The 57,671-nt window shown below is 54.2% G+C and carries 44 protein-coding genes and 1 tRNA gene (1 of these 45 only partly in view); 17 read left to right on the top strand and 28 right to left on the bottom strand.

Annotation, left to right across the window (positions count from 1 at the left end):
- The 12 genes in view from D3A97_RS18395 to D3A97_RS18340 are tightly spaced (at most 33 nt apart) and all read right to left on the bottom strand, a layout consistent with a single transcriptional unit that may run on beyond the window.
- On the bottom strand, positions 1–31 hold the start of the coding sequence (locus D3A97_RS18395; RefSeq protein ID WP_157986620.1) for a baseplate wedge protein. The gene continues 3,233 nt to the left of window position 1, outside the view; 31 of the gene's 3,264 nt are visible here — the first part of the coding sequence; its start codon is at positions 29–31; the stop codon falls past the left edge of the window.
- A 17-nt stretch (positions 32–48) separates the two neighbouring features.
- The gene (locus tag D3A97_RS18390; protein ID WP_119079980.1) at positions 49–3,579 is read right to left on the bottom strand and encodes a baseplate J/gp47 family protein; all 3,531 of its coding nucleotides are present in this window, start codon (positions 3,577–3,579) and stop codon (positions 49–51) included.
- Positions 3,580–3,588: 9 nt separating this feature from the next.
- Complete coding sequence (locus D3A97_RS18385; protein ID WP_119079979.1) at positions 3,589–4,035, bottom strand: GPW/gp25 family protein; 447 nt, start codon at positions 4,033–4,035, stop codon at positions 3,589–3,591.
- A 5-nt stretch (positions 4,036–4,040) separates the two neighbouring features.
- The gene (gene vgrG, locus D3A97_RS18380; RefSeq protein ID WP_119079978.1) at positions 4,041–5,780 is read right to left on the bottom strand and encodes a type VI secretion system tip protein VgrG; all 1,740 of its coding nucleotides are present in this window, start codon (positions 5,778–5,780) and stop codon (positions 4,041–4,043) included.
- A complete protein-coding gene (locus D3A97_RS18375; protein ID WP_119079977.1) occupies positions 5,773–6,456 on the bottom strand; it encodes a CIS tube protein in 684 nt (227 codons plus the stop codon). Before D3A97_RS18375 ends, vgrG begins: the two co-directional genes overlap by 8 nt.
- Positions 6,457–6,482: 26 nt before the next feature.
- Positions 6,483–6,671 carry a DUF5908 family protein gene (locus tag D3A97_RS18370; protein WP_119079976.1) on the bottom strand — a complete coding sequence of 63 codons (189 nt, stop codon included), beginning with the start codon at positions 6,669–6,671 and terminating at the stop codon, positions 6,483–6,485.
- A 12-nt stretch (positions 6,672–6,683) separates the two neighbouring features.
- Entirely contained in the window at positions 6,684–7,127 is a 444-nt protein-coding gene (locus D3A97_RS18365) for a phage tail protein (protein WP_119079975.1), read from the bottom strand.
- 10 nt (positions 7,128–7,137) lie between these two features.
- On the bottom strand, positions 7,138–7,569 hold the full coding sequence (locus D3A97_RS18360; RefSeq protein ID WP_119079974.1) for a phage tail protein: 432 nt from the start codon (positions 7,567–7,569) through the stop codon (positions 7,138–7,140).
- Positions 7,570–7,598: 29 nt separating this feature from the next.
- Positions 7,599–9,521 (bottom strand): phage tail sheath C-terminal domain-containing protein, encoded by a 1,923-nt coding sequence (locus tag D3A97_RS18355; protein ID WP_119079973.1) that lies wholly within the window; start codon positions 9,519–9,521, stop codon positions 7,599–7,601.
- Positions 9,522–9,554: 33 nt separating this feature from the next.
- On the bottom strand, positions 9,555–10,109 hold the full coding sequence (locus tag D3A97_RS18350) for a hypothetical protein (protein WP_119079972.1): 555 nt from the start codon (positions 10,107–10,109) through the stop codon (positions 9,555–9,557).
- A 3-nt stretch (positions 10,110–10,112) separates the two neighbouring features.
- On the bottom strand, positions 10,113–10,655 hold the full coding sequence (locus D3A97_RS18345; RefSeq protein WP_119079971.1) for a Pvc16 family protein: 543 nt from the start codon (positions 10,653–10,655) through the stop codon (positions 10,113–10,115).
- 7 nt (positions 10,656–10,662) lie between these two features.
- Positions 10,663–10,902 carry a PAAR domain-containing protein gene (locus D3A97_RS18340; RefSeq protein ID WP_232826010.1) on the bottom strand — a complete coding sequence of 80 codons (240 nt, stop codon included), beginning with the start codon at positions 10,900–10,902 and terminating at the stop codon, positions 10,663–10,665.
- Positions 10,903–11,337: 435 nt separating this feature from the next.
- Between D3A97_RS18340 and D3A97_RS18335 the strand changes: the two genes are divergently transcribed.
- The 7 genes from D3A97_RS18335 (at position 11,338) to D3A97_RS18305 (ending at position 19,882) form a co-directional block, all read left to right on the top strand.
- Positions 11,338–12,276: an amidohydrolase family protein gene (locus D3A97_RS18335; protein ID WP_119079969.1), complete on the top strand. Its 939-nt coding sequence runs from the start codon at positions 11,338–11,340 to the stop codon at positions 12,274–12,276.
- A complete protein-coding gene (locus D3A97_RS18330; RefSeq protein ID WP_119079968.1) occupies positions 12,266–13,042 on the top strand; it encodes an amidohydrolase family protein in 777 nt (258 codons plus the stop codon). The genes D3A97_RS18335 and D3A97_RS18330 overlap by 11 nt, the downstream gene beginning before the upstream one ends.
- A gap of 251 nt (positions 13,043–13,293) precedes the next feature.
- Positions 13,294–14,673: a DegT/DnrJ/EryC1/StrS family aminotransferase gene (locus tag D3A97_RS18325; RefSeq protein WP_119079967.1), complete on the top strand. Its 1,380-nt coding sequence runs from the start codon at positions 13,294–13,296 to the stop codon at positions 14,671–14,673.
- Positions 14,674–14,847: 174 nt separating this feature from the next.
- Complete coding sequence (locus D3A97_RS18320; RefSeq protein ID WP_119080175.1) at positions 14,848–15,606, top strand: SDR family NAD(P)-dependent oxidoreductase; 759 nt, start codon at positions 14,848–14,850, stop codon at positions 15,604–15,606.
- Between the two features lie 108 nt (positions 15,607–15,714).
- Entirely contained in the window at positions 15,715–17,361 is a 1,647-nt protein-coding gene (locus D3A97_RS18315; RefSeq protein ID WP_119079966.1) for an acyl-CoA dehydrogenase family protein, read from the top strand.
- A gap of 173 nt (positions 17,362–17,534) precedes the next feature.
- On the top strand, positions 17,535–19,124 hold the full coding sequence (locus D3A97_RS18310; RefSeq protein ID WP_119079965.1) for a M60 family metallopeptidase: 1,590 nt from the start codon (positions 17,535–17,537) through the stop codon (positions 19,122–19,124).
- A gap of 101 nt (positions 19,125–19,225) precedes the next feature.
- Entirely contained in the window at positions 19,226–19,882 is a 657-nt protein-coding gene (locus D3A97_RS18305) for a GIY-YIG nuclease family protein (RefSeq protein WP_119079964.1), read from the top strand.
- Positions 19,883–19,895: 13 nt separating this feature from the next.
- Here D3A97_RS18305 and D3A97_RS18300 read toward each other — a convergent pair whose 3' ends face one another.
- A complete protein-coding gene (locus D3A97_RS18300) occupies positions 19,896–21,116 on the bottom strand; it encodes an alpha/beta hydrolase (protein WP_198674059.1) in 1,221 nt (406 codons plus the stop codon).
- A gap of 184 nt (positions 21,117–21,300) precedes the next feature.
- Here D3A97_RS18300 and D3A97_RS18295 point away from each other — a divergent pair, with 184 nt between their 5' ends.
- From D3A97_RS18295 to D3A97_RS18275, 5 genes are all read left to right on the top strand, one after another.
- Positions 21,301–24,588 carry a SusC/RagA family TonB-linked outer membrane protein gene (locus tag D3A97_RS18295; protein WP_157986619.1) on the top strand — a complete coding sequence of 1,096 codons (3,288 nt, stop codon included), beginning with the start codon at positions 21,301–21,303 and terminating at the stop codon, positions 24,586–24,588.
- A gap of 28 nt (positions 24,589–24,616) precedes the next feature.
- Positions 24,617–26,206, top strand: a complete 1,590-nt coding sequence (locus D3A97_RS18290) for a RagB/SusD family nutrient uptake outer membrane protein (protein WP_198674058.1) — start codon at positions 24,617–24,619, stop codon at positions 26,204–26,206.
- A gap of 18 nt (positions 26,207–26,224) precedes the next feature.
- The gene (locus D3A97_RS18285) at positions 26,225–27,877 is read left to right on the top strand and encodes a glycoside hydrolase (protein WP_119079961.1); all 1,653 of its coding nucleotides are present in this window, start codon (positions 26,225–26,227) and stop codon (positions 27,875–27,877) included.
- 139 nt (positions 27,878–28,016) lie between these two features.
- Positions 28,017–28,988, top strand: coding sequence for a methylenetetrahydrofolate reductase (locus D3A97_RS18280; protein WP_119079960.1), 972 nt, complete (start codon positions 28,017–28,019; stop codon positions 28,986–28,988).
- Positions 28,989–29,208: 220 nt separating this feature from the next.
- On the top strand, positions 29,209–31,812 hold the full coding sequence (locus D3A97_RS18275) for a DUF7133 domain-containing protein (RefSeq protein WP_119079959.1): 2,604 nt from the start codon (positions 29,209–29,211) through the stop codon (positions 31,810–31,812).
- Between the two features lie 64 nt (positions 31,813–31,876).
- Here the strand turns inward: D3A97_RS18275 and D3A97_RS18270 are convergent, their stop codons facing one another.
- From D3A97_RS18270 to D3A97_RS18210, 13 genes are all read right to left on the bottom strand, one after another.
- Complete coding sequence (locus tag D3A97_RS18270) at positions 31,877–33,487, bottom strand: sulfatase family protein (RefSeq protein WP_119079958.1); 1,611 nt, start codon at positions 33,485–33,487, stop codon at positions 31,877–31,879.
- Positions 33,488–33,512: 25 nt separating this feature from the next.
- Positions 33,513–33,866 (bottom strand): DUF2200 domain-containing protein, encoded by a 354-nt coding sequence (locus D3A97_RS18265; protein ID WP_119079957.1) that lies wholly within the window; start codon positions 33,864–33,866, stop codon positions 33,513–33,515.
- 82 nt (positions 33,867–33,948) lie between these two features.
- The gene (locus tag D3A97_RS18260; RefSeq protein ID WP_157986618.1) at positions 33,949–38,826 is read right to left on the bottom strand and encodes a PKD domain-containing protein; all 4,878 of its coding nucleotides are present in this window, start codon (positions 38,824–38,826) and stop codon (positions 33,949–33,951) included.
- Positions 38,827–38,901: 75 nt separating this feature from the next.
- Entirely contained in the window at positions 38,902–39,837 is a 936-nt protein-coding gene (locus D3A97_RS18255) for an outer membrane beta-barrel protein (protein ID WP_119079956.1), read from the bottom strand.
- Positions 39,838–39,974: 137 nt separating this feature from the next.
- Positions 39,975–43,196: a type I restriction endonuclease subunit R gene (locus D3A97_RS18250; protein WP_119079955.1), complete on the bottom strand. Its 3,222-nt coding sequence runs from the start codon at positions 43,194–43,196 to the stop codon at positions 39,975–39,977.
- 1 nt (position 43,197) lies between these two features.
- Positions 43,198–44,388, bottom strand: coding sequence for a restriction endonuclease subunit S (locus D3A97_RS18245; protein ID WP_119079954.1), 1,191 nt, complete (start codon positions 44,386–44,388; stop codon positions 43,198–43,200).
- Positions 44,372–45,979 carry a type I restriction-modification system subunit M gene (locus D3A97_RS18240; RefSeq protein WP_198674057.1) on the bottom strand — a complete coding sequence of 536 codons (1,608 nt, stop codon included), beginning with the start codon at positions 45,977–45,979 and terminating at the stop codon, positions 44,372–44,374. The genes D3A97_RS18245 and D3A97_RS18240 overlap by 17 nt, the downstream gene beginning before the upstream one ends.
- A gap of 171 nt (positions 45,980–46,150) precedes the next feature.
- Positions 46,151–46,234, bottom strand: a tRNA-Leu gene (locus tag D3A97_RS18235).
- A 72-nt stretch (positions 46,235–46,306) separates the two neighbouring features.
- On the bottom strand, positions 46,307–47,119 hold the full coding sequence (locus D3A97_RS18230) for a 2,3,4,5-tetrahydropyridine-2,6-dicarboxylate N-succinyltransferase (protein ID WP_119079952.1): 813 nt from the start codon (positions 47,117–47,119) through the stop codon (positions 46,307–46,309).
- Positions 47,120–47,173: 54 nt separating this feature from the next.
- On the bottom strand, positions 47,174–48,175 hold the full coding sequence (locus D3A97_RS18225; RefSeq protein WP_198674056.1) for an MvdC/MvdD family ATP grasp protein: 1,002 nt from the start codon (positions 48,173–48,175) through the stop codon (positions 47,174–47,176).
- Positions 48,150–49,112, bottom strand: coding sequence for an MvdC/MvdD family ATP grasp protein (locus tag D3A97_RS18220; RefSeq protein WP_119079950.1), 963 nt, complete (start codon positions 49,110–49,112; stop codon positions 48,150–48,152). The genes D3A97_RS18225 and D3A97_RS18220 overlap by 26 nt, the downstream gene beginning before the upstream one ends.
- Before the next feature lie 73 nt (positions 49,113–49,185).
- Entirely contained in the window at positions 49,186–49,365 is a 180-nt protein-coding gene (locus D3A97_RS18215; protein WP_119079949.1) for a microviridin/marinostatin family tricyclic proteinase inhibitor, read from the bottom strand.
- A 53-nt stretch (positions 49,366–49,418) separates the two neighbouring features.
- Positions 49,419–49,571, bottom strand: coding sequence for a microviridin/marinostatin family tricyclic proteinase inhibitor (locus D3A97_RS18210; protein WP_157986617.1), 153 nt, complete (start codon positions 49,569–49,571; stop codon positions 49,419–49,421).
- Positions 49,572–49,724: 153 nt separating this feature from the next.
- Here D3A97_RS18210 and D3A97_RS18205 point away from each other — a divergent pair, with 153 nt between their 5' ends.
- From D3A97_RS18205 to miaA, 5 genes are all read left to right on the top strand, one after another.
- Complete coding sequence (locus tag D3A97_RS18205) at positions 49,725–50,849, top strand: glycosyltransferase family 4 protein (RefSeq protein WP_119079947.1); 1,125 nt, start codon at positions 49,725–49,727, stop codon at positions 50,847–50,849.
- A gap of 3 nt (positions 50,850–50,852) precedes the next feature.
- Positions 50,853–51,425, top strand: a complete 573-nt coding sequence (locus tag D3A97_RS18200; RefSeq protein WP_119079946.1) for an L-threonylcarbamoyladenylate synthase — start codon at positions 50,853–50,855, stop codon at positions 51,423–51,425.
- Positions 51,426–51,554: 129 nt separating this feature from the next.
- Complete coding sequence (locus tag D3A97_RS18195) at positions 51,555–52,973, top strand: CCA tRNA nucleotidyltransferase (RefSeq protein WP_119079945.1); 1,419 nt, start codon at positions 51,555–51,557, stop codon at positions 52,971–52,973.
- Positions 52,974–53,008: 35 nt separating this feature from the next.
- The gene (locus D3A97_RS18190) at positions 53,009–53,590 is read left to right on the top strand and encodes an IS1096 element passenger TnpR family protein (RefSeq protein ID WP_119079944.1); all 582 of its coding nucleotides are present in this window, start codon (positions 53,009–53,011) and stop codon (positions 53,588–53,590) included.
- Positions 53,591–53,629: 39 nt separating this feature from the next.
- The gene (miaA, locus tag D3A97_RS18185; protein ID WP_119079943.1) at positions 53,630–54,541 is read left to right on the top strand and encodes a tRNA (adenosine(37)-N6)-dimethylallyltransferase MiaA; all 912 of its coding nucleotides are present in this window, start codon (positions 53,630–53,632) and stop codon (positions 54,539–54,541) included.
- 104 nt (positions 54,542–54,645) lie between these two features.
- On the opposite strand, the gene D3A97_RS18180 is transcribed toward miaA, so the two are convergent.
- Positions 54,646–56,202, bottom strand: coding sequence for an OmpP1/FadL family transporter (locus D3A97_RS18180; protein WP_119079942.1), 1,557 nt, complete (start codon positions 56,200–56,202; stop codon positions 54,646–54,648).
- 183 nt (positions 56,203–56,385) lie between these two features.
- Positions 56,386–57,258 carry a hypothetical protein gene (locus D3A97_RS18175; RefSeq protein ID WP_119079941.1) on the bottom strand — a complete coding sequence of 291 codons (873 nt, stop codon included), beginning with the start codon at positions 57,256–57,258 and terminating at the stop codon, positions 56,386–56,388.
- Between the last annotated feature and the right edge of the window lie 413 nt (positions 57,259–57,671).

Raw genomic sequence — 57,671 nt, 5'->3', positions numbered from 1 at the left:
GGGTTTTGGGTATGGATGCTGTTTGTTCCATTATGCTGATACGGTCTTTTATGAGCAACCGCAGCCGCTGTCCGTTTCCGGTACGGCCAAGGCGCCGGTTTGATCTATGACGGTGATGGCGTGCAGCGCCGCTTTCACGGGCACAATAATGGCACATTGCCGGTCAGGTGACACGCTGTCTTTTGCCGCGCCTTTGTGGTAAAGCGTTACATCGGTCACATAGTCTACATAATATTGCTCTTCTATAAAGTTTACGATCATGGATTTGGTGATGCGGCTTTCGAAGCGCAGCTCCGCACCCTGTGTGTACGCCCATGGCGCCATATAGCGGGTGATCTCTTCCTGCAGGCGGGTACGGAACAATGTTTTGTCGTATTCCGGGTAGAAGCGCACGCTGGCGGACACCTGTACCTGCTCGTATTCGGGGTTGCACACGTGGAGCTGTACAAACGGGGATATCAGGGTACGCAGGTAGTCTTTCACTTTTTCCAGTTCGCTCACGTACGTAAAAGGCCGGAGCGGGTCAATGCCGTTGCGGCGCTGCAGGTCGGGGATGGTGATCACCGTTACATGGCCCGGCGCCATTTCGTTGTACTTCCCCGGTTCCAGCCGGGTATGGGGAATGCATTTGGCGCGGTAGAGGCCGGGGAACTGCTGCAGCACCAGGTGCTCATAGTCCCATATGTTCACGCCCCTGTCTTTATGGCGCAGCAGTTCGCTGGCGCGGGTGCGGAACTGTTCGTCCGTTTCCCCGGTGAAACCGCCGAAGGAAGAAAAGGGTTGCTGCACGCGCTTGATGGCCGGTACTGGTTCCACCAGTTTGGCAATGGTGGCGGCGGCCAGGGGCGAAGGCAGGGAAAGCGCCGGGTCTTCAGGCATATTGAACGTTGCGCTGACGGCTTGCGGCAGTATGGCAATGATCTTGCACGTTGCTTCATCCTGCTGCGCAACGGTAGCCTTCAGCCAGCAGGCGCCGGCCGGCAGCAGGTGGTGGCCTGTATCTGCCGCCGCAGGCATGCTGAAGGCCATGATGCCGCTTTGTATCAGCTGGTTGGTACCGTCTGCCACCTCCCCGGTGGCAAAGGGTACCCAGTTGTCTCCGGAGAGGTAGTGCCAGCGCACATGGTCTTCCGGTTTGGCCACCAGCGGGTTGGCAGTGCTTTCATCTATCTGGAAAAGCAGGTTCAGTTTGCGCGGCGGTACAAGCTGCTGTATGCCGATGTAAAACTCCGCGAGGCTGTTTACGGCATTGGCCGCATCGTGGAGGAACCGGGGCATCAGCGGGCTGCCGGCGGCGGTCTCTTCTTTTTCCCCGAAGGGATAGAGGTGGAAGAACTCCGCATCCGCAGTGGTGGCGGCTTCATATTGCAGGTACAGCTCCTGCAGGGTGGGCGGGATAAATACGCCCTGGTCTTTGCTGCTGGAACCTTTCTCCGCTACTTCCGCCAGATAAGCTACCCGCTTGGTGAGCGCGTCCTGGTACCCCAGGTCGTTGTCAAGGTTGTAGCGTACAAAGCCGCTGACGGTGGCGGGAGAAAACGGGGTGTTCACTTCGCTGAACACCGGCGGAATGTCGGTGAGGGTATCTATGTAAAAATGTTCTTTCGGTTTGCCGTTCTCCACGGTGTCTACTTCATCAAAAATGTTGAGGGGGTGGCGTATCACCTTCCAGCCTTCGGTGTGGCGGAGTATGAACAGTTCCGGCACTTCGCCCAGCCCGCTGACCGTACCGGCGCGCCAGCGGAAAACGGGTTTGATGGTGGCCCCGGGTTTTTGGAATATCTCATCGCAGCCGATCATGAGCATAGCGCCTTTGTGGGGAATGGCGCCAAAGGCCAGGAAGGGCTTTGACGGGTCCATCACGCCGGCGTCCGTCTGCACATAAATGTTTTTAACACGATCTGCCGCCACGTATATTTCATAACCGGTGATGATGCTGTTCTTCAGCAATTGCCAGGCAAAGGGCCGCTGTGTGTTCTGGTGCAGGGTGATGCGCAGCACGGGCATGGCGGTGGTGAAAGCGGCCTGGTGCAGAGCGGCGTTGTAGGGCGCGGTGCCCGGTTGGGTGGCCGCCATGGTGGCAGTAATGTCAAAGCCGGTAGCCCCGGCCGCCAGAGAGGTGATGGTAACCGGTTCCCAGCCTTTGGCGGTGGTAACGTCCAGCCGGAAATCATCTTTCACCAGCCCGGTTACGTTGTTGCTGGTGCGCACGGAAATGCGGATGGTGCGGCTGCCTTCCCGCAGGTAGAGGAAGCGGGAGGCAAAGGCAAAGCCCACCCTGGCTAGCGGCATGTTTATTTGCTGGATGCTTTCATAGTCTGTTCTTGTTTTGGCGGCAAAGGGATGCCACGGTGTGAGCGGCGCTTCAAAAGGCGCGCCTGCGCCGTCTGCGGAATTGGCCTGCGGCGCGGCGTATACGCGGTTGGCCGAAATAACGGCGTCCGTATCCTCGTTGTTGGAAATGAAGACGGACTGCAGGTGGCTGACCACGGCGGTGTTCACCGCAATGTCTTCATCTGTGGTATACCAGGCTTCCGCGCCGTTGGCAAATTTCCCGGCCTTGAGCTGCGTGCCTTTTTGCACCAGGTGGTCGTTGACGAATTTGGCCAGTTCAAAGGTGACATATACCTGGTTGGGTTGCGGCCCTTTTTTCTCCAGGCGCAGAATGTCTGTGTAATATAGTTCCAGGTGCTCGCGGGTGAGCGTGTTCAGGTGCTCGCGGGAGTAATGGAGCAGCTTGAGGAAGGAGAGGAAGAGCGTGGTATGCGGCTCATGTTCGCCCCAGTTGCCCAGGGTGCGCTCCAGCTCTTTTTTGGCTTCTTCCGTGATCCTGGCCAGCGCCTTGATGAATATGTCTACGGCGTCTTTGAAGAAGTTGTGGTTGGTAGCAAAAAAGAGCCGGCGCACAATGGGCAGCGGCCCGCTGCCGTAAATGTTGGGGTCTACGGTAATGGTGCTGTTCCATGCGCTGCTGAACGTGTGGGCGGCCACCTGGTTGAAACTTTCGGAGGCTTCGCCAAATATGGTGATGTCTGCATTGGCATCATTGTCTACCGCTGCATTGGGCGCTGCGTTGTACTCTCGCAATTTCTTCAGCTGGTCCTTGAGGCGGGTGGTGATCAGCGTTTGTATAACAGACTTCAGCAGCAATGTATCAGGCAATTTCAGCGCCAGCTGCTCTATTTGCCAGGCCAGGGAGAACAGTGCGCTGTATATTTTGCCGTAGTAGGCTTTTGCTTTGGCTGTTTGCGCATTGGGCAGCGAGCCTTCCTGTAGCGGCACCAGGTTTTTTTTCAGCTCTTCAGCAAAGCCGGTAGTGCTTTGGGAGGCTACGAGCGCTAGCTGCACCGCTACATCGTTGCCAAAGAAGGTCTGCCAGTGGCCGTCCGCCTGGTTCAGCGTGTTGAAATATTTGATGAGCGCGGCAAGGCGGTGGGTAAATACAAGATCGTCCGCGGTCTGGTGCTGGTCTACCGGCGCAAAAGACGGCGCCAGGGCAGGGCGGAGCCGGGCCTTCTGCGATGTTCCGCTGCGCTGCAGGAACAGGGGGTTCAGTACTAGTGGACAATCGTTAGACATATCATCGGTTTACAAGGTGTCTGTAACGTTAGACAGGGCATACAGGAAATTGTTGATCTCGGTGCCTTCATTGATATAGAACGGGTACACGAAATTGAAGCGGGAGTTGGAGGTTTTTACCATAAAGTCCAGCTTGATGAACAGTACGCCTTCCCACTCGCGGGAGCCGTCTATTTCCAGCGTTTCCACCTTGATGCGCGGCTCGTAGAAGAGGATGGCCGTTTCCACCTTTTCCAGCATCAGCGTTTTCAGCCCGGTGTCCATAGGCTCAAACACAAAATCCTGCATGTTGCAGCCGTACCGGGGCTGCATGATGCGTTCTCCGGGCGCGGTGGTGAGCAGGATGTGGAGGCTGCTGTAGATGTCATCTACGCCTTCCAGCATCTCTACAGTGCCGGTTTTGTTAAAGGTGGGCGGGAAGCTCCAGCCCCTGCCCAGGAAATTACTGTCTGTCATACCTGTCAGTTTATTTGTACCAGTCCGCCTTTTACAGCGGTAATGCCGTTGCCGGCAGATAGTTCGCAACCGCCGCCGCCGTCTGCTTTAAAGCCCAGTGTGGCTTTGACGGCGGCCGTTTTGCCTTCGGCCTTCAGGTCGGCGGTTGCTTTCAGTTGAATATTTTTCGGGCTTTCTATGCTGATGCCGTCACTGTTCATCACGATCTTGTTGCCGTGCTGGTCTTCTATCTTGATAGACTCGTCATCGTCAGAAATGGTCAGCTTGTTGGCGCCGGGTGTTTCTATCCGGAAGCTCTTTTTAGCATCGTCAAACAGCATCTTCATTTCGCTGCGCGTTACGAAACCTTTTTCATCGTTGCTGTCCTGGGCGGAGAGCGGCGCGGGCAGCGCGCTGCTGTTGAGGCCGCCCAGTACTACGGGGGCGTTGGGGTTGCCGTCAATGAAGCCCACCAGCACTTCGTCTTTTATTTCCGGCCTGAAAAAGGAGCCTCTTTTGTTGCCTGCGTCCAGGGTGCTTACCCGCGCCCACATGCCTTCTTCCCGTCCGTCTATGAACGGCAGCACCACCAGTATGCGGTCTTCCCCGTCTGGGTCATTCTCCAGCTGGGTCACAATGCCTACCTGCAGGGAGGTGATCTGCTGCGCGGGCCTGAACAGGGGAAGTGGCGGCTGCAGCAATGGCTGGTTGGGTTGCAGCCCTATCTGCGCATCGGTGGTCCAGTTGCCGTTCACCACCTGGTGGCGCACGCCCTGTATAAAAACATTGCCTTCAAACCGTTTGCCCGTGCCTTTGAGGGCAACAATGGTACCCGGCTTGATGCGGGCGGTGCCCTGGAAGTTGGCACGGCCGGTGATTTTGGCCAGGCGGGCTTGTTGCAGCATGGCATCCGCCATGGCCTGCAGCTCCGGTACCGGTATTCTGCTGTTGAGGCGTAGCAGTGGAGCGGGCTGTGATGCGCTTTGCGCAAGGTCTTTGGCGGAAATGTTGCCGTTCAGCGTGCCGGAAGGCTCCGCGGCTTCCACTTCGGTCAGCTCTTGCGCGGAATGGTCCCACGTGTAGGCCTTGAAAGTATCCGGCTGTGTACGCGCGTCCATTTCCAGGTCTAGCTCCAGCAGTGAGGAGCCGTATTGTACGGTTTCTACGGGTTGCTGGGAAAGGTCGGGTTTTTTGATGATGCCCTTGCCGTTTTCCATGATGCAGCAGAGGCCGGCGGCCTCTGCCCGTTGCAGCATAAAATCCCAGTCGCTCAGGTTGTACTGTGCAATTACCGGGTGTTTTACACTGGTGGCCCCTACCTCTTTCTGCACCTGGTATTTGGAGAGAATGTCTTCAATGATCTCGCTGTCTTTCTGCTCTTTGTAATACTTGCTGGCGGGCGTCAGGGAGGCGGGAAATATTTTGTCCCGGCACTCTACGGTGAACAGCGATACGTTCTTGCGCACCTTCAGCGTATTCCTGACCACCACGCCTTTGAAGATGGTCTCATCCTGCCCGCGGTAACCGGCCTTGATCTCTATTTCCTTGCCGGGGATGAAGTCTTCCCCGTCTGATGCGGGAAAGGTCTGCCGGGCCGCGTCTCCGTCCTGTATTACAATGGTGGCGGCGGGAATGCGGTTGATCTCCCGCGTAACGGTAACGGCCGCCACCTGGTAGGTGCGCGCTACCTGCTGCCCGCCGGAGAGGATGGTGAGCGTGGCCACGGAAGGGGTGGCGGAGGTCTGTATGTCCCGGTTCTCAGGCATCTTTCAGGGGTAGGAATTTAAGTACTGTGCCGGGCGCCAGTTTCCTGAAATTGGTCAGGTTGTTGGCGCGGGCCACGTCAAAATAATAGCGGGGGTCTTCGTACTGTTCAAAACATTTCAGGGAAATATGATCGCCGGGCCGTACCGTACGCTCATGCGTGAGATCTGGCGAGAGGGGATCTTCCTTGGCCACCCTTTTTTTATCGTCTATGCTGCTTTTGAAAGCTACTTTGGCCAGCGCGCGGGTAGGGTGGCCGTCTGGTTTGAACAGTTTGAAGGTGATGTTCAGGGAGGTCATACGCCCGGCAAAGTGCATGGGGCCCCAGATCACCCTGAAGTGGCGCGGCTCGTGGGCTTCGCCTTCATAATCCGTGAGCAACTTCTTGAATTTTTTGATGTCTTCCCATATGTCGTCGCGGGCCTGCCCGTCCGCAATGCCGGTGGCGTCAAACAGCAGGTCCAGCACCAGCTCGTCAGGCGCAATGGCCTTGAACTTCTGCTGCTTGCCGCTGGTGCCCTGGCCCTGGCCTTCGTCATACTCTATCTTGTAATTCAGCTGGTAGCTTTCGGGGTTGATGTAGGCGTCAAACTCGCCCGCCTTGGACGCATCGTCCATTTCGGGCTTTTTGTACGCAATGATCTTCACTTTCTCCAGCTTGCCTTTGTCCAGTGCCATGGGGTTAATTTTAATGTCGGGGTTGTTTATTTTTCAGCCTTTTCACGGAGTATGCTCATCACCTGTTCCACGCATTCTGAAATGATCAGCTCCTTGTCTGTTGCCGTACCGCCTGCGGCGGCTTCTTGCTGCTGCGCGCCGGCAGCGTTGCTGGGCGGGCTTTCTGCTGCGTTCACCACTACCTTGATATGCAGCTCCCTGATCTGTATGGGCATAAGCGTTGTTTTTTAGCTAACGGTAAAATACTGGTAACGGAGGTCGAGGCTTTCTATCACCACTGCGCTGTTTTCCGCGTTCAGCTCCGTAATGGCCCACTTTTTAGGCCATGCGCCTACCACATTCCAGGTACGGATAGGCTCATGCTCTTCGTTCAGCAGGGTGATGATAATGTCTGACAGTTTGAACTCCCTGTCCTGGAAGGCCTTCATGCACCATTCAAATACTTTGGAATCCTGGTGCAGCATGCCGCGTTTCAGGGTGAGGTCCGGGTACTTGGTGCGTACCGGCAGGGTATGTTCAAACCTGTTCTCGCCGCCTTCTTTTACCGTTTCGGTCTCATACTCCACCGCCAGGCCCGTTACGGCCTGGAAACGGGTGTCGTTATCGTTTTTGTCTAGGCCGGTAAATTCCACTTTGAAATGGAACCCCACCGGCGGGTAGTAGCCTGCCATAAGCAACAGTTTATTTCACCAGGCTGATGCCTTCATGCGCAATTTCTATGGTCTCAACGGCCACTTCATTGGCGTCTGCCTTCAGATCGCTGGCCTGTACCTTTACCGGAAAGGCATTGAGCACAGACCAGGTGAAGATGGGCTGATGGGCTTCGTTGAGCAGCTTGATGGTGATGGTGCGGCGTTGTATCTGGCCCAGGTTGTTGACTTCCTTGAACCAGTCAAAGTACTCGGTCTTGTTGGGGAAGGTGCCGCGCTTCATGGTAATGTTGCTGCTTTTCTGCAGACCGGGCATTTTTACCTTGTTGTAGTCCTTGCTCTGGCCCTCGCGGTACTCTATCACGTCTACCTGCCGGTCAAGGCCGGTCACCTCCGTGAAGCCGATGGTGGCGTCGCCCCATTTGACTTCAAAATGAAACTTTGGAATTGGATATTCAGCCATGTTATGAATAGTTTAGATTGAAGAATGAATTATGCTTCCGGCATTTTGTGTGAGAAACGGAGAATGATAAATTCTGCCGGCCGTACCACTGCCATGCCTATTTCCACGATCATGCGGCCTTCCAGTATGTCCAGCGCCGTCATGGTCTTTCCCAGGCCCACGGCCACGTAGAAGGCCTTGTCCGTAGTGGAGCCCTGCAGGGCGCCCTGGCGCCAGAGGGTGGTCAGGAAGTTCTCGATCATGGCCTGCACCCTTACCCAGGAGTTGGCGTCGTTGCTTTCGAACACAAATTGTTCCGTGGCTTTTTTGGTGCTTTCTTCCACCATGTTGAAGAACCGCCGTACGCTCACGTAGCGCCATTCGTTATCGTTACCGGCCAGTGTGCGGGCACCGAACACGAGGGTGCCTTTGCCGGTGAAGGGGCGGATGGCGTTGATGGACTTGCCGGATACCACATCCACGTTCAGGCGGTCCAGCTCGCTGGCGGTGTAGATATGGTCTGGTGCGTCTACGCCGGCCAGGCTTACGTTAGCGGGTGCTTTCCACACGCCGCGGTTGTTGTCTACGAATGCGTAGATGCCCGCAATGGCGCCGCTGGGCGGTATGGCCGCGGCGGTGTTGTTGATGCCGGAAATGATGCTTTTATATACGGGGAAGCCGGCTGTCAGCGCATCGTTCTTGGCCCTTGAGAGGTTGATAGACGCGTCCAGTATGCCGGACTGGTAGGCGGTGAGCATAAAGCTGAAGGCCGTTTCCAGATAGGGGATGAGGCTTTGTATCTTTTCCGTATCTGTAGCGCCCTGGAGAATGGCGGAGGGGCCGGGGCTTACGGTAAATACGGTTCCCCATTCCGGCGCGTTCACGGTGGCGCCCGCGGGCTTTTGCGCGGTATAACCGGCAATGCCGGCGCCGGCGGCTACTTCTTCTTCGTACTTGATCACCTCTGTAAAGCGCGGCCCGATGTTGGTGATGGTGGTTTGCGCGCTGGTCTGCAGGTCTGCGTTGGTGAAGGCGGTGTAACCGTTCAGCGTTTCGGCAATGCTGTACAGGTATGCGAAGGTGGCCTCCAGGTTGGCTACATTGGGCGTGGCCAGCAGGTCTGCTATCTTTTTATTGTAAGCGGCCAGCAGGCTGGTGTTGCCGGTCAATGTGCCGGTATCCGTGGCTATTTTGGCGGCATCTGTTTTCAGGTTGTCCAGGTCGGTGATAACGGCCTGCACATTGGCGTCTGTAGTGAGCGTTTTCAGGTCGGCAACGGGGTTGCCGGCTTTGTTGACGTTGCCTTTGATATCGTCGTACGTAACGTTTTTATTGAGTGTTACCTGTATCCACGGCGTATAGGCCATGCCGTATTTCAGGCTGTTGATGCCGATCTGGTCACGGAACTCCGCGCCGTTGTAGTCTTTTTGTTTCAGGTCAAAAAGGCCTACGCGGTCTTTCAGCTCGTCGCATTGCTGCAGGGCGGATTTCTGCACGTCGTACAGGCCGTTGAGGGGCAGCAGGGCGGCGTCCGGGAAGAGCAGAATGGTGGGCTCGTCATATTTTTCCAGCGCCTGTATGCCTTCCTGGAAGCGCGCTTTATCAGGCGTTTCGGTATGCAGGCCTACAGATACAATGTAGCAGTCCCCACCGCCGTTGGCGTAAAAGAGCCGCAGCGCGTCGTACAGGAATTTCTGGTTGCTGATCTTGGCGCTGACGAACTGGTTGGCCAGGTCCAGTTGTATGTCGCTGACGGAGGGTTTGGGCGCGCCGCCGAAATACAGCTCATAATCGGCTATGGAACCTATGCGCAGCGGCGTCATGTAAAGGTCTTGCGGCGCCAGTTTGGCGGCTTTTTCGGTGTAGCCTATGAAGGCCGGTATGGCCGTTTCCACAGCGGCAATCGAGGGCGGGAACTTCGGTACCTCGTCAATGTACACGCCCGGCGTTTTGATGGCTGTCAGATTTAGCATGTGTGGGGTTTTAAAGCGTTACGGAATGCGGTGTTATTGTTCAAACAAAAGATCGAATTTAGCGGCGGGGCCTCCTTTCTGATATTTGATCAGCCCTGCGTTGTTCAGCAGGTCATACGGGTCCGCGCCTTTCAGGATATCTATTTCCAGGTAGCCGAAAACCCTGTTTTGTTCTGTAGGGTCCGCGGCTATTTTATTGTTTGTTGAAATATCGGGGAACGTGCCGCCGTTCAGCCGGGCAATGGAATTGCCGAAAGCGTAGCGCCCTTCGGCGCCGCCAACGGTAAAATGTGCATCCAGCTTGGTGTGCGCGGCAACATTGGGATTGAGCGAAAACCCTATCCGCAGGCGGGTGCCGTTGAGCGCGCCCAGCGGTTCGGCGGGGGCTTTTACTTCCGCGGCAATGCGCAGCCCTGAAGGGTATGGCCTGATGAGCAGCCGCTTGTTGCGCAGCTTGCCGGTGGTGTCTTCATCCGGATAAAAGGTGATCCATTCCTGCACCGGTAAACCCGCCAGGCTGCCGGTCAGGTACTGGTGGGAGAAGCGCACTTCGCACAGGGGCTGATATGTAATGGCAATGCTTTCCATGTATCAGGCTTTCGGTTGTATAACGCTGAATTTGTTTTCGATGGCCTCTATCACGCCGCCGCCTTCTGTTACCTTGTTGCTCTTCAGTTCGGATACACGCATGATGTACATCACGCTGGGATAGATCTTGCCGCCGAGTATGCCCCAAATGTGGTTGAGGTCTTCGAAGGTGGGGGAGTAGATGTTCACGGTCGTTTTATAGTCCACCCCGTCATAACTTGCCTCAAACACGTTCTGGCCCTGCAGGAAGCGGATCACTTTGGCAATGTCTGCAATAGCGCCGGAGTAACTGGTACGCCGGGAGCTGAACATCAGGTAGGCGTTCATGTACACATAGGGGTTGAAGTATTCGGTCTTTAGCGTGTTGCTGTTTACCCGCGAGTAGGCGGAATTTTTCAGGGCGCTTTCTTCCTTGAGGTTGACGAGCGATAGTAGTACCGGCGGGGCATTGGCGGGCGGATTGGCAATGTTGCCAATATCAAACTCGCCGCCGGCAAACTCCGGCGCCAGGGCGTTCCTGATGCTGTTCAATGCTTCTGCTAACATATCGGGATCAACTTATAAGCACTGTTACCACACCCAGTATAATGCTGCCGCCATGCGCCGTGGCGTCGCTGACGCGTGCCGCGGGCTTTCCGCCAATAAGCACGGTGGCCGATCCGGTCAGTATGGCGTCTGGCGCCAGCGGGCATACGCAGCTATCGCCCATCACCGCGGCCGGTTTGCCGCCGATGAGCACCGTTGCGCAGCCTGGTCCGGTAATGGGGCCGCCGCCATGGGGACATACGTGCATGTCGCCAATTGTCGCCGCAGGCAATGACATAACCAGCTGTTTAACTGTGCAGTAATCTTGTGCTCTGTAAACTATTTTGATTTTTCTCCTGACAAAACTTCTCCGGGATGTTCATGTCTCTTTTTTGAGGTCTTTTTGCTTTTGAGGTCTTGCTGCTGAATCGTCAGGATAAGATCGGGATAGTTTGAGGTTAAAAACTTATTTCAGAAGAAAGGTACGACAAAAAAAACATTGGCGCCAAATAATTTTTTGATCGCGCGCCGCTTCTTTTCTCTGCCTGTTGCATAAATAATATTTTGTTATTACTTTCGGGTACGTTACCGTTTTTAGCCCGGTAATCCCGCAAATGTGGCTGCAGCGCAGCATCAGACCGAGGCAACCCCACCGCAGCCGCGGTGCCGGTACTGTTTCCCGTTTTAACTGTAAATACCAATTATGCGAAACACCATTAACCGGAGGAACTTTATGCGCAACGTAGCCGCGTCTGCCTCCGGCATGCTGCTGGGCAACAGCTTGCTGGCCGCCGCCGCGGAACCCGCTCCCGCCGTGGCGGAAAAAGCGCCGGCAGACCGGATGAAGCAGGTGCTCCGCTACCGCAAGCTGGATGCGCATGTTCATCTCGGCCTGTCTAAAGACGGGCCTGAAGTGAATGTTGACTTCATGGAACGGCTGGGTATGCAGCGCATGTTCATTTCAAAACCGGTCACCAAACCCGTTGCCACCCCTGATGATTTCAGGGCCGCCAATAACGTGATCCTGGAAGGCATGCGCCGTTACCCCGGCCAGCTCACCGGCATGCTCACCCTCAACCCCATGTACCCGAAAGAATCGCTGGAAGAGATCAAACGCTGTACCGGGGAAGGTATGGTGGGCGTGAAGGTATACTACCAGGTAAAGATCAGCGACCCGCTGTTCTACCCCATTGTGGAAAAACTGATAGACCTGAAGATGATCATGCTGATGCATGCGGAAACCACCCTGGGCATTGCCGGCTACCGTATGAAGTACGACCGCCGCATCAAACCGAACGCTTCCGTTCCGGAAGACTTCGTCTCCATTGCCGCCCGCTACCCCGAGGCCATGTTCCAGTTTGCGCACATCGGCGGCGGGCCGGACTGGGAGTATGCCTGCAAGGTGCTCAAACATAGCCCCAATGTATTCATAGACACCTCCGGCAGCAACAACGAGAACAATATGGTGGAGTTTGCCGTGCAGCAGGTGGGTGTTGACCGGGTGCTGTTCGGCTCTGACAACATGTACTATCAGTCCGTAGGCAAGGTTATAGACGCCCGCCTCACCGAAGCAGAGAAGCGCAAGATATTTTTCGATAATTACAATAACATCCTGAAAAAAGGAGGCTACCATGTTGATTGACGTTAATGCCTGGGTGGGCCACTGGCCGTTCAAGCGGCTGCACGGCAACACCTGCGAAGGCCTGCTGGCCAGGATGAAGGAATACGGAACGGACGTGTCCGTTGTGACCAACCTGCACGGCATTTTTTACAAGAACACCCAGTCCGCTAACGAGGAACTGTATGAAGAGGTCCATTCCAAAAGGGCGTATAAAGACCGTTTTATCCCCTTCGCCGTGATCAACCCTATTTACGGCGGCTGGAGGGATGATTTTGAAGTGTCTGTGAAGAAGCTGGGCATGAAAGGCATCAGGGTGTTCCCTAACTATCACGATTATACGATCACGGAGCCGGCCCTGCTGGAACTGGTGAAAATGGCCCGTGACCACAACCTGCCCGTAGCGCTGACCATGCGCATGGTAGATGAGCGGCAGCGCTCCTGGATGGACCTGGCCACGGAGTGGGCCATCAAAGACTATTTGCCCCTGCTGCAGGCTGTGCCTGACGCAAAGTATATGTTGCTGAACCTCAGCACCGGCGTAGGCCTTTCCGCGGAAGAAGAAGCGCTGCTGAAAGGAACGGATGTGCTCTTCGATACTTCCGGCCGCCACATCGGTCACCTGGCCAAATTTGCTAAACGCTTCGGGGAGCAGCGTTTCGCTTTCGGCACGCACTTCCCGGTGCTGGACTATTACACCGGCCTGCTGCGGATAGACTCGCTGCGTGAAGAGGAAGGGGACAAGGAGCAGTACCGCTACCGGAATGCGCAGAGGTTCCTGGGGTTGTAGATGGTGTAGCTATATCGGATCGTGCTTGCTGCAAGCACTTGCGCTATTGCGCTGGAACGTCTTTGCGGGAAGCAGTGTATGCGGGCTAAAGTTGCAAATACCCGGCGGCTGACTGCGCGCGATGCATTGGAACGTCTTTGCATGATGAAATATGTGTGGCTAAAGTTGCAAACACGCAGCGGCCAGGAGGTACCCCAACAACGGTACGTCCTGGCCGCTAACACCATATCACTGGCTAAAAAACTCATCCCATGGCCCAACACATCCACCGCCGCCATTTCATAGGCCGGCTCACCGCCGCGTCTATTGCAGGCATGCTGCCTGCGCCGCTCCTGTCTGCCGCCAATGCCGGTGCAGCTGCCACCGGCAACCACACCACCGGCACCCTGGCCGCTTTAGGCGGGCCACCCGTAAGGGCCGCCGCAAAAAAATGGCCGAAGTGGCCTTATGTGGATGAACGCATGGTGGCCGAAGTGGTCAAGACCACGCAAAGCGGCGTGTGGAGCCGCATACAGGCCCGCGAGAACGGGAATGTGGTCACTTTTGAACGGCAGTTTGCGGCCATGCTGGGCGCCAAATATTGTGTGGGCACCGGCTCCGGCACGCAAGCCCTGGCGGTCAGCGTAGCCGCGCTGGGCATAGGGCCGGGAGATGAGGTGATCACGTCTCCCTACACAGACTTTGGCACCATCTCCGCCATTCTCACCTGCAGGGCGTTGCCGGTGCTGGCAGACCTGGACGCGGATTCCTACCAGCTGGACCCCGCTGACGTGGAGCGGAAAATAACCCCCGCCACCAGAGCCATTATGCCGGTACATATGATGGGCCTGCCGGCGGATATGGACAGCATCATGGCCATAGCCGCCAAACATGGGCTCAAGGTGATCGAAGACGCCTGCCAGGGCGTGCTGGCCACCCACCGCGGCCGCCCGTTGGGCAGCATAGGCCACCTGGGCTGTTTCAGCTTCCAGGCCAGTAAACAGATTGCCTGCGGCGAAGGCGGCGCAGTGATAGGCAGCGATGCCGCGCTGATGGACGCCTGCTTCACCATTCACAACCACGGCACGGATAAAAAAGGTAAACATGTGACCATCGGCCCCAAATACCGCATGAACGAGTTTGAAGCGGCCGTGTTGCTGGGCCAATTGCCCACCGCGGCAGAACGCTTCCGCCTCCGCAACCGCAACGCGGATTACCTCACGGAAAAATTCCGCGGCTTTGCGGGACTGGTGCCGCAAAAGAAATACCCCGGCACAGAGAACGGCAGCTACTACAATTATGCCATGTCTTACAAAAAGGAACACTTCAACCATGCATCGCGCCAGCAATTCCTCAAAGCGCTGGCGGCGGAAGGTATTGCCCTGAGTCCTTACATCCCCAACGGCCTGCACCGGGAGGCCTGGGTAGATCACATTCTCCGCCTGGACGATTACAGGAAGATGTACCCCGCCGCCCGCCTGAAAGCCTGGGAAGACGCCACCCGCCGGTTACCCAACTGTGACAGGGTATGCGAAGAAATGGTAGTGCTCCACGGCTCCGGCGCCCTGCTGGCCGGGCAGGCGGATATGGACGATGTGGTGAACGCCGTGATGAAGGTGTACAACAACCGGGAGCGGCTGCAAGGCGTTTAACGGTTCATCTCCGCCCAGATGCCTAACAAAATGTTAAACATCATGTTTGATGACCGCTGTCATGTTTCCGGCGCCGGCAAGGGGCTACCTTTGTCATACTTCAACATGATCATGCTGGTGGTCCCGTTTACGCCGCTATACCTTTGAATGATTGAATCACATAAAAAAAGTATTATGAAAAGGCTTGAAAATAAAGTAGCCCTTATTACGGGCGGTGCAGGCAGTATTGGACAAACAACGGCCAGATTGTTTATAGACGAAGGCGCCAGGGTAATGCTGGTAGATCTGGACGAGGCAAGCCTGAAGAAAGTGGCGGAAGAGCTGGGGCCCAACGCGGCCTATGTTGCGGCAGACGTTACCAAAGCTGAAGAAGTGAAAAAGTATGCGGAAGCAACGGTGAAGCAATTTGGCAAAGTGGATATTTTCTTTAACAACGCTGGTATAGAAGGCGTGGTAAAACCCATTACAGAATTTCCGGAAGAGGTGTTTGACAAAGTGATGGCCGTGAACGTGAAGGGTGTTTTCCTGGGCTGCAAATACGTGCTGCCGCAAATGAATGACGGCGCCAGCATGATCATCACGTCATCCGTGGCCGCGCTGGGCGGCTCGGCGGATTTTGTGGCCTACGTTACCAGCAAGCACGCTACGGTGGGCATTATGAGAACGGCCGCGCTGGAAGCGGCCCCGCGCAAGATCCGTGTTAACTCCATCCACCCGTCTCCCGTCAATAACCGTATGATGCGCTCCATTGAAGAAGGGTATGCTCCCGGCCACGCCGCTGAAACAGAAAAGGCCCTGGCCGCCGGTATTCCGCTGGGCCGCTATGCAGAACCCATTGAGATCGCACGGCTGGTGCTGTTCCTCGGTTCTGACGACAGCCAGTTTATCTCCGGCGCAAAGTATGTGATAGACGGCGCCTCCAACGCAAAATAATATTCATACACCATATGCAGGCGGCTCCCGTAACCCGGGGGCCGCTTTTGTGTGCAGGGGCTTTGCGGCAAATGGCCTACATTTGAGTATCACCAAAACGGCCCAGTTATGCTTACGGATGATTTTGATTTTACCCGCTCCCTCAATCAGCCGCCGCCACTGGAAAACTACAATTCTTTCACCAGCAACGAAGCCCTGCGCCAGGCCCTGCATGCTTACGGCGGGGAGAACGTTCAGGCGCAGGCGGAAACCTTCGGCGCTATCATGGGCAGTGCCGCCATGCAGGAAGCCGGTACGCTGGCCAATCAGCATACGCCCGTACTGAACACGCACGACAGGTTCGGGAACCGGCTGGACGTAGTGGAGTTTCACCCCGCCTACCACCAGATGATGACAGTGGCCATGCGGCACGGTGTACATTCCATTTCATGGATCTCCGGCAGTTACCTGGCCCATAGCGTGCTCTCTTACCTCAAACAACAGATAGACGAAGGCAGCAGTTGCCCCCTCACCATGACCTTTGCCGTAGTGCCCTCTCTGCAAATTGAGCCGGGCATAGCCGAGGAATGGCTGCCGCTGGTACTTTCCAATGAATATGATGCCCGCCACATTCCCTACTCCGAAAAGAAAGGCTGCACCTTTGGCATGGCCATGACGGAGCCGCAGGGCGGCAGCGACGTGCGGGCCAACATCACTTTTGCCCGCCCGCTGGGCGGCGGCGCCTATGCTATTACCGGCAGAAAATGGTTCTGCAGCGCGCCCATGAGCGATGCCTTTCTGGTACTGGCGCAGGCGCCCAAAGGCCTGAGCTGCTTCCTGGTGCCGCGGTTCACGCCGGATGGAGAAAAGAACAAACTCTATTTCCAGCGGTTGAAAAACAAGCTCGGCAACCGCTCCAACGCTTCCGGAGAAGTAGCGTTCCATGCCGCATGGGGGCGTATCATCGGCGAAGAGGGCAGGGGCATTGCCAACATCATGGAAATGGTGCGCCACACCCGGCTGGATTGTGCCATCGGTTCCGCCGCCACGTTGCAGCGGGCCGTAGCGGAAGCCATCCATCACTGTACGTTCCGCCACGCTTTCGGCAAACCGCTCATTATGCAGCCGCTGATGACAAACGTGCTGGCAGACCTTTGCCTGGAATCTGAAGCGGCCATTGCCCTGGCATTCCGGTTGGCAAAGGGTTTTGACGATGCGCGTACGGATGAGGAAGCGCTTCACTTTACCCGCATCGCCACTGCCATTGCCAAGTTCTGGAATACGAAGCGGGCGGTGCTCGGGCTGGGGGAGGCGCTGGAATGCATCGGCGGCAACGGGTACGTGGAAGCGTCCATTATGCCGCGCCTCTACCGCGATGTGCCGGTAAACGCCATCTGGGAAGGTTCCGGCAACATACAGGCGCTGGATGTGCTGCGCGCCATGCAGAAAGAGCCACGGAGTATGGAAGCGCTGCAGCATTACTTTGAAAAGGCCAGGGGGCTGCATGCTGCGCTGGACAAACAACTGTACCAGCTCCGGCAAATACTTGCGCGCACGGGTACGCTGGAACATAACGCCCGCCTCATTGTGGAAAAAATGGCGCTGGCCATGCAAGCGGTAGAACTGTTGCGCATAGCCCCGCCCGCCGTGGCGGAGCTGTTTTGTGAGGCCCGGCTGTCTGAAGGGAGAGGCCTCACCTGGGGCACGTTGCCGGAAGGGAAAACGTTGCACGAAGTGATCAGACGGACACATTTACAGGTATCTGGCCATATTTGAAACGGAATTGCCTGCAACCGCCGGCTATCATGCGTTCTTTTCCGGCAGATGGATTTTCATTTGAAACGGAATTGCCTGCAACCGCCGGCTATCATGCGTTCTTTTCCGGCAGATGGATTTTCACTATATTCATCCCGCAAAATTTGTATGATAAGTAAACTCAACCCACGCCCATGAAGCCAAAATTTATGCTGGCCCTGTTTTTCACTGCCTGTATGGGCAGCGCGGCCGCGCAATCCCCGGAAGAGATCGCTCGTGCAACAAAAGACCTCTCCGTATTCAAAGATAACATGGCCTCCGGCCTCCGGAAGAATACAAAGAAAAAAGACATTGAAAAGATCAAGACCCCGCAACTGAAAGCAGCCGCGCAGGCCATGCTGAACGGGCAGTACAATACAGCGTACCGCCTGGCGGAGTATGAAGCCTATCTCACGCCCGCCACGCTGGGCCGGGAGCTGATGATCGGGGACGGGTACAGCCGGTACGAAAATGTGACCGGCATCTATCTGCCCAAAGGCAGCCATCTTATACTGGCAGAAAATATCCCCGAAGGGAAGCAGGTGAACCTGCTCATACCCAACTGGGACCGCCGCGCCCCGGAAGGTATAGACCCTACCAAAGACCCCGCCGGCTGGGGCATCGTAAAACAGCAATTCAGGTTGCACAACGGCGTCAACATCATTTACGTAAAGGGTTTTGACGGACTGGCCTATGTGGATTATTATACCGATGCGCCGGAAAATGAAAAGCCCGTGAAAGTACACTTTGTGGGCGGCCGCGTGAACGGTTATTTCGACATTGCCAGGCATAACGATCAAGACTGGAACAGGCTCATAGACAGTGCCGTGTACCCCGTGATAGACGCCAAGGGCGCCCATATACAGGTAGCCTACCCCGCGGAGGCCTGCAAAAAATATGCGTATGGCCGGGGTGTGGAGCTGATCAGCAATTATGACTCCATGGTATACCGCCAGCACCGCGTGCTGGGCCTTGTCAAATACAACAAGGTGCCCAAAAACCACATCCTGGCGCGCGTGAACTACAACTATTACATGTTCAGGGACGGGGATGGCGTGGCTTACATGGGCACCCAGCCGGGCAATGCCATGCCGCTGGTAGCAGACCCTGAAAGGGTGATCAAGGGAGACCCCTGCTGGGGTTTCAGCCACGAAGTAGGCCATGTGCACCAGGTACGGCCGTACTTTAACTGGGGTGGACTGGGCGAAGTGAGCAACAACATCTTCTCCCTGTACGTCACCACTTCTTTCGGCAACAAAAGCAGGGTGTCTGCACAAAAAAATTACCAGCACGCCAGAGACAGTATTATTGCCCGCAAGATCTGCTACCTGCAGGATGAAGATGTGTTTAACCGCCTGGTCCCCTTCTGGCAGTTGCAACTTTATTTTGCAGGCGCCGGCCAATACCCCGATTTTTACCCTGATCTTTTTGAGGCGTTCAGGAAACAGGGCGCGGCAGCCAGGCCCGCAGGCACGCCCGCCCGGGCGGAAGGCTGGGGGAACAGGGGCCGCAACCCCGCCGAGTCTCAGCTCAACTTTGTAAAAACCGCCTGCGAAGTAAGTAAAACAGACCTGACGGAATTTTTTGACCAATACGGTTTCTTTTACGTTGGCCACTTCAATTACAGCGACTACGGCAAATACAGCTACAACATGACGCAGGAAATGGCAGATGCCTGCAAGGCCGCCATCAAAGCCATGAACCTGCCCAAACCGGCGGTGGATATTAGTATGCTGGAAGATTAGCCCCCGTATTTGACAAATATCTGCCCCGGCCGCTTTGTATACCGGTATCATAGTCGTAAATTGATAGCACAATTATCAATAACAACCGTGAAAATTGACCCATGCAGCAAGTAGAAGTCGGTAAATGTGTATATATCCTGAACACGGGGAAGAACCTGTACAAGATCGGCAAAACGGGTGACCTGCAGAAAAGGCTGGCGGCCTATCATACCCACCTGCCCATTCTTTTCCGCGTGATCAGGCAGTACGCCGCATTGAACATGACCGATCTGGAAGAAAGCCTGCACATTGTTTTCCAGCACAAACGGGTAAAGGGAGAATGGTTTGCACTGACCAGGAGCGACCTGGCCATCTGCGACAATATTGCCCGTAACTACGCCCTGCAAGCCCTCCAGAAACAGCGCCGGAAACACGTCACTATCACTTTCAGCAGCAACCCCGTGCTGCAGGTCATGGAAGCCAACGAAAAATACCTGCAGGACTATGCCCGGATCGCGGACGACATCAGGCTGGGCCTCAGCAATGATGAGGTGTTTGAACTGTATGAGGCCACGGTCAGCAAAGCTGTTATAGAAACCGTCAGAAGGCTGATGCGCTACCGCACCCCCAACTCTGAATTCCTGGGCAAATGGCTCCGGGTCATCAGCGAGCTGAACAACGGCGTCAGCGAAAGCGCCATTCTCCGCAAATACCAGGGGCAACTCAGCCGCCCCACCATCCAGATGATCAAACGGATACTGCGTAACCAATTGTATTAACTATCATCAACGCCTATGGCAGCAATACATGCGCTTCCGGCGTATGATGCAGCGCCCTGTCCATGAACCGGTAGGCTTCCAGCCGCTGGGCAGGGGGGAAGTCATGCTCCGCTTCGGGGTATCTTACCTGTAATTGCTGCGTGGCGTTGAACAGGTCATATACCGGGGCGGCATGGGCAATGCCTGCTTTCACGCCCTGCACGTCAAAATTGCTGTCATGCAGGGGGGCGTTCGAGTAGAAGGGCCGCGGCGCCAGCGTGGCAATCACCTCGTCAAAATCAAAAGGAACACGTTTGGGGTCAAGGCCATAGCCGTCCCGCAGCAGCGGCATGTAACGGGCCTGCGCCCAGGGGCCCAGGCGGCCGCCGTAATGTTTTGAGGCCGCTTCCCCGATGTTGTAATAGCTGAACAACGTCCAGCCGCAACTGGCTACTATCACCTTGATGCGCTGGTCAAACGCCGCCACGAACATGGCGTTGTGGCCGCCGAGGGAATGGCCGATCACGCCGATGTGAGCGGTGTCTACGTCTTCACGGGCCTGCAGCAGGTCAATGCAGCGCATATGGTTGAAGATGGCCTTCATGGTGCCGGAGGCGTAACGGTCGCGGTCAAAATCATGATCCGCCAGATCGCCAAAGCTGGGGTAATCCGGTGCTATCACCACATAGCCCCTGTCCGCCAGTTCCTCCGCATATGCCCGGTTGGCCTTACCGGTATTTTCACTGGTAATGGCCTTTTTGCCCAGGGGGCTGGTGCTATGCAGCGCCAGTACGGCCGCATGTTTCCCTTTCTTCAGCGGCACAAATAAAAGGGCCGGTACCGGTTCGTTTTCGGCGGCCATGAACGTGATCTCGTAGCGGATATGGTTGCGCTGAAGGAGGCTGTCTTTGACCCTGACCTGCAGCGGAACGGGATGCCGGCGGTCAGGCAGGCGGCCCATGGCCAGTTGCATGCGGGCCAGTACCTGGTGCCGCTTTACCTCCCACCATTGAACGGTTGTAACAGGTTGCAGGCTGCCATCCGGGTGCCGGTAGGTCAGCATGTCACCAGCGGCGCCTGATTGCGCGTGCAGTGATGCTGCGGGGAGGAAAAACACAGCGGCCGTGACCAGCAGGGCCTGGAAGGTACGGGTGGTCATCATCTCAACAAGATAATAAAATCCATCAGCATCGGGAACCGGCCGTTCATCATCAAGGCGCTCCCACTCCTGCAGTACGGCGCACCAGCGTGGCATGCCGCGCCGGTGTTGGTTTTTCCCTGCCCGGAAATGCGTGCTGAAACAGCCGTTCCGGCCCTCCGCCATAAATATGTCCATTTTTTCAATTGGAACGTCCATTGTCAAAAAAGAGAATCGGGTGGAAATTGAGGTATCGTTTTTTCGAGCATTATTTTCCACGGACTGTACAAAAATTTGTTCAATGAACACAACCAGAAAAACCTTCCGGCAGCCTGCTTCCCGCATTCGCAGTGCGTTGCCGGTGTCACCGTTCCCCGTTGTAAAAACATGGCTGCGGGCCGTTTTTATTGTTCTCCTTCCGCTATTTATTTGCACGGCAAAAGCAGTGGCGCAAAGTTCCATTACTGCGGCCGGTACCGTTAAAATGGCTGATGGAACGCCGCTCTCCGGCGCCACTGTGGTACAGAAGAACGGCTCCGCCGCCACCAGCACCAGCCAGGAGGGGCGTTTCTCCCTGAAAGTGCCGCAGGGCGCCACGCTGGTGATCACGTACGTAGGCTTTGAGTCCAAAGAAGTACCCGCGGGCGCCAGCATGGCCATTACGCTGCAGAGCCAGGCCATCAGCCTGCAAGACGTGGAAGTGGTGGTAGACAAGGGCTACGGCAAAAGCAAAAAGCTGGCCGTGTCTTCCTCCATTGCCTCCGTAAAGGCTTCGGAGATCCAGCACCAGACGGGCTATAACCTGGGTACCCTGTTGCAGGGCAAGGCTACCGGCGTGCAGGTGACCAACACCAGCGGCGGCCTCCCGAAAATACTCATCCGCGGCTTCACCACTCTCAACACCAGCTCAGACCCGCTGATCATTATGGACGGCATCAACCTTGGCCGCGCCAACCTGAACATGATCAATGTAAACGACATTGAGAACATAGACATCCTGAAAGACGGCGCTGCCGCCGCTATTTACGGCTCAGACGCTTCCGGCGGCGTAATAGTGATCACCACCAAAAAGGGCAAGGCGGGTGTGATAAAAACAGATATAGACGTAAACTACGGCCGGGAGTTCTTTGCCAAACCGGATATGGCGGACGCGCAGGAATACATCGAGATACAGCAGCGGCGCTTCTCCAACTATACCACGCCTTCATGGGCCGCCAATACAGACTGGTGGAACACGGTAGTGGTGCCCACCAATGTAGTGAACGCCAATGTGGGCGTGAGCGGCGGCAGTGAAAAGCTGACCACCTATGCCAGCGTTAGTTATTACCGTACGGAAGGGCCTTTCTATTACGGCCATACGCAGCGGGCCACCGCGCGCGTGAACCTGGATTACAAGCCCAGCAAGTTCATCAGCGCCGGTACCACCATCTACCCGCGTTTTGAAGAATGGCAGAACTCCGGCCTTGGCGGCGGTACTTCCGTGAGCCCCGCGCTGGGGGGAGATATGATGACGGCGTTGCGTACCGAGCCTATTCTGCCGGTACACTTTGCCCGGCCGGGTCAAAATGAGTACAGCCAGTTCACCGCTTCTTCCATTGAGCGCAACCCCAACCCCGCCGCGGTACTGGAGCGCAGCCGGCACAACAACAACTATGCGCTGGGCCTTGTAGGGGATGTGCATGTGGATATTATGCCTGTCAAGAACCTGACGCTGCGTACGCAGGCGGGCCTCAACACCGGCAACCGGTTTGCCCGCTCATACAGTCCGCCGTTCTACAACAACTTTGCCGGCGCGCGGGACCAGAATTATGACAGCGTAGCCACCAATCCCAACCAGACAAAAGATAATTACCTGTACGCTTCCCGCGCCTACTCCAATTCCGGCTACAATGTAGACTGGCGGCTGACCAATACGGCCAACTATTACTTCAGCATTGGGGCGGCGCACCGCTTCAACGTGCTGGCGGGTTATGAAGCGCGCAAGGAAAGCGGGGCCAGCAACGCGGTAGGGCGCGCCTACATCCCGGTAGACCAGCCGGGCCTCTGGAACCCCAACAACGCGGGCACGCCTATATTGCCTACCTCCCCTAACAACTATGTACAGGGAGAAGGCATCCGGTACAATGAGACCTGGGCCTCTTACTTTGGCCGCGTAAACTATGAGTTCGACAACAAATACTTTGTGGAACTGGCGGTGCGGCGAGACGGGTCTTCCCGCTTCCCCGCCAATAAGCAATACGGCACCTTCCCGTCTGTTTCGGGATCGTGGATCGCCTCCAGCGAAAGGTTTTTGCAGAACTTCAAACCGCTCTCTTTCCTGAAGATACGCGCCGGTTACGGCACGGTGGGCAATGCCTCCTTCAATGACCCTTCCGTGGGGCTTGATCTGCTGAGCAGGCGCATTGTGAGCTATGGCGGGGCAGACAACTACTATGTAATGGGTGGGTCTGTGAGCAATATACTGGCCCTTGGCCGGCCGGGCAACCCCAACCTGATCTGGGAAACCACGCAAGACGTGAACGTGGCGTTTGAGTCTTACTGGCTGAAGAACAGGCTGTACGTGAACTTTGAGCGGTACAACCGCAAGTCCAAAGACCTGCTCTATTTCGATAATTTCGGCCGCCCTGACCTGGGCATCCGCTCCGGCTCCTGGTACAACCTCGGCACCATGGAAGTGAAAGGCATGGAAGGCGTGATCGGCTACCGGGACAAACTGGCCAATGGAGATCTTACGTACGATGTCAGCGTGAACCTTTCCCGCAACCGCGTGTACCTGAACGAGCTGGGCACCAATAACAACGTGCCGCTGCTGGCTACGTCGCAAGGCCCTTACCGCGTGGGAGAAGACCTGGGCGGCAACCTGGTTAAAGTAGACAAGGGCGGTGGAGAGCTGGGCAACTTTTTCGGCTACCAGGTAGAGGGCGTGTTCCAGAACGACGCGGAAGTGGCCGCCTATGTAGACAAACAGGGTCAGCAGATACAGCCCAACGCCGTGCCGGGAGATTTCCGGTTTGCAGACCTGAACGGGGACGGGGTGATCAATGAAAGCGACAAAACAGTGATAGGCAATGCTTATCCTGACCTTGACCTGGGGCTGAACATCAGCGTGGGCTACAAGGGTTTTGACCTGGCCATTGGCGGTTTCGGGCGTTTCGGGCATGAGGTGTTCTGGGTAGCTAAAAAGTGGCTGGAAATGGGCGCTCTCGGCTCCAACGTGCTGAAAGGCTCGCTCAACAAGGCATGGAACGGGGCCGGCAGCACCAACGCCTATCCCCGTTTCATCAACGATGCGCAGGATGCCAACAACAACCTGAAATCATCCAACTCCTGGTTCATAGAAAAAGGCGACTATTTCCGCTTCAACAATATCCAGCTCGGCTATACGCTGAACAGCCGGCTGACGGAAAAGATCAAAATGAAAAAGCTGAGGGCGTACGTGAACCTGCAGAATATCTGGACCATCACCTCCTACAAGGGGCTGAACCCGGAAATATTCAACACGGACTTCGGGCTGCTGTCACCGGGCTTTGACCTGTCTCAGGCGCCCATACGCAAGGCGGTGACCTTTGGCCTTTCCATCGGACTTTGATTTTTTAAGCGCATAAATGAACAATCGTATGCAACCCATCAAAAGATATTTTACGATACTGCTGGCCGCTTTCGCGGTAGTGACCGCCGGTTCCTGCAGCAAGTCGTTCCTGGATAAAGAACTGATAGGCATCAACCCGCAGAGCGGCTCGCTGGACAATGAGGAGAACGCGCGCGCCACCATGAACGCCTGTTATGCTTACATAGATGGCGGAGACTGGAACCAGGTATGGTTTCCCCGGCTGCAGATGGAATCTTCTTCAGACAATGGCTGGGCTGCCAATGATTACCAGGACAGGCCTATAGAAGTAGGTGTGAGCGACTTTACGGGCGTGAACCCGTTTGTGTCTTACATCGAGAACTTTTACAAGAACATGCACGAGGGCATCCGCAACTGCAACTACATGATCAAGGGCATGCAGGAAGTGACCGCGCTGCCGCAGGCGCTGAGAGACCGGTATACCGCGGAGGCAAAGTTCCTGCGCGCCTACTTTTATTTTGAGCTGGTGAAGAACTTCGGCGCGGACGTGATCAACAACAACTTTGACCCGGCGGACGCCACTACCTTCCTGCCCCGCTCCCCGGTGGCGGACCTTTACAAGCAGATCATACAAGACCTGCAGGAAGCCGCCGCCGTATTGCCGGAGCGAGACCAGTACGCCAGCGTGGATGTTGGCCGCGCTGCCAAAGGCGCCGCCCTGGGCCTGCTGGCCAAGGCCTACCTCTTCAGCGGGGATTATCCCAATGCGGAAACCACCGCCCAGGCGGTGATCACCGCTAAGAAATACTCCCTTGAAACCCGCTTCAGCAGGATATTTGAGCCGGAGAACGTGAACGGCGTGGAAAGCATGTTTGAGGTGAACTACGTGAACGCCGCGCCTTTGAGCAGGGGCCCTATTCCCGGTGTGCTTACCGGCGCCGCTTCTGTAGACGGCGGCTGGGGATGGTTCGGCCTCACCAGCGACCTGGAGAACGCCTACCTCGCGGAAGGGGATGATATCAGGAGAACGGCCACCATCCTGAAAGCAGGGGAGCAGGTAGATAATGAAACGCCTGCCCGCATCTTTCCCCAGCATCTTATCAACGGCAAGCCCGCCCATACGTCTTTCCGTTATTACCGCAAGTTCTACATCCCGCTGGCCAAAAGGGTGGGAGACCCCTGGCCTTACAACCACATTATCATGCGGTATGCGGAGCTGTTGCTCATACATGCGGAAGCCGCCGCCTTCAATAACAAGCCAGACGTGGCGCTGCTGTCCCTGAACGAAGTGCGCAACCGTGTGGAGCTGGATGACAGGTCAGGCCTTACCGGCGATGCGCTGAAAGCGGCCATCTGGCAGGAGCGCCGGCTGGAGCTGGCGGGTGAAGGCACTTTCCGTTGGGACGACATCCGCCGCATCACCACCGGCGGTAAAAAGCTGATTGCACTGTTGATGGGGGCCAACGGCACTTTTGTAAAATACAATACTACGGTTAACACAGACCCCGTGGAAACAGCCGGCCACAGAGAGCCGCTGAACAAGGGATTTTATTTCCGGGAAGGCGTGCATGAGCTATGGCCCATCCCCGCCGCCGCCATGAACAGCAACGGCGCCCTGGAGCAAAATCACGGTTATTGACGTAAATTAAAACCAAAGATGATACAGATGAATATTGCGACCATTAGCCTGGTGGCCTTGCTGGCCTGCGGCAAAAATGAAGGGCCGGCAAAAGATCCCTGCCTCGTGAACGGAACAGATACCTGCGCCACCAAAAGCACTGCGCTAACGGCTACTATCAACCTGGCCGCTGAAAAGCAGGTGATGCACAGCTTCGGCGCTTCAGACTGCTGGGGCATCAAGTTTATTGGCAAAAACTGGCCGGAAAACAAACGGGACCAGATCGCGGACCTGCTGTTCAGCAAGGAGATGGACGAACAGGGCAACCCCAAAGGCATTGGCCTTTCCATGTGGCGCATCAACATTGGCGCGGGCAGTTTTGAACAGGGCGAGGGCAGCAACATCAAATCGCCCTGGCGCCGGGAAGAATCTTTCCAGCTGCCGGATGGCAGCTACGATTGGTCAAAGCAGGCGGGCAACCAGTGGTTTGCCCGCGCCGCCAAAGCCAGGGGCGTGGACAACTTCCTGCTCTTTTCCATCAGCGCCCCCGTGCATATGACAAAGAACGGCTACGCCTTTGCCCCCGGCGGCGCAGACAAGGGCAAGCTGAACCTGCAGCCCGGCAAAATGGACGCCTTTGCGGGTTTCCTGGCAGATGTGACCAAACATTATACAGACGCCGGCATTCCCGTAGACTACATCAGCCCGCTGAATGAACCGCAATGGGACTGGACGGCCGGTAACGACGGCAAGGCCACGCAGGAAGGCACCCCCGCCACCAACGACGAAGCGTTTGAGCTGATCAAGGCGCTGGACGGCAGCATGGCCGCGAGGGGCCTCACCGCCAAGATCGCGTTTGGTGAAGCCGGCGCGCTGAACTACATCTACGGGCCTGTGGCAAATGCCGCGGAGAGAAGCGATGTGTTCAACTATTTCTGGAATCCCTCCGGCAAAGGGTACATCGGTTCCCTGCGTTCCGTAACGCCGGTAATGAGCAGCCACAGCTACTTTGCCCAGCCAGACATTCCTTCCCTCATCAATCACCGCCGGCAGCTGGCCAGCCGCATGAACGCCGTTAACCCGCAGGTGAACTACTGGCAAACGGAGTACTGCATATTGGGCAAGGAAGACGGTATCACGGGCGGCGGCCGTGACCTGGGCATCAACACCGCCCTGTACATGGCCCGCATCATTCATACAGACATTGTGATAGGCAACGCCACATCGTGGCAGTGGTGGCTGGCCGTAAGCCCGTCAGATTACAAAGACGGCCTGGTGTACGTATCAAACGTTAACGGCACCATGGGCGAACTGCCCGCTACCCAGAACGATGGTAACATCTACAGTTCGAGGATGCTCTGGGCGCTGGGCAACTACTCCCGGTTTGTGCGCCCCGGCATGGTGCGGGTAGACGCTTCGGTAGAAAATAATACCGCGCCGGAAACCGCTGCCGCCAACCTGATGGTGTCTGCCTACAAAGACCCCGCCACCAAAGCCGTGGTGGCCGTATTCATCAACATGACCAACAAAGACGAAGCCATCAGCCTGTCCGGCCTGCAACTTGCATCCCCGGACGTAGCTGTTTATACTACCTCCGTAAAAGATGAACTGCGGCATACGAAGGGGAACGCGGGAAGCGGCATAAAGCTGGGCGCCCGGTCTGTGGTGACCGTGGTGGGAACATACCGCTAGAAAGAATAAAGCATGCGCGGGCCGGCCGGGCGTATCAGCCTGGTTGGCCCGTTTTTCTGTTGTATATGGCTCCCGGGCTTGCTTTTTTGCCGCTTTTAGGGGAACTTGCAGCCCTATTGAAGGAAAAATTGTTACCGTCATGAGTCATAATCTGGCCGACAAGATCAGTTCGAAGCATTCGAGACCGGTTTTTTATAGTCTGACCCCTCCCAAAATCACTACCGATCAGGAAAGGATAGCAGCCATTGCCAAAGGGCAGCTGGAACGCATTGCCCGCAGCAACATTGATGCGCTCATTCTCTATGATATACAGGACGAATCAACGCGCACGGACCAGGAGCGTACGTTCGCCTTCATCCCTACCGTACCGCCCGAACAATACAGCCGGAACTACCTCGCCGCGCTAAACGTGCCCCGCATCATCTACAAGAGCATTGCCAACCTGACCGGCCAACAGTTCGGGCAGTGGCTCGCGGAGAACGCGGACGTGCGGCATGCCGTATTTGTAGGCGCATCTTCCCGCCAGCAGGTGGAAAAGACCGGCTTCTCCCTGCAAGACGCGTACGCGCTGAAACACCAGCTTGCGCCGGAGCTGCTGGTAGGCGGCATTGCCATTCCCGAAAGGCACGAAAAGAAAGGGGACGAGCACCTGCGGATCACGCAAAAGGTACAGCAGGGCTGCCGGTTTTTTGTATCCCAGTGCGTGTATCACGTTACAGACACCAAGAACCTCCTGTCTGACTATTACTACCATTGTTCGGAAAGCGGGGATTGCCCTTCACCGCTCATTTTTACCCTGGCGCCCTGCGGCTCCCTTAAAACGCTGCAGTTTATGGAGTGGCTTGGCATCAAAGTGCCCAAATGGCTGTTCAATGACCTGAAACATTCCAAAGACATCCTGGAATCTTCTGTACATACCTGCCTGAACGTAGCGTCTGAAATACTGGAGTATGCAGACAGGAAGAACATGTCCGTAGGTTTCAACATTGAAAGCATTTCCATCAAGAAAGACGAGATCGCCGCTTCGCAGGAGATATTGGAAGCCGTGCTGAAGCTGGTGAAGCAACCCGCGCAGGCAGATGCAAAGGCCGCTTTGGGGGCGTTGCAGTAGCCTGTTATATAACTGGAACATGCAGGCCGGAGAAAGGGCCCTCCGGAACAAACGGAAATGACCGGGAAAGTGGTTGCGCTCATTATGCAAGCGGCCTGCCGGGCCGTACCGTACTGCCACGCCGCTCTTAAAAATAATTGCCGGATGAAAATTTATTTTTTTTAATATTGGCCCACTCTTTTTTGTTTTGAGATAAGTACACATTAAACTAACACAGTGCATGATTAAGTTTACGCTTCCACTGATCTACTCTCTTACCGTATTTATTGGCGCAACACATTTCCTTGAAGACCCGCAGCCCGCTTCCGGCAACCCGCCTGAATTGACCATTACCCGGTTTTCCGGCCCGGACGTAACGCCCAGCCCCGCTTGCCTGGCGGTAGCGCCCACCGGCGAAGTGTTTGTAGGGGTGGACATGATCGGCTCCCTGGGGAAAGACCCCGGCAAAGGCCGCATCCTCAAGCTGACAGACAAGGATAATGACGGCAAGATGGACGGGCATACCGAGTTTGCCGTTGTAGACAATCCCCGCGGCATCCTGGTGCAGGGCCACCGGGTTTTTGTATTGCATACCACCTTCTCCAAAGAGACGGGCAAGGCTACCGGCATGGCGCTGGTGGTTTTTGAGGATAAAGACGGAGATGGCAAAGCGGACGGGGCGCCCCAGCCGCTTGTGGAAAACCTGAGCAACACCCGGTACATCCAGGAGCGGGGAACAGACCACGCCACCAATGGCATCCGGATGGGGATTGACGGCTGGATCTACATAGCCGTGGGCGATTTCGGGTTCCATAACGCTACAGACCGCTCCGGCAAAAAACTGACGATGCTGGGCGGGGGCATTGTACGCGTACGCCCTGACGGCACGGAGATGGAAGTATTTACCCATGGCACCCGTAACGTGTACGACGTGGCCATTGACCCCTACATGAACATCTTTACGCGGGAAAACACCAATGACGGCGGCGGGTGGAACGTGCGGTTCTCGCATCATATCCAGTCCGGCGAATACGGGTACCCCGTGCTGTTCAAACACTTTACAGACGAAATATTGCCCGCGCTGGTAGACGTTGGCGGCGGCTCCGGCACAGGGGCCCTGTTCATGGCGGAACCTACCTGGCCGGAAAATTATAACAACGTTCCCATGATGGCGGACTGGGGGCGGAGCATGCTTTATTTTCACCGCGTAACGCCAGACGGCCCCACCTTCACCCAGCAAGAAGAAGAGTTCCTGGCGCTGCCCCAAATCACAGACCTGGACGTTGACGGTTCCGGCAGGCTTTTCCTTTCCGCATGGGATGGCGCCGGTTATTCCGGCAGCCCTAAAAAAGGATACGTGATCAGGGCTGTGCCCAACAACTGGACGTACCAGGCCTTCCCGGATGTGGCCAAAGCATCGGCAGACGAGCTGGCGCAATTGCTGCAATCCGCCAGCGCGGTGGCCCGCCTCACTGCCTCCCAGGAGCTGGTAGCCCGCGCGGATACGCAGGCCGCGTTGAAAATAGCCGCTGACGTGCAATTGCCTTTATATGCCCGCGTGGCCGGCATCTACACTTACGCGCAGGCCGCCGGTGCAAGCGGCATCCCCGCTTTGGTTGCGTTCACAAAAGACGCGGCCGTGAAAGAACATGCCCTGCGCGCTTTGGCAGACCGTAAAGGCATTATCGCGGATGTTCCTGCTGAACCTTTCCTGGAAGGCCTCCGCAACGCATCCCCGCGCATACAGGCCGCCGCCATCATCGGGCTGGGCCGGTTAGGCCGTATGGAAGCCGCGGCCGGGCTGCTGAAAACCCCCGTACCCGCTTCATTTGCAGCGCCCGCCAAAGATGTGGAAGGCCCGCACGCTACGCCCAATGCTGCCATTGTGCTGCCGCACCTGGCCGTTCAGGCACTGGTGAGCCTGCATGCCGTAGATGCCGCCGTAGCCGCTATCAACAGCGACAATTCAACGCTGGCGCTATGGACGCTGCGGTATATGCATGACCCGAAAGCGGTAAACGGGTTAATAGCCGCTTACCGGCAGGCTAAAACCGTACAACTGAAAAACCAGATACTGACTACGCTGGCGCGCCTTTACAAGAAAGAAGCTGTCTACGATGCCTCCTGGTGGTGGGGCACCCGGCCGGATTCTCATGGCCCGTATTACAAGGCCGTAACCTGGGAAAGCTCACCGGTTATAGAACAATTCCTCAAAGCGGAAGCCCTGAAGAAAGGCCCCGCCCAAAAGCAATATTTCCGTGACCTGGACGCACGCCTCCGCATGGACATTGCCGCCTTTGCGCCGGTGAAAAAACCGGAGCCGGTAGCTGCCAAAGAGCCTGCGGTAGACCTTGAGAAGATCAAGAACAAAAAAGGGCAGGTAGGCAAATCTTCTATTGAAGACGTGCTGCTGGCCGTTAATAAACTGAAAGGAGACGCCGCAAAAGGGAAGTTGCTGTTTACCAGCCAGGGCTGTATTGCCTGCCACAGCATCAATAAAGGAGAGAAAATGAAAGGCCCCTTTATGGGCCAGGTAGGTTCCATCATGAACCGGGAGCAGATAGCGGAATCTATCCTGAAGCCGAACGCTTCTATTTCGCAAGGGTTTGCCACGGTGATGATCACGGCAAAGGGCAACAAGAGCTATATGGGATTCATTACGGAAGAAACGGCCGCCAAAGTGGTGATGCGAGACATTGGGGGGAATGTTTCCGTGGTGAACACGTCAGATATCGTTAGCCGCAAGGAAATGAAGAACTCCATGATGCCGGCCGGGCTGGCCAATTCCTTGTCTTACGAGGAGCTGGCGTCCCTGATCACTTTTTTGGCGCAGCAGAAGAAATAAAACGGAAAGGACAAAAAAAGAGGCTGTCTCATGTTGTTGAGGCAGCCTCTTTTTTTGTATGCGGTTACCGGTTCACCATCTCCCTTTTTAGCGCCGGCAGTTGCTGGAAGTCTGCATCGTTCACCCATTTCCATTTCAACGTGGTATCTTTTTGCAGATACCTTTCGTAGAACCCTGTTCCGCTTTTATCAGCATAGGGGTACGCGTCAAATACCTTGCCGTTGCCTGCCATCCTGGGGTCTCGTTGCTGCTGCAGCATGGAGAAGAGCGTGGCTTTCAACTGCGGCAGCGGCTGGTTTTGCCGGGGATCGGCGGCAAGGTTGCGCAGGCATTCCGGATCTCGGGCAATGTTGTACAGTTCTTCCGCCGGGCGTTTCCCGAAAGACCACAGCCAGTACCGGGCGTCATCTCCGGCGGAGAACACCGTTTGCAAAACAACGGTTTTGGTAGGCCCGCCATCGCAGTTGAGATAGCCCGTTTCCGGGTTGCCCGCGGGCCAGCGCCCGGTCTCGAAATTATGCAGGTACAGCAGGGAGTCCGTCACCATACCCCTGATAGGGTACCCTGCATCATGGGGCCGCCCAACATCGTGCCGTTCTTTCCCGATCAGCACGTGCGTACGGGGCGTATAACCTTCCGCCTGCCCGCCGCTGGAGAACAATATGCCGGCAAAGCTGCTACCCGTGAGGGGCTGCATGCCCGCGGCGGTGGCCGGGATGCCGGCCACTTCCAGGATGGTGGGAGCAAAGTCTATGAAGCTGATAAGGTGGTTGACTTCCCTGCCCGGGTGGCGGATGCCGTCTGCCCACATCACCGCCAGCGGCAGGTGGGAAGAGTATTCATATTCCTGCCCCTTTACCCGCGGAAATGCCATCCCGTTATCAGATGTGACGATCACCAGCGTATTCTCCAGCAATCCCCGCTTTTCAAGGCTGGCCAGCATTTTACCCAGCTGCGCATCAAAATATTCTATTTCGAAGGCGTAATCCAGCAGGTCTGTGGTAACGGAATCAGACTTGGGCCAGGATGCCGGCAGATCGGATGCCGGGATGTCTTCCAGGCGTTTGTTGCCCTTTGCAATGCCGGAGCCGTATTCATACCCCCGGTGCGGTTCCAGGCCTCCGTACCAGAAGAAGAAAGGTTGTTGGCCGGCGGCGCCGTTCAGGAACGTATCAAAATTGGCCGCGTAGTCGATAACGCTGATGCCGGAGGTGGGCGGTGTTGTACGCGCGCCGTTATAGGCCTTTACCAATAATTCCCGCGGAGCGCCGGCAGCCGTTCTGGCTACAACAGGCGCCACGCCTTTTCCGCTGTACCCCACGGCATAACCCTTGTCTGATAAGGCTTCTGCCAGCGTTTTGTAATTGGAGGGGAAGTAAGACCAGTGATTGGCGGCGGCTTCCAGTTGCCAGGGGTTTCTGCCGGTAATGATGCAGGAGCGGGAAGGGGCGCACTTCGCGTTAGGCGTGTAAGCCCGCGTAAATAAAAGCCCCTGGCGCGCCACCCTGTCAAAGTTGGGCGTTTTCACCCAGCTGCAACCGTACGCGCCCATGTGGCGGTACGTAGCATCGTCCATGATGGCAAAGAGGATGTTGGGACGGGGAGGCCGGGCGTGTGATGCGTTTCCCGCGGCCAGCAGCAGCAGGAAAGGGAGGAAGCGAGATAATGTTTTCATGACGTGTAGCATGTTGGTTCCTGGCTCATTTCCGTAGAATCTTCTCCATGGCCTTGCCCTTCGCCAGTTCATCAATTAGCTTGTCCAGGTAGCGTATTTGCTGAATGAGCTTGTCTTCGATCTCCTCTACACGGTAGCCGCAAATAACCCCTGTGATCTTGGAAGAATTTGGATTGACTTTCGCCTGTTTGAAAAAGGTTTCAAAATTCGTCTTGTCGTCAAGGTGCTTTTGCAATGTTTGCTGATCATATCCTGTCAGCCAGTGTATGATCTCATCCACTTCCGCCTTTGTACGTCCTTTTTTCTCCGCTTTCTCAATGTAATGCGGATAAACGCCGGCGAAAGACATTTTGAAGACCCTATCGAAATTATTTTTCATTTTAACCGGTTTTAACAGTAACAACGAACTGTTCCCGCAGCCCGTCACAGTTAAGTTACGAAAATGTCGAAACATGGCATAGTTACCAGATGACCGTTACCGTGCCCCTGAACAGGAAGGTAGCGCCGCTTTCGCATACTGTTTCTATGGCATACACGTAGCTGCCTATGGGCGCTACGCGGCCCTTCCAGGTGCCGTCCCAGCCCGCCGCGGTGTTGTTGATCTGGAAATGGGACCTTTCAAATACCAGCGCGCCCCACCTGTCATAGATGCGCATCCACGCTACTTCTTTTATACCGCGGCCTTTGGGATAGAACGTTTCGTTCTGCCCGTCCCGGTTGGGGGTAAAGGCGGTGGGCAGGAATACGGCGCCTTGGTCGCACACCACCGTTACCGCTACATCATCCGCGGCCTTGCAGCCGTAGCGGTTCTCTACCGTGACCGTATAATTGGTAGAAAGGTTGGGCAAGGCCGTTGGTGCGGGGCAGGTAGGGCAATCCAGGTATTGGGAGGGCGTCCACGTCCACCGTGTAATATCAGGGCTGCCGGGGCCGCCCAGCGTTACGGGCACGCCCGCCATGGTGGTACGGTCACGGCCGGCATTGATCACGGGGGAGGGGTGTACGCTTACCACCAGGGAGGTATCGTGCGTAAAGCAGCCGTCCGCATCATAACCGGTCACTTCGTATGTATGGTTGCCCAGGGTGTTAATGTCAGCGTGCGGGGAGGGGCTGCCGGCATCGTCCAGGCCTTCTCCCCTCCATACATAGCGGGCCGCGCCCCAAACCTGCAGCGGCATTATATGCCCCAGGCAGATGGCCGTATCAGGCGTGGCCTGTATGGAGAATGGCTGCGCCACGCGGATGCTGACCTCATCCGTATTGCTGCAACCGTTCACATCCGTTACGGTTACGGCATAGGTAGTATTGACGCGGGGAGCTGCCACCGGGTCTGGCGCCTGCGGGTTGCTCAGGCCCAGGGCGGGCAACCATTGGTAGGTGATACCGCCGCCGGCGCTCAGCGTGGTGCTCTTGTTCAGGCATATGACCTCAGACGCGGCAGCGGCGTTAATGGCCGGTTTGGGCATGACCTGGATGTGATGGAGCGCCGTATCGGCGCAGCCATCGCTGCTGGTAACAATGAGCGCTACATCAGACAGGCCCGTGTTGCTGTATGCCTGGTTGCCGGGCTGCGGCGTATTACCGGTATTGCCATTGCCGAAGTTCCACCGCCAGGTAACGTCACTCACTTTGGTTACCGCGCCGCTGAAGCTCACCGGCGCATCCTGGCAGGCTTGCAGCGGCCCGCTGACAGACACTACGGGCGCCGGGTAGGCATGCACCGTTTTGCTCACGGTTTGCGTACAGCCGTAGGCGGTAGTGGTGGTGAGAGTGAAGTCATAACTTTGCGGCTTGTCCAGGAAAAAGGCGGGCGTGGCAGTGGCATCATTTTCCACCGTCAGCCCCGCATTATAGGTCCATTTATATTCAGCGTCCTGTTTCAGCTCGTCTATGGAATAACTGTTGAATACCGGCGCAAAGGTGATCCAGCCTTCGTCGCATACAAATTCCGGTACGGCCGCCAGCTGCACGTCCAGCTTGTCTATCACAATGGGGTCTTGCAGAAAGGCCGTGCCTTTGCAGCCTGCCTGGTCAGACAGGATGAGGCGTGGCTTGTAAACACCCGGGGTCTTGAAAACATGTTTGATAGCGGGGTCAGTTGTTTCCTCCACAATACCGTCCGTAAAGTCCCAGGCAAAATTGACCGCGTTCACCGCTTCTACCTTGAACTCGATCTCTTTGGTCAGGCAGCCGCCATTGGCGGAGGTGGTGATAGTGGCGTAGGGCCCTTTCACTTCTATTTCCTGCTCATATTCATCTTCCGTACCGGCATCGCCCACCACTTTCAGCTTCACGGTATACTTGCCGGCGTAGGTATAGGTATGGGAAGGGTTGTTGATGGAGGAAAAGCTGCCGTCGCCAAAATCCCAGTAAGAGCTGGTGTGGTTCACGGAGCTGTTGGTGAAGCGGGCAATTACCGGCGGGCAGCCGCTGTTGTTCACGAAAGAAGTGGTGAACGTAAAGTTGGCGCTGACGCTGGATACCTTGATCTGGTTTTGGGCGCTGTCTGTACAGCCGTTATCGTCCTTTACCAGCAGCTTCACGGTGTACACGCCTTTATCAGGGTACGTTTTGCTGGGGCCGTAGTCAGTGGAGGAAGTATTGTCCCCAAAATCCCACCGGTAGGTAGCCTGGCCGCCGGTTACAGTGGTATTGTTATAGAACCATACGCTGCCGCCCGGCCGTATTAACGTGGCGCTGGGCGAAAAGCCCGCATTGGGGCCGTTCACCTGCAGGTAGCTGCCGGCAGCGGTGCTGGTGCAGCCGTCTTCGTCCGTCACCGTCAGCGATGGGTAGAAATAGCCGGCCTTGTTGTAGGTATGTTTGAAAGGAGGGGCGGTAAATACCTCCGCGGTATTGCCATCCCCGAAATTCCATGACCAGGTTTTGATGGGCTTTCCTTTTGAAACGTCTGTCTGGTCTGTAAACGTAAGCTCCGTACCCCGGCATTCCTGTACGCTTGGAGCAAGAAATTTGGCTACTGGGCCGTGTACGTCTACCACTACCTTGTTGCTGCTGTCAGGGCATCCCTGGCGGTTGTACGCTACAAAACGGATGGTGTCTTTGCCGGGTTTCAGGTTAGTAAAAGTAGCGCTCTCATAACTGTAATTATACCAGTTGCCGGGCGTGCCGTCTGAAGAGAACCAGTTGTAGTAGTACGTGTCGTATATAGACCGGTTTATGGCCGTTACGCTGGCTTTGAGCGTTTCGTGGCCGCAGAGCGTTGCCTTGTCTGTGGTGATGGTAATGGGAGAAGGCGCGTACACGTTAATGTTCAGCGAGTCCGAGCTGGTGCAGGTACCGTCTGTAACGGTCAGCTTCACCTTGTACGCCCCTGTTTGGTCATACTTGTGCCTGACGGCGCCCGTTGTGGTAGTGTAGGTATCCTCCTTTCCATCTCCCCAGCTCCATTTCCAGCTGGTAATAGTGCCCAGGGAACGTTCGTCAAAGCCGATCTCTGTACGCTCATCACAGTTGATGGCCTGCATGTTAAAACGCGGGAAGGGGTTCACGGCCTTGATGTATGCCGTTTTGGTAACGGTTTCGCTGCATGCGTTATTGGAAACGGTCAGCTTTACGGTATAGGTGCCCGGCTCCCTGTAGCTGTGGGCCGTTTGCTGGGAGTTGCCGTAGTTGTAATCACCAAAGTCCCACGCCCAGGCATTGCCCACATCTGTAGTGCCATTGAAATGTACCCAGTTGTTACCGCAGATCTGGGGCGCTTCCGGAGATGAGAAATCAGGCTTTGGTTTTTTGTATACCTGGATGGTGTTGCTGTAATACAGGCCTACCGTTCCCTTGCAGCCGTTGGTGGTGGTGTAGGTAAGCCTTACGGTATAGGTGCCGGCGTTGTTATAGGTATGGGATGGTGCGGCTTCCGTTGATTTGGCGCTGCCATCGCCAAAATCCCATTCATAGCTGGTAATGGCGTCACCGGTGCTCACATAGCTGCTAAAAGCAGGGGTCAGCCCTTCGCAGCCCTGGGAAACGCTGGCGTATGCGCGTATTTCCGGCTTGACTACGTTCACGTAGCGCTCGGCCGTGCTGGTACAGCCGGATGCATTGCCGGCCGTGAGCCTTATATTGAAATACCCCAGGCTATTGTAAGTAACGGAAGGGTTTTGCTGGCTGGAGGTTTGCCCGTTGCCAAAGCTCCAGTTCCAGGTGGTGGCGCCTTGAGACTTGTCTGTGAACTGTACGGTGGCCGGCACGTCGCAAATAGCCTGCTGATCAGTGGTGAAATTGGCCTGCGGCGCGGGTTTTACCTCATAATCTTTGGTAACGGTTTCCCGGCACTTGCCATAGTCAGCCGTCATGGTCACCTTTACAGGGCCGGCGCCGGTGGGCGTGTAGTAGGCGGTTGTGCCATAACTGGAAATGTAGCCTTTATCAACGCTCCATGTAACGGCGTTGGTCTGCGGGTTGTTGGCGGCGGTGAAGTTGGCGGAACTGTTCTCGCATACAGCGGCCGGTAACTGGAAATCCGTTGTAAAGTTGGCCACATTGATATCTTCAGACGTGATGGCTACGGCACAGCCCTTATCACTGGCAACGGTGAGCTTCACCTTGTAAACACCCCTGGTAGTATAGTTATGGGGGGCGGGGTTAGCGTCTGAAGAGGTGCCGCCGTCCCCAAAATCCCAGGCGTAGGTAAGGTTGCCCGGACCAGTGGTAGTATTGGTAATGGTCAGCGTGCCGGGAGCGGTACACAGGAATTTGTCAGATATGCTGAAACCGGCCGCCAGGGGAGCGGCCGCATCCACAATATTGCTGATCTGCTTTGATGCCGTGCAGCCGTTGCTGTTAGTGATGGTGAGCGTAACGGCGGCAGACAATACATCGTTATAAGTATGTACGGGGCTGCTGCCGGAGCCGGTGGTGCCGTCCCCGAAATCCCAGCTATAGGCGGTGATGGTGCCGTTCACCGGGTCAGACTTGTCTGTAAAAGTAACCGGGAGGGGTATGCAGCCTTTGGCCGGGCCGGCGGTAAAGTCCGGCTTGGGTTTTTCCCATACGGTAACGGTCTTTTCCGCGGTGTGGGTATTGCCGGCGGCGTTCTTCACGGTCAGTACCACCTTGTAGGTGCCGGGGGCGGGGTAGGAGGCCCTGGGGCTTTGTTCTGTAGAGGTAGCGCCGTTACCCAGGTCCCATTGCCAGGAAACGGGGCTGCCGGTAGACTTGTCATTGAATTGAGTGATGAGGCTCTCGCAGTCGCTGGTTTTGGTAGGGGTAAAATCCGCTGTCAGCTGCGCACGCGCGGAAATATTCAGCAGGAGCGCTATCATCAGCATGGTACAGGTAAGCGCAACGCGCGGGGTTGCTTTGAGGTATAGGGACATGAACTGCAAAATTAGCGGCGGAAAAATACGCAAAAATTCCCGGTCAGGGGAGATTAAATCGGGGAGAACAGCGCCTTAATCCGGTTCAACAAGCACGCTTTTACCGCCGAATTTCGAGATATTATAACTTAAGCCGATGGTAAATACCCTTGTTGCCTGGTTGGTGCGCCTGTCTACAATAGAGCTGCCGGAAATGTACCGTACCAGGTTGTTCCGCTGGTTCAGGAGGTCATTGGCCTGAACGTTAAAGCTGAGCGACTGGTCTTTCAGGAACTTTTTGCTGAAACTGGCATTGACAATGAAAGGATTGGTATTGGCCAGCGCATAGCCGGTATTGATGGTTTTTGTGGTATTTACCCCTATATGCCAGGTCTTTTTTATGATTCCCCTGGCCGAAAAAGAGAACACAAATTTTTGAACGTCGTTAAATCTGTCAGTAACCCCATCGCCGCTGTTCATGCTGAGGCTGTAGTTTATTTTGGCGTCCAACCTGAATTTGTCCAGGCGGAGCGTACTGTTCAGGTCTGCCAGGTAATTATGTGTGCGGAAAAAGACCGCGCCGTTTGGCTGTTCCAGCACATCCACTATGGGATTCTGGTTCAACACGTTGTTGTTGCCGTTATAGTTGTAACCCAGCTTCGCATCGGCCGTTATTTTTTTTGATGTAAACATTCCTCTCAATTGCTGGGATATGTTGACGCCCCTGCTATGCCGCTTGTTATTATTAATAAACACCACCTTGTTGGTTGCCCCGATGCTGCCGGACCAGGATATGGCATATTTGTTTTTTTTGATGGGGATGTTGAGCAGGTAGTGGCTGCTCAGTCCATAATTCCCATTGGTGTTCTCGAACCGTGTTTCCTGTTTGTAACTGTTCAGGGTGTCTGGTATCAGCACCATGTTGTTCACAATTTCGTTTTGGACAGTATTGAAATGCACCCCCGTTTGCAACGAGATGCCCGTTTTGGGTTGCTTCAAAAAATCGTCTGATAAAAATTCCTCTGTTTTCATGTTCTGTGTAAAGTTTGAAAATAAAGAAATCGGAGCGCTTTGAACTCCGATTTTCTATGTTTACACAGTTTTTGTTATAGTGTCAATATTTTAACCCGACTGTTAGATCAAATCGGAACTATTACAGATGAAATAACCTATTTTCTTTCTTTGTTCTTTTTAAAGTTTTCCGCCTGCTCAAATATTTCGGTGTATACTTCATCACGTTCCACCGGTGGGTAGTTGTATTCGTCCAGTAACAGTATGAGCCCTACTTTCAATGCCGCTTTAATATCCGATCGCTTGTTCCAATCAGGGAATCGCGCTTGTGTATCTACCAGTTTTTTAACTGCTCTGGCAAGCAAGATCATTTTTTCATCAGGGTAGGTGAAATCGTATTTAATACATAGTTCCAGCAGAATGTCAAAGAATGCCTTTTCTTCAAAGTCGATGCCTAATTTGTCTCCAGCTGAAAATTCTGTCCGGACCTCCCAAATAAGATTGGTTAACTCCTCAGCCATTTCTTCATACACCTGACTATTTAATATGCTGTTCTCGTCCCTATTATTGTATTGTTCTACCAGGAACTGCATTTTCTTTGTGAAATTGATGCCTTTTACTTTGTTGACCTTCCGTATTTCCCCAATCACTTTGGCGAGCAGTTGCTGCAATAGTTTGATCTTGGTGTTTGGTAATTTTATTCTGGCAAGTTTAGCGAGATAGTCCTCGTCAAAGATATCCAGTTCGTTAGTGCCGCTGTCGCCTAATTTGATAAGTTCTTCGATGCCGTCGCTTGCGAGAGCATCCTTTATCATTTCCCTTACTTTCGCATTCATTTGTGCGGTGTCAGGTGCATCTCCCTTGGTGAGCTTGAAAATAATGGAACGAATGGCCAGGTAAAAATGTGTATAATCCCGTTCTGTCGACGTTAGCTGTTCGGAGCCTGCGCAAATGTCGTAGGCTGCTTTTAGACGTTTGACAAGGCCCATAAAACGTGTTTCCGTGTCTTTGGTCTTTTGCACAAACTCAGTTGCCATATTTAACGTGTTCAACTGCTGCAATTCTGTTCCCTGAAAGTATAGGCTGCTGTCAAACGTGTGAAGGATTTTGGCCAAAAGATCGAGATGGTCCCTTACTATTGCCAGAGATTCCGCAATCTCTTCAAAATTATCCCGGTCTCCCTTGTTGTATTTTGCCAAAGCAAGGGCCATTTGTTTTTTTATCCCAATGTAGTCTACAACCAGCCCTTTTTCTTTGCCTTCGATTTTTCGGTTTACTCTTGAGATTGTTTGAATAAGGCTGTGCTGTTGGATTGGCTTGTCAATATAAATAGCGTCCAGGAAGGGAACATCAAATCCGGTAAGCCACATATCCACGATAATCGCAATTTTAAAGTTCGAATTCTCATTTTTGAATTGGCGGTCCAGCTCTTTTCTATAGTCTTTGGTACCCAACATGTCATATAGTACTTTGGGATCGTCCTTCGAGCGTGTCATGACCAGTTTAATGGTTTCTATTTCTTTAAATTCCCGTTTCCCTTTTTCACTTAGATCAATATTTGACGCAGCCACCTTTTTCTTCGTCCATTCAGGTCGGATGAGTGTGATGTTGCTGTATAGCTGGTAGGCAATTTCCCTGGTGCTGCATACGAACATCGCTTTCCCTTTTACCGTTGCCCCTTCAACAATGCGCTTCTCATAGTGCTGTACAAAGTCTTCCGCAATTGCCTTGATCCGCTTAGGGTCTCCCAGAATGGTATTCATTTTGGCAATTTCTTCCTTGCTTTGCTCAATCTGATATTCATTAGTACCCGCCTCCGCCGACTGCTCGTAGTACGTTTCGATCTTTTCCAGTTCGGTATTGTTTAGCACTACTTTCGCTGCTCTGCCCTCATACACGATCCTGACGGTGATTTCATCTTTAACTGATTCAGTCATGGTATAGATGTCGACAATTTTTCCGAACACATCCAGTGTAGCGTCAACGGGGGTGCCGGTGAAACCTACAAAAGTGGCATTGGGCAGTGAGTCGTGAAGGTACTTTGCGAACCCGAATGCTTTTTTGACACCTTTGCTGGTCACTTTAACAATTTGATCAAGGTTTGTTTGGCTCCTGTGTGCTTCATCGGATATGCATATGACATTGCCTCTTGTAGTTAAGAGTTTGGTATCTTCCGTGAATTTCTGAATGGTGGTTAAAAATACGCCTCCGCTTGTTCTTTCTTGTAGAAGTTCTCTTAAATGCTGCCGGTTCGTTACGCTCACTACACTATTATCGCCGATGAATACCTTGGCGTTGGTGAATTGTTCGGATAGTTGGTCATCAAGATCGGTCCGGTCCGTTATAAGTACAATTGTGGGGCTTTCAAAATACTTGCTTTTCATCAGGAGCCTAGTCAAATACAGCATCGTAAAACTCTTTCCGCATCCTGTTGCCCCAAAATAAGTGCCACCCTTGCCGTCGCCTTCAGGCTTTTGGGCACTTTTTATGTTTTCGAATAATGCCCTTGCGGCGTAATACTGAGGATAACGGCAAACGAATTTTTCATTCTTTTTGGAGCTATCCGGGATATGGATAAAGTTCCTGAGTATATCTCTTAGCCGGTCCCTATGAAGCATTCCCTTGACAAGGGTATGCATGCTGTCGATGCCATCAACTTCTTTTGCCATGCCCGCAATCCGGCGCCAGGCGTAATAGAATTCATAGGCAGCGAAGAAAGATCCCGATTTGGTATTGACACCATCGCTGATGATGCAGAAGGCGTTATACTTAAACAATTCGGGAATGTCCCGTTGGTATCGAACGGTCAATTGTATGTATGCATTGTGTATCGTGCATTCTGGCTGAATGGCAGTTTTGAACTCGAAAACAACCAGTGGTAGTCCGTTGATATACAATACCCCATCCGGAATTCTTTTTTCTGTTCCTGTTATTTCAAGTTGTGTAACGAATTTGTAAATGTTGTTATCCTTTCCGAAGTCGATTCCTTCATCACCCCAAACCTTGGTGATATGCTCCTCGCCGGGTGGGCGTTGCAGCTGCAGGCCGTTATAGTCAATGAACGTAATGTACAGATCTTTTTTACTTCGGTCTTCCCGTTTCAGAATAAATCCATCCGAAAGCTTGCGGATGAAAGTTTTGTTGCTTTCGTACAAGTCTGAAGCGGGCAGATTTTTTAAATCAAGGATGATTGTTCTTACTTCAGTCGTTGTCAGACCATCTGATTGGTACTGTTTGAGCAGAAAAGTTTCCAGGTCTGAGTCGATTAATACCTCATCATTTGAGCGCTGGATAGTATTTCCCAATGTATGGGAATAACCTTCCTGCCCCAATAGTTCGGCGAATGCCTTTTCCAGCTTTGCTTCGGTGAATTTTGTCATGCTAAATCGGGATTGGTTTGGGTTTTACGGAATCTTCTATGGTAGCGAGTTTGGAGAGTAGAAGGCTAGATAGGGCCGCTAGGTGGGTATTCTCACAGCTCTTTGTTTCAGCAAATTTGAGTATAGACTCTGCTTTTTTGTCAAACTGGTCTATTGCCTGGCTGGATGGAACGGTTATCGGGAATTTTGACAATGTCACAGCATCCCAGTTTGGGAAAGTCGAGCCGGTGGTATACGAAAGCAGTTTGCTAAGATTATCCTTATATACGGCATCAACGAATCTTTGTCCTATTTTGGCCCTGAGACTACAAACCCCGCGCCCAAGGCAATATTCATCGTCGCTTTTGACGTGCCGCCCAATTGTACTCCCTCGCACACATACAATTAAGTCACCAGCAATTGACATCTTGGTAGGTTCGGTTGTCCATTTGCTTTTTTCTGCGAAATACTCTCCAAATTCTACAGGTCCATTAATTAATGGGATGCCATTTTTTGTTGCATTATAGGACTCGCCGTCAGGAGATTGTCCCATAATAATATCGGCAATGTCAGAGAGGCTGCCGGCTCCCCATCCAAATGGGAATTCTCCTTTGGGGGGAGCTTCCGATTTTATGCTTTCATTTTGAAATTTAAAATCAACGAACCAATGTCTGTATATTGATTGGACCGTTTTTTCTAAATTTTGAATTAGATTATTGTTTAGTAGAATACGGTTCCTAATAGTGTTATATTCGGATATTATTTCTTTTTGCTTTTCAGTTATTGGTATCGGTAGTCTCATGTTCTCAAAATCCTCCCATTCCAAACTTCCCCGAACACCTCCCACGGCATAAAAACAAGCTTCCCTGTCAAACTCTTCTCGAGAGAACCACATCATAAGGTATTCCGGCAGGAGTACATCAGGCTGAGATATTTCAAATACAGGATATGCTTGAGAAATAATTGCTTCATCTACTTCCTGAAGCAACGCGACGGGCATTTTTTTATCACGCCTGACCTGCATTATACTGCATGCAAACTGGTTCTTTCGGATAATTTTGTAGTTTTCAAGATCGGTTCCAATGATGTTGGCTACCGACGGGATGAATTGTTTTGAAATGCTGAGCCCGAGGAGTGTCTTTACTTTTAGCCCTTCGTTTCGCTCATCGACCAGCCGTATATAGTCACCCAGACGTTTATAGTTTAATCTCATACCCCAGTTCTTTAAACACCATAAGTAAATCGTTCCTTGATTGCTGCTCTGCTTTCAACAGTTCGGTAAACTCTGTCTGGAGGCTTCGCATCTTTTCGTCAAAATCCACATTCTCATCCCTGTTAACGAATTCAATGTATTTGCTTGGAACCAATGAGAAATCTTTGGATGCGATCTCACCGATACCGGCTGAGTAGCAGTATTCAGGAATGTCGGCATATCCTTTATTGTGCTGCTGCCAGGCGTGGTAAGTTGCTGTGATATCTGTAATATGCTGAGCGCTGAACTGTGTATATTTCTTTTCGAACGGTTCGCCTATCTGCCGTAAATCCATGAATAATATCTCACTTTCCCGGTCGCGGTATTGGCGGCTCTCGCTGCCTACTATTTTGGTTTGTTCCTTTTTGTTTTTATTCAGTATCCACAGTGTTACACTTATGTTGGTGGTATAAAACATATCCTGCGGCAATACTAAAATCGCCTCTACCAAATTGTTTTCAATCAGTGTTTTACGAATCTTATATTCCTCTCCGCCACCGCTTAACGCTCCGTTTGCCAGAATAAAACCAGCTACGCCATTCTCTGATAGTTTCGAAACCATATTGAGGATCCAACCATAGTTAGCGTTGCTCTTGGGCGGAACATCGTATCCCCGCCACCGAGGATCGCTAGTTAGTTCATTTTCGCCCCGCCAGTCTTTTTGATTGAATGGGGGATTGGCCATTATGAAATCAGCTTTCAGGTCTTTATGCTGATCATCGCTGAAGGTATTGGCGGCTTTTTCACCCAGGTTGGCGGAAATCCCTCTGATGGCCAGGTTCATCTTTGCCAACTTGTAGGTGGTGTTAGTATACTCCTGACCATAAATGGAAATTTCCATTTTATTACCGTGGTGGCTTTCTATGAACTTCACGGATTGCACAAACATACCACCGGAACCACAGGCAGGATCGTATATAATACCCTTATATGGTTCAATCATTTCTGTTATTAACTGTACGATGGTTTTTGGGGTGTAAAATTCTCCCTTTCCTTTCCCTTCGGCCAGGGCAAACTTACTCAGAAAATATTCGTACACCCTTCCTACAACGTCTTGTTGTTTGTCTTTGAGGGTATTGATGTTACCAATTTCATCAATCAACGATGCTAGTTTGGAACTATCGAGGCCCAGCCGCGAAAAATAGTTATCAGGCAAGGCCCCTTTCAGCGCTTTATTATCTTTTTCAATAGTATGAAGAGCAGTGTCAATGATAAGCGCAATATCATTTTGTTTAGCTCTTTTCTTAATATAATCCCAGCGTGAAATTTCTTCCAGGAAAAAGACATTATTCATACTGTAGAAGTCAACCATTTCGATATACTTCTCTTTACCTTCATCAATGAGTTTTTGCCTGTGCTCTTCAAACTTGTCACTGGCAAATTTCAGGAAAATCAAGCCAAGCACCACGTGTTTGTACTCAGCAGGTTCCACACTGCCTCGTAATTTGTTGGCGGCTTCCCATAGTGTCACTTCAATTGCTTTCTCTTTGACTGCTTTATTTTTTTTTGCCATTATTAGGGGACTGATAAGTGGGTTTATACTTGGTTGCAAAATAGGACTTTTTTTCTCAGGTTTCGAGAGGGACAGGGGTATCTTCCCATGGTACCGGCACGCAAGTTGGTTTGATTGATGTGGTTGGCAGTAAATGCTTATAAGGAAGGAGCGAAACAAGGGAATAATATAAAATGCAAAACCCGCTCTAAGAGCGGGTTTTGTGTGGAGTGCCCAGAACTGGATTCGAACCAGCACACCGTTGCCGGCGCTGCGACCTGAACACAGTGCGTCTACCAATTTCGCCATCTGGGCATCCCGTTCAGGGAGTGCAAAGGTAAGGAGTTTTCAATTATTTCCAAATTCTGCACCCAAAAAGGTATAAAATTAAACAGCAATATTGAACTCGCGCAGCGTGTCGTTCAGGCTGGTTTTCAAGTCTGTAGAGGCTTTACGCTGGCCAATGATCAGCGCGCAGGATACCTGGTATTCTCCCGCCGGGAATTTTTTGGCATACGTGCCGGGTATCACCACGCTGCGGGCCGGAACGCGGCCTTTGTATTCAATGGGCTCGGGGCCGCTTACGTCTATGATCTTGGTGCTCTGGGTCAGTACCACGTTGGCGCCCAGTACGGCCTCTTTTTCTACGTGTACGCCTTCTACCACTATGCAGCGGGAACCTACAAACACGCCGTCTTCAATGATCACGGGGCTGGCCTGCAGGGGTTCCAGCACGCCGCCGATGCCTACGCCGCCGCTCAGGTGAACGTGTTTGCCTATCTGCGCGCAGGAGCCTACGGTGGCCCAGGTATCTACCATGGTGCCTTCGTCTACATAGGCGCCGATGTTCACGTAGGAGGGCATCAAAATGGCGCCTTTGGCTATGAACGCGCCGTAGCGGGCCACGGCATGGGGTACCACGCGCACGCCCAGCTCTTTATAGTTGGTCTTGAGCTTCATTTTGTCATGGAACTCAAAGGGGGGAAGCTCCATGGTTTCCATCGGTTGTATGGAAAAATACATCAGGATGGCCTGTTTTACCCATTCGTTCACCTTCCAGCCGCCTTCACCCGGTTCCGCTACGCGCAGTTTGCCTTTGTCTACGGCCTCAATAACGGCTTTCACGGCGTCGGAATACGTTGTTTGCTGTAACAGGCCGCGGTCGTTCCACGCAGCCTGGATTTGTTGCTGTACATCCATTGCTAAGAATATTTAGACCGCAAAAATAATATAATCGCGCACAGTTGATAGTGTTCATTCTCTTCTTTCTGCCGCATTTAACAATATTGCGGCCAGTTGCCGGGAAATGGCGTTGTTGCAGAGCCGGTCCAGCCAGAAAAACTCACCGGCGGCGTTCACTTCCAGGAAGTAGTATTTCCCGTCTGGCGTGAGTATGAGGTCTATGGCGCCGTAGTTGAGGCCGTAGGCGTCCATCATGGCCATGAGGGCCTGGGTGATATCTTCCCGGAGGGGGTAGGGTTTCCAGCTGTTCACCAGCGCGGCGCCTTCCTTGCGCCAGTCTGTTTCCGCGCCGGGCTGCAGCTGTGAATGGATGGCGAAGGAAAAAAGCTGCCGCCCTACAATGGTGACCCGTAGTTCCAGCGCTTTGGGCAATTTTTCCTGGAACACCATGGGGCAGTATTTCAGTTGTTCCAGCTGCAGCAGGTGCGCTTCGGTGATCTCGCTGGTAAATACCACGTGTTCCTCGCCTTCGCGGTAAATGGCAAAGGCGCTCTGCATTTTGGCTACCACGGGGCCGCCGGTTTGCCGCAGGAACTGCTGTAGCTGCCGCGGGGAGTTGGTAATGCAGGTTTCCGGCACCAGCAGGCCGCAGTCCACGGCCATGCGGAGCTGTTCTTCCTTGCTGTCCAGCCGGCGGTATACACTGTAGCGCTCCAGCTGAAAGCAGGGCAGGCCTTCCAGCATGCCAAAGAGGGTACGCCGCACCTCGCCCAGGGCGGAGCCTAGGAACTCCTTGTCAAGCAAAGGTTCCAGCCCTTTGCCAATGTGGTAGCTGCGGCGGTACCATACGGCGGTAATATCGTCCAGCCGCTCTTCGCCCAGCCACAGCTCCCAGCGGCCCTGCCGGTACGTGGTGGTCAGCGTAAGGTCTGCGGGGTAACGGTCTACGTCAAAGCGTACGCTCCGGCCGCCCATGTTAGTGATGTAGCGGATAACGGTGTCTACGGCCTCATTGTCTGCCGTATGCGTGATGATCAGCACTTTCCCTTCAGGCATGAGTGATCTTTTGAACAAGTTTTTCTGCGATGGTCTCGGCTATTGGAAATCCTAAATATTTCTGCAGCATGCCCCATTCTCCCTGCGGGTTCACTTCCAGGAAAACATATTCCCCGTCTGGCTGAACGATCATGTCTATGGCCCCGAAGGGCAGGCCCAGCAGCTGCATCAGCCGGCTGATCTTTTCTTCCTGCGCGGGGGGCAGCACAAAAGGTTCCCATTGTATGATGGTGGTGCTGGCGGTGCGCCAGTCTGTAGTTTCCGGGGCGCGCAGGCTGCCGGTAAAAAATTCCCCGTCTACGTATACAATGCGCAGCTCGCGGTCTTTGGGTATGTATTCCTGCAATATCATGGGGCAGGCGGAGAGAGATTCCAGCATGGGTACGTCTTCCTTGCGCAGGCGGGTGGTGGGAAAAAAATCGCCCTTGCCGTCCATTGTTTTGGACAGGGCGCCGTGCAGCTTTACCACTACGTCCCCGTTATGATCGTCATAGAACCGGATGGCGTCTTCCGCATGGTTGCTGAAGAGGGTTTGCGGCACGGCCAGGCCCGCGGCCTGCGCGGCGGTGAGCTGCAGCAGCTTGTTGCCGCTAACGGCGTGGTCAATGTCTATGCGGTTGATCCAGGGCACGTCCAGCGCGTCCAGGAAAATGTGAAGGGAAGTATTGTATTCCTTGAGGAAAGCGGGCACGTAGGCGGCATCCAGGGAGGGGGGCACTTTCAGTCCCCACAGCTTGCGGTACCATACGCCGGTGATGTCTGCCGCGTCTATGAGGGTATGGCCGTGCTCCAGCTGGTATTCGGGGCCGGCGGGGGTGAGCTTGTAGCGGAGCCGGTACCGGGTGCCAAATTCGTCTGAGTTGAAACGGAAGCTGGGGTAGCCCAGTTGTTCAAGGTGCTGCTGTACGAGGTTAATGGTATACGTGTCCTGGGAATGGGTGATACAGAAAATCATGGAACCGTCTTATAAAAAACAAGCAACAGCCGCGGCCATTGCTTGCAATGATCAATTGGAATGCGAGGACGGCCTATAACAGCCACCATTCCTCATCCCCGTCTGAAGGGTATTTGTGCGTCTGATCGGGTGCGTCTGCCAGCTTGCTGGTCCATGTACCGGCCGCCTGGCGATTTTTCTCCTCTTCCGCTTTCATTTGCGATTCAAGGAATTGCGCAAAGAATGGCTTTAATACCTGTTCATTGGGTTTCATAATTTGATATGTTTTTTAGTTACAGATAAAATGTATGAAGATGCCTGCCGGGACTATACTTCGTCCCCGTCTGAAGGATATTTCAGCGTATGTTCCAACTGGTCCCAGATCTTCAGGGTGAAGATGGGCGGTTCCTGCCTGGTAGTACGCTGTTTTTCCAGGAACTGTGCAAAAAATGGCTTGATTACCTGCTCATTGGGTTTCATGGTAATACGTTTTTTTATTTGCAGATAGTGTTGGAAGATGTGTGTTCCGTTTCTGGCAGACAAACAATTTAGCATTTTTTACAGAAAGAAAAAAATATTAACGATGTGGGAGGGAGAAATATTATTTTGCCGCCGGATAAAACGCATCACACCTTGAACATCGGTTTCGACGCCAAACGGGCTTTCCAGAACCGGACGGGGCTGGGTAACTACAGCCGCACGCTCATCCGTTCGCTCGCGGAAACATACCCGCAACACCAGTATCTTCTTTTTGCGCCTAAAACGAAGCCCCTCTTCCGGCCCCCGGCCGGCATGCGGGCAGTGTTGCCTGTAAAGGCCCATCACCGCTGGCTGAAGTCCGTATGGCGCAGCCGCTGGATGGTGCGGGACCTGCAGCGGCAACAGGTAGATGTGTTCCACGGCCTCAGCGCGGAGCTGCCTTTCGGCATTCACCGCACCGGTATCAAAACGGCCGTTACCATGCACGACCTTATTTTTGAACGCTACCCGCGGCAATATAACCCGGTAGATGTGCTTACCTACCGCAAAAAGGCCCGCTACGCCTGTGAGCACGCCAGCCGCGTAATAGCCATCAGCGAACAGACCAAAGCGGACCTGGTGCAGTTTTACAGTACGCCGGCCAACCGTATCAGCGTTTGTTACCAGGCTTGTGACCCGGCTTTTGAGACCCTGCATCCGCAGGAGGCCATTACCGCCATGCTACGCCAATACGGCCTGCCGGCCCGGTATTTCCTGTACGTAGGGTCTGTGATAGAGCGCAAGAACCTGCTGCGCATTGCCGAAGCGTTGCACCTGCTGAAAGACCGGCTGAACATACCGCTGGTGGTGCTGGGAGACGGGCGGCAGTACAAGGAAAAAGTAAAGCAGTTCCTCCGGCAGAAAGGGCTGGAACAGCAGGTGATATGGCTGAACGAGGTGGCCGGCTTCGCTTTTAAAGACCTGCCGGCGCTCTACCAGGGCGCCACCGCGCTGCTGTACCCCTCGTTGTTCGAAGGTTTCGGCATTCCCATCCTGGAAGCGCTGTGGAGCCGTACGCCGGTGATCACCTCGCAGGGCAGCTGCTTTCTGGAAACGGGCGGCAACGCGGCCCTGTATGTAGACCCCCTCAACCCCGCGGCTATTGCGGATGCCATGGAGCAGGTATCGGAAAATGGAACGCTTGTTGAGGGCATGAAAGAAAAAGGAATAGCGCATGCGCAAAATTTTACGATACACAAATGTGCCGCCGCAGTGATGAACGTATACGAAAACCTGTAACAGATGATCCATTTTGAGAACGACCTGGAGCATGCCCTGGCCGCGTTGAGGGCCGGCGGCACCATTCTGTACCCCACAGATACTATCTGGGGAATAGGCTGCGATGCTACGGACGAGCAGGCGGTGAAAAAAGTATTCGGCCTGAAAAAGCGGGACGAGTCCAAAAGCCTGGTCATACTGATGGCTGATACCAAAGACCTGGTAAAGTACCTGTCACAGCCCCCGCCTGATATTGCGGAGGTGCTGGCGGGGTTTGACCGGCCTACTACCGTTATTTATGAAGGCGCCCTGCACCTGGCGCCCAACGTGGTGCATGAAGACGGTACCGTGGCCATCCGCCTGGTGAAAGACCCTTTTTGCCGCCATCTGGTGAAACGCCTCCGCAAACCGCTGGTGTCTACGTCCGCCAATATCAGCGGGGAGCCCGCGCCGGCCAGTTTTGCGGATATTTCGCAGGAAATAAGGAGGGGGGTGGATTATGTGGTAAAATACCGTCAGGATGATCAGGAGCAGCACCAGCCTTCCCGCATTGTACGTATCAGCAAGAACGGGGAGCTGGAAGTGTTGCGGCCGTAAGGGAAGCGGTCCATTGCCGCAGTGGCCCGTTTTGATGCCGGTCTGCCGGTTATGCCCTGCCCGCAGCCCGCTTGCTTGGGTTACTGCTCCAATTCATTTACTTTTGCGCCTTAAACTACCAGAAAGTATATGCAGATTCCCTGTACGCAACGGGAAATGGATTTGTTCGAAACTGTGGCCGGCGCGGCCCGCCAGGTGGGCGTACCCTGTTACCTCATCGGCGGCTTTGTTCGTGACAAGCTGCTGGACCGGCCCACCAAGGATATGGATATTGTTTGCGTTGGAGACGGCATTGCGCTGGCCCACAAAGTGGCCGCCCTGCTGGACCCTTCCCTCAAAGTGAACTATTTCAAGAACTTCGGCACCGCACAGATACGTTATAAAGACCTCGAGATAGAATTTGTGGGCGCCCGCAAGGAAAGTTATAACCGGGACTCCCGCAACCCGGAGGTAGCGCCCGGCACCCTGGAAGATGACCAGCTGCGGCGGGACTTTACCATCAACGCCCTGGCCATCAGCCTTAATCAAGCGGACTACGGCCAACTGCTGGACCCCTTCAATGGCCGGCAAGACCTGCAAGACAAGCTCATCCGCACCCCGCTGGAGCCGGGCAGCACTTTCAGTGACGATCCGCTGCGCATGATGCGCGCCATCCGTTTTGCCTCCCAGCTCAATTTCAGCATAGTGCCGGAAACCTTCCAGGCCATTGCGGACCATGCCGCGCGTATCAAGATCATTTCACAGGAAAGGATCACGGACGAGCTGAATAAAATATTGCTTTCTCCCAAACCTTCCGTAGGGCTGGACCTGCTCTACAGATCAGGCCTGTTGAAGATCATTTTCCCGCAGATGACAGACCTGGTGGGCGTGGAAATGGTGGAAGGCAAAGGGCATAAAGACAATTTTTACCACACGCTGCAGGTGATAGACAATATCTCCCGCCATACGCCAGACCTCTGGCTGCGCTGGGCCGCCCTGCTGCACGATATTGGCAAGCCTGCCACCAAACGCTTTGAAGAAGGCCATGGCTGGACGTTTCACGGTCACGATGCGGTAGGGGGCAAAATGGTGCCCCGCATCTTTGCCCGGCTCAAACTGCCGCAGCATGAAAAAATGCGGCAGGTGAAAAAATTGGTGGAGCTGCACCTGCGCCCTATCAGCCTCACCAAAGAGAATATAACAGATTCGGCTATACGGAGACTGCTGTTTGACGCCGGGGAAGACCTGGAGGCGCTGATGCTGCTTTGCGAGGCGGACATTACCTCCAAGAACCGCGCTAAAGTAAAGCGTTACCTGGAAAATTTTGAGCTGGTGCGCGAGCGGCTGAAAGCAGTGGAAGAGAGTGACCGCATCCGCAACTGGCAGCCGCCTGTAACCGGAGAGCTGATCATGGAAGTGTTCGGCCTCAAGCCGGGGCGCGTGGTGGGAGACCTGAAAAATGCCATCAGGGAAGCCATTCTTGACGGTATTATTCCTAACAACTACCAAGCTGCCTACCAGTACATGCTGGAGAAGGCCAAAGAACTGGATTTGACCCCTGTAAAATAATTTGGTATTTTTGCGGTAGCCTATAACTTAATCATATGCCGGTATTGAAGTTTAGAGTTTATTGGGAAGAAGATGAAAGTGTCTACAGGGACATTGCGGTAAAGCCTTCCCAGAATTTTTTACAGTTCCATCAAGCCATATTGACTGCATATGAGTTTGACAGCAAGCACAAAGCCACTTTTTTCCGTAGTAACGATAACTGGCAGCGTGGCCGCGAAATAATACTGGAAGCAGACAACCAGCCCCGCAAGGCGGAGCCGCTGATGATGTCTGATACGCCTATTGGCGCCATGGTAAAGGCTCCCAACCAGAAATTCATTTACCTGTACGATTTTGCCAAGAACTGGACTTTCCTGGTGGAGCTGATCGGCGTTGCCAAAGACGAGAACGCCAAGCTCAGCTACCCCGCCTGTGTACGCAAGGAAGGCCTGGCCCCCAGCCAGTACGGCACCAAAGGCCTTATTGGAGACAAGCTGGTGGAAATGGAAGAGAAATATGACCTCAACCGCGAAGGCATGTCTGAAGACGGGTTTGGTGAAGAAGGGGAGGAGTCTGAAGGCGAAGGAGAAGACGGCATGGAAGGAACCGGCGGCGGTGAAGATGAAACCATTTATTAGCAAGCAGGAGCGAGGCGCTGCGCCCGCTTTTTTCAGCATATGAAACATACGGTTGTTGTACTGGCCGGCCCTACGGCCGTAGGAAAAACGGCACTGGCTATACGAATGGCGCAAATGCTGGGAACGGAGATCATCTCCGCGGATTCCCGCCAGTGCTACCGGGAGCTGAGCATCGGTACCGCCAAACCCTCCCCGGAAGAGCTGGCTGCCGTTCCCCACTACTTTATCAATTCCCATTCCATCACTGAAGAAGTAAATGCGGCTATGTATGAGCAACTGGCATTGCAGTACGCCGCTGATATCTTTACCCGCCATCCCGTAGCGGTGGTAACAGGCGGCACAGGCCTGTACATCCGCGCTTTCCTGGAAGGCATGGATGAAATGCCCGCCGTTCCGGAAGAGGTCCGCGCCGCCATACGCCGGCAATACGCGGAAAACGGCCTCCTCTGGCTGCAGCAAACGTTGCAGCGGCGAGACCCCGCTTTTTACGCCGTAGCGGAGATACATAACCCCCAGCGCCTCCTGCGCGCGCTGGAAGTGCTGGAAGCCACAGGGCGTTCCATTACGGCTTTCAGAACGGCCACCCGCCGGCAAAGAGATTTCAACATCATCAAAATAGCCCTGCAACTGCCCAAAGAACTGCTCCACGCCAATATTCACCGCCGCGTGGATGCCATGAAGGAAGCGGGGCTGGTGGAAGAAGTAACGGCCGTACAGGCTTTCCGCCATCACAATGCGTTGCAGACGGTAGGCTACACGGAAGTATTTGACTACCTGGATGGCCGCGCCAGCCTGCCTGAAACCATAGCGGCCATTAAAACCCACACCCGCCAGTATGCCAAGCGCCAGCTCACCTGGTTCAGAAGAGACGCGGAGATGCAGTGGTTTGATGCCAGGGAAGGGGAAGCGGTGATGGAGTGGCTGCAACAGAAGTTGGAAGAAAATAGGTAACGTGGAGTAAGCAAGCCAATGAAAGCGGTGAGGCGATGCTCCGTAAACAAAAAAGGAAAGAGCGGCAGCCCTTTCCTTCCTCTTTGTATCCGGAATTTATATGATCAGAACTTGAACCCTACGGTGGCCATCACCGCGCCGCCAGACATGTCTATGGTAGCGGGCGCAACGGCTGCGTCGCGCAGGTAGTATGGCTGGTAAGCCTCTTTGGCCAGGGTATGTACATACGTGAGGTCTGCAAAGAAACCCCTGTTGCGGTAACCCACACCGCCGCTGATCTTTTTGATGCTGGCGTCTACAGTGGAGTTCTCGTAGGGATCGCCATAGTAGGCAAAACCGGCGCGTACGGCCAGTACGGTGAATTTCATTTCACCACCCACGCGAACGTTGACGGTGCTTTTATACATGTTTTCAATGGACTGGTTCAAACGGTCAGCAAACTCACGGTCTGAAGCGGCCCCTTTGTTGAACTTGTATTTGGCCGCGGCGTAGTTCACATATTCCACATCGGCGGTAATGAAGCCGTGTTGCTGGCTTACGTCCGCATTGGTGCCGAAAATGTAAGACACGCTGCCCAGCGCGCGCCACGGCGTTTTCAGGTTGTACTCATACTCCACGGGGTAGCCGTCTAACAGCTCCTCCGTATCCTGCCAGCGCTCGCTCCGCCCGTCTGGCTGGTAACCTTCGGTATCTACCTGCACCCGGGCGGTAGACTGGTCTCTCATGGAGTACCAGGTGGGCGTATGGAAAGCCGCGCCTATGCGCAGGCTCGGCATGGGCGCGTAAATGGCCCCCAGCTTGGCGTTGAAGCCTACCGCGTCTGTTTTCAGGTGCTCGGTATGTTCAAAGTAGGAAAAGTCGTTGTTGGTATCGCCGGAGAGGTCGTCTTCCGCAAAGGTGCGGGTACGCTCGTAGCGGAGGGTAGGGAAGTTGAGGGAAGCGCCCATATACCACTGGTCGTTGTAATTACCGCCCAGCGCCAGGGAGAACTCGTTCTGCCCGCCTTTTTCCTTTATGATGGCCTGCTGCTGAATGCCGGCCGCGCCAATCGGTACACCGGAAAAATACTCGGTAAGGTTGCCGTTGGGATCAAGCTCGGCGTCTATCAGGTAGGTGTTCAGCGCAAGGCTGGCGCCCAGGGGATAGTCTATGGTGGCATTATCGAACGGGATAGGATTGCCGTTGTTGTTCAGGTCTTGCACCCAGCGGTCCGTATAGCTGGTGGTGGTGTTCACGCCATTGAGCCGGAAGGTGTTGTTAAAGTCCGCCAGGCGGTTATAGTCCAGCGAGAACGCCAGGTTGCGCCATTTGCTGTTGTTCTTTTGCGTGGGTATGCCAAACACGATGCCGGCGTTGCCCAGCATGGCGCCTGATTTGCTTTCGTCCGCATTGCTGCCGAGGTAGCTGGCGCTGTTGTTGCGGAAATAAAAACCGGGCGTAAAAACCACTTCACTCGTTTTGAAAAAGCCGATGCCGGCCGGGTTGACGTGAGCGGCGGTAACATCGCCCCCCAGAGAACCAGCCGCCCCACCAATGGCCTGCGTACGGGCTGTACCGCCTGTGGTCAGGCGGCTGTAGCGCAAGGCGTCTCCCTCATCCTGCGCCCATCCATGGGCAGATACACCAAGGGCTATCAAAAGAAATGTGATCCTTTTATTCATCTGGTAACAATTTATTTTTCAGAGGTCTGACAGGATACCAGCTAACCTGGTCCCATCTTTCAAAAGTATGGTGAGAAATAGCATGTTTTCGCTGCAAGGGCATAGGATTAGGATATAAAAGAGAATGATCAATCACGGAAGGCCGTTGTGCCTCTCCGCAATTGATCATTCAATGCGTATTGATCAGCCGCCACGGGGACGGAATGTTCTTGCCGGTGCGCTGTTGTTGCCGCTGTTGTTAGACGGAGAACTGCTCGGATAAGACCGGGCCGGCGCGCTGCTGCGCTCGGGTGCCCTGTAAGTAGGTTCGCTCCTTACGGGCGCGCTGCGCTGCGGTACGCTTCTGCGTTCGTAGCTGCGGTTGTTGGTCGGCTGTGAAACGGGCCGTTCTGAGTTGGAGCGCTGGAATACCCTTCTGTTGCTCGGTTGTGTGGCCGGGCGTTCGGAAGAAGACCTGTCAAACACTCTCCTCGGAGCGCTGCTGCCGTTGTTGGGCGTGGTAGTGGGCGTGCCGCCGCGGTCAAACACCCTTCTGGGCGCTGCGCCGCTGGTGCTGCGGTTGCCGGTATTCACGTTGCCGGAATTGTTGAACACCCTGGAGGATGAAGAACCTCTCGGGCCCCATGAGTTGGACGGGCGTGAAGAATAATGGCCGCCCCATACAGGGTAACCCCATCCGCCGCCATGCCATCCGCTGCCATACCAGCCGCTTCCATACCATCCGCCGCCATACCAGGGGCTGTACCACGGGTTGTGATAACCATACCAGGGGCTGTACATGCCGCCCCAGCGGTAGGGATTGTAACCCCAGCCAAAGCCGATGCCGAAGGACGGGCCCCAGAAAGAAGAACCCCATCCACCGCCCCAGCGGCTTCCGTAATAATTGTTGATGTAAACGTTCGGACTGCCGTAAAAGTCATCGTAATAATAACCATCCCAGTAGTTGCCGCGGTAGCCCCTGCTGAAATTGTCGATACGGCGGGCGTAATCATAACGCTCCTCATCGTCCTGATAAGTTACATACGTGTCGCCATTGTCATCATACGTCTCTTCCACTATGTCGCTTCGCGTATTACTGGCAGTGTTACTGGCATACACGGTCTGTTGTCTCGCCGGAGAGTGATATACATCATCCGGCGTTTGTGCGGTTTGATATGCCGATGAACAGCTGCTTAACACAAGCACGGCAGCCACGGCACTATATATCATAGGTCTCATCTGGTGATATTTGATTAACAATGTAAATTTACTCAATTTAAACGAATTTTGTCGTTGAAGAATGGGCCGCGCACCAACCGTTTTATTATCTTCGCACACCCGGTTAAAATATTCATCTGTTTCAGCGCAGGTACGTGGCAAATTCCGTATTATTATATAAACAAATATTACGCCAATAAATTGTGTCAGAAGCGCCGGAAATGCAGGGTTTCTGCTGAATGGCCACTGAAACGGATAAACGGAAAAAACGC

This window comes from Chitinophaga alhagiae, from assembly GCF_003568665.1.
GTDB lineage: Bacteria > Bacteroidota > Bacteroidia > Chitinophagales > Chitinophagaceae > Chitinophaga > Chitinophaga alhagiae.
Note: the sequence above shows the minus strand (reverse complement) of the source record. Positions and strands in the feature narration are given on the sequence as shown.

Coding starts and splice junctions, on each gene's coding strand:
- D3A97_RS18390 (WP_119079980.1), bottom strand. CDS start 3,579: ATGTCTAACGATTGTCCACTAGTACTGAACCCCCTGTTCCTGCAGCGC.
- D3A97_RS18385 (WP_119079979.1), bottom strand. CDS start 4,035: ATGACAGACAGTAATTTCCTGGGCAGGGGCTGGAGCTTCCCGCCCACC.
- vgrG (WP_119079978.1), bottom strand. CDS start 5,780: ATGCCTGAGAACCGGGACATACAGACCTCCGCCACCCCTTCCGTGGCC.
- D3A97_RS18375 (WP_119079977.1), bottom strand. CDS start 6,456: ATGGCACTGGACAAAGGCAAGCTGGAGAAAGTGAAGATCATTGCGTAC.
- D3A97_RS18370 (WP_119079976.1), bottom strand. CDS start 6,671: ATGCCCATACAGATCAGGGAGCTGCATATCAAGGTAGTGGTGAACGCA.
- D3A97_RS18365 (WP_119079975.1), bottom strand. CDS start 7,127: ATGGCAGGCTACTACCCGCCGGTGGGGTTCCATTTCAAAGTGGAATTT.
- D3A97_RS18360 (WP_119079974.1), bottom strand. CDS start 7,569: ATGGCTGAATATCCAATTCCAAAGTTTCATTTTGAAGTCAAATGGGGC.
- D3A97_RS18355 (WP_119079973.1), bottom strand. CDS start 9,521: ATGCTAAATCTGACAGCCATCAAAACGCCGGGCGTGTACATTGACGAG.
- D3A97_RS18350 (WP_119079972.1), bottom strand. CDS start 10,109: ATGGAAAGCATTGCCATTACATATCAGCCCCTGTGCGAAGTGCGCTTC.
- D3A97_RS18345 (WP_119079971.1), bottom strand. CDS start 10,655: ATGTTAGCAGAAGCATTGAACAGCATCAGGAACGCCCTGGCGCCGGAG.
- D3A97_RS18340 (WP_232826010.1), bottom strand. CDS start 10,902: ATGCACGTATGTCCCCATGGCGGCGGCCCCATTACCGGACCAGGCTGC.
- D3A97_RS18335 (WP_119079969.1), top strand. CDS start 11,338: ATGCGAAACACCATTAACCGGAGGAACTTTATGCGCAACGTAGCCGCG.
- D3A97_RS18330 (WP_119079968.1), top strand. CDS start 12,266: ATGTTGATTGACGTTAATGCCTGGGTGGGCCACTGGCCGTTCAAGCGG.
- D3A97_RS18325 (WP_119079967.1), top strand. CDS start 13,294: ATGGCCCAACACATCCACCGCCGCCATTTCATAGGCCGGCTCACCGCC.
- D3A97_RS18320 (WP_119080175.1), top strand. CDS start 14,848: ATGAAAAGGCTTGAAAATAAAGTAGCCCTTATTACGGGCGGTGCAGGC.
- D3A97_RS18315 (WP_119079966.1), top strand. CDS start 15,715: ATGCTTACGGATGATTTTGATTTTACCCGCTCCCTCAATCAGCCGCCG.
- D3A97_RS18310 (WP_119079965.1), top strand. CDS start 17,535: ATGAAGCCAAAATTTATGCTGGCCCTGTTTTTCACTGCCTGTATGGGC.
- D3A97_RS18305 (WP_119079964.1), top strand. CDS start 19,226: ATGCAGCAAGTAGAAGTCGGTAAATGTGTATATATCCTGAACACGGGG.
- D3A97_RS18300 (WP_198674059.1), bottom strand. CDS start 21,116: ATGCCACGCTGGTGCGCCGTACTGCAGGAGTGGGAGCGCCTTGATGAT.
- D3A97_RS18295 (WP_157986619.1), top strand. CDS start 21,301: ATGAACACAACCAGAAAAACCTTCCGGCAGCCTGCTTCCCGCATTCGC.
- D3A97_RS18290 (WP_198674058.1), top strand. CDS start 24,617: ATGCAACCCATCAAAAGATATTTTACGATACTGCTGGCCGCTTTCGCG.
- D3A97_RS18285 (WP_119079961.1), top strand. CDS start 26,225: ATGATACAGATGAATATTGCGACCATTAGCCTGGTGGCCTTGCTGGCC.
- D3A97_RS18280 (WP_119079960.1), top strand. CDS start 28,017: ATGAGTCATAATCTGGCCGACAAGATCAGTTCGAAGCATTCGAGACCG.
- D3A97_RS18275 (WP_119079959.1), top strand. CDS start 29,209: ATGATTAAGTTTACGCTTCCACTGATCTACTCTCTTACCGTATTTATT.
- D3A97_RS18270 (WP_119079958.1), bottom strand. CDS start 33,487: ATGAAAACATTATCTCGCTTCCTCCCTTTCCTGCTGCTGCTGGCCGCG.
- D3A97_RS18265 (WP_119079957.1), bottom strand. CDS start 33,866: ATGAAAAATAATTTCGATAGGGTCTTCAAAATGTCTTTCGCCGGCGTT.
- D3A97_RS18260 (WP_157986618.1), bottom strand. CDS start 38,826: ATGTCCCTATACCTCAAAGCAACCCCGCGCGTTGCGCTTACCTGTACC.
- D3A97_RS18255 (WP_119079956.1), bottom strand. CDS start 39,837: ATGAAAACAGAGGAATTTTTATCAGACGATTTTTTGAAGCAACCCAAA.
- D3A97_RS18250 (WP_119079955.1), bottom strand. CDS start 43,196: ATGACAAAATTCACCGAAGCAAAGCTGGAAAAGGCATTCGCCGAACTA.
- D3A97_RS18245 (WP_119079954.1), bottom strand. CDS start 44,388: ATGAGATTAAACTATAAACGTCTGGGTGACTATATACGGCTGGTCGAT.
- D3A97_RS18230 (WP_119079952.1), bottom strand. CDS start 47,119: ATGGATGTACAGCAACAAATCCAGGCTGCGTGGAACGACCGCGGCCTG.
- D3A97_RS18220 (WP_119079950.1), bottom strand. CDS start 49,112: ATGATTTTCTGTATCACCCATTCCCAGGACACGTATACCATTAACCTC.
- D3A97_RS18215 (WP_119079949.1), bottom strand. CDS start 49,365: ATGAAACCCAATGAACAGGTATTAAAGCCATTCTTTGCGCAATTCCTT.
- D3A97_RS18210 (WP_157986617.1), bottom strand. CDS start 49,571: ATGAAACCCAATGAGCAGGTAATCAAGCCATTTTTTGCACAGTTCCTG.
- D3A97_RS18200 (WP_119079946.1), top strand. CDS start 50,853: ATGATCCATTTTGAGAACGACCTGGAGCATGCCCTGGCCGCGTTGAGG.
- D3A97_RS18195 (WP_119079945.1), top strand. CDS start 51,555: ATGCAGATTCCCTGTACGCAACGGGAAATGGATTTGTTCGAAACTGTG.
- D3A97_RS18190 (WP_119079944.1), top strand. CDS start 53,009: ATGCCGGTATTGAAGTTTAGAGTTTATTGGGAAGAAGATGAAAGTGTC.
- miaA (WP_119079943.1), top strand. CDS start 53,630: ATGAAACATACGGTTGTTGTACTGGCCGGCCCTACGGCCGTAGGAAAA.
- D3A97_RS18180 (WP_119079942.1), bottom strand. CDS start 56,202: ATGAATAAAAGGATCACATTTCTTTTGATAGCCCTTGGTGTATCTGCC.